The following is a 42,971-nucleotide window of genomic DNA, read 5'->3' on the forward strand; positions in this document are numbered from 1 at the left end:
GCGCCGGCAACCCCGTCAACCCACACCCACTCGTCGACCGACCCACCACCGACCGCGACGGACCGGGCCCCGAAGGACCCGGTCCGCCCGGCGTCGCACGGCGACACCGCGCTCCCTCGTCGGCGGCCCCCGGCCGCGCCCGGCCCGTTCGCCCGGTGCGCCCGGCGCGGGCTCAGGAGGAAGCGTTCAGGACGCGGTCCGGGCGGATCGGCAGGTCCCGGTGGCGTACGCCGGTCGCGTGCCACACCGCGTTGGCGATCGCGGCGGCGACGCCCACGACGCCGATCTCGCCGATGCCCTTCATCCCCACCGGATCGTCCGGCACGGGGTCGTCCACCCAGTGCGCCTCGACGAGCGGCACGTCCGCGTGCGCGGCGAAGTGGTATCCGGCGAGGTCGGCGCCGACATGCCCGCCCGACGCCCGGTCCCGGATCGCCTCCTCGTGGAGGGCCATGGACAGCCCCCAGGTCATCCCGCCGATGAACTGGCTGCGGGCGGTGAGCGGGTTGACGATGGTGCCCGCGGCGAAGACGCCCAGCAGCCGCCGCACCCGTACCTCACCGGTGGCGGTGTCGACCGCCACCTCGGCGAACTGCGCCCCGAAGGAGTGCCGCTCCCGCTGCGTCAGGGAGCCGATCGCCTCCGCGGTGTCCGACCGGGCGGTGATTCCCTCGGGCGGCACGGCTCCGCCGAGGGACAGCCGCTCCGCCAGTTCCCTCGCCGCGAGCGTCACCGCCCAGGCCCAGGAACGCGTCCCCATCGAACCCCCGGCGATCATCGCCGGGCCGAGGTCGCTGTCCCCGACGCGCACCCGGACACGGTCCGGCGCGACCTCCAGCACGTCGGCGGCCACCAGGACCATCGCGGTCCGCGCACCGGTGCCGATGTCCGCCGCGTTGACCCGTACGGTGAAGGTCCCGTCCGGCTCCGCGGTCACGGCCGCCGTGGACGGGCCGACGCCCGAGGGGTAGGTTGCGGCCGCCGTTCCGGTCCCGAGCAGCAGGCGCCCCTCGCGCCGCACGCCGGGGCGCGGGTCGCGGCCCGCCCAGCCGAACCTGCGCGCCCCCTCCTCGAAGCAGGCCGACAGATTGCGGCTGCTGAACGGCAGCCCGGACACCGGGCCCGTCTCCGGCTCGTTGCGCAGGCGCAGCGCGATCGGGTCGACGCCGCACTTCTCCGCCAGCTCGTCGAGGGCGGATTCGAGGGCGAAGGAGCCCGGCGCCTCGCCCGGCGCGCGCATCCAGGACGGGGTCGGCACGTCGAGCCGCACCAGCCGGTGCGCGGTGTGATGCGCGTCCGCGTCGTACATCACTCGCCCCAGCACAGCGCTGGTCTCGACGAACTCGTGCACCGTCGACGTCGGGTTCAGCGCCCGGTGGTCGAGCGCGCGCAGCCGGCCGTCGGCGTCTGCGCCGAGCCTGACCCGCTGCGCGGTGGGGCTGCGACAGCCGACGAGGGAGAACATCTGGCGCCGCGTCAGGACGACCCGGACCGGCCGGTCCAGAAGGGTGGCGGCCATCACGGCGGCCACCTGGTGGGGGCCCACGCCCTTCGACCCGAAGGCGCCGCCGACATGCTCGGAGCGCACCCTCACCGAGGCCGGATCAAGGGAGAAGAGCGTCGCGAGCTCGCCCGCCACCCAGGTGCTGCCCTGGTTGGAGTCGACGACCTCCAGCCGGCCGTCGTCCCAGCGGGCCGTCGCCGCGTGCGGCTCCATCGGATGGTGGTGCTCCTCGGGCGTGGTGTACTCCTCGTCCACCACCACGGCGGCGGCGCGGAGACGGGCCTCCACGTCCCCCTTCCGCGTCTCGGGCTCGGCCATCGCACCGTTCCCCGGCGTGTACGCGTCGGGGCGTCCGGCGCCGAACACGACGTCGTGCGGCTCCTCGTCGTACCGGACGACCAGGGCCTCGGCCGCCTCCCTGGCCTGCTCGGACGTCTCGGCCACGACCAGCGCCACCGGCCAGCCCGCGAACGGCACGCGGTCGTGCTGGAAGAGCCCCAGGACCGGGTTCGGCCGCCCCAGCATGCCCACGTAATCGGTGTCGACGCGCGGGGCGTTCCCGTGGTGCAGCACGGCGAGCACCCCCGGCATCCCCAGGACCGGCGAGTCCTCCACCGGGCGGACCCGGCCCCGGGCCACGGTCGACAGGACCATCCAGCCGTGCGCCAGGCCGGCGAACGAGATCTCCCCGGCGTAGCGGGCCGCACCGGTGACCTTGGCGCGGCCCTCCACCCGGGTGTGCGCGGAGCCGACGGCGCCCGTCGGCTCGGTGACCCCGGTCGTCGCGGTCATCGGGCGGCCTCCTCGGTGAGTTCGGTCAGAACGGCGACGACCAGCTCGCGGATCAGCGCCACCTTGTACGCGTTCCCCGGCAGCGGCTCGGCGGCGGCCAGTTCGGCGTCCGCCGCGTCGCCGAACGCCTCCGCCCGCGCCGGCCCGCCGGTCAGCGCCCGCTCCGCCGTCCGGGCCCGCCACGGCCGGGACGCGACCGCCCCGAACGCGAGGCGCACCTCGCGCACCAGCCCGTCCCGGACGTCGAGGGCCGCCGCGACGGAGCCGATCGCGAACGCGTACGAGGCGCGCTCGCGCACCTTCCGGTAGCGCGAGACTGCCGCGTACCGGGCGGGCGGCAGCGTGACGGCGGTGACCAACGCGCCGGGCGGCAGGGCGGTCTCGACCTGCGGGGCGTCGCCCACCGGCGGATGGAGCGCGCTGATCGGCAACTCGCCCGGCCCGTCGGCCGTCTCGTACGAGACGACGGCGTCGAAGGCGGTCAGCGCGACCGCCATGTCCGAGGGATGGGTGGCGACACAGTGTTCGGAGGCGCCGAGGATCGCGTGGTTGCGGTGCTCGCCCGTGACCGCGGGGCAACCGCTGCCGGGGGAGCGCTTGTTGCACGGCATGCCGATGTCGGCGAAGTAGCCGCAGCGGGTGCGCTGGAGCAGGTTCCCGCCCACCGTGGCCATGTTGCGCAACTGGCCCGACGCACCGGACAGAACCGCCTGCGCCAGCGCCGGATAGCGACTCCGCACCTCGGGATGGGCCGCGAGGTCGCTGTTGGTGACGGTCGCGCCGATGCGCAACCCGCCGTCGCTCGTCGCCTCGACCCGGTCGAGGGGGAGCCGGCGCACGTCGACGAGCAGCGAGGGCCGTTCCACTCCGGCCTTCATCAGGTCGACGAGATTGGTGCCGCCGCCGAGGAAGCGGGCCTCGGGGCCGGTGCCGCGGAGGGCGACGGCGCCGGGGACGTCGAAGGCGCGCTCGTAGCCGAACTCCCTCACGCCGCGCCCCCTTCGGCGCCGGCGTTCGCGCCGGCGGTCTCCGCCGCCCGGGCGACGGCCCGCACGATCGACACATAGGCGCCGCAGCGGCACAGGTTCCCGCTCATCCGCTCGCGGATCTCCTCGTCGGTGAGCGCGGGCGTCCCGGCCCCGGGCCGGAGGTCGCCGGTCACGGCGCTGGGCCAGCCCGCCGCGTGCTCCTCGAGCACCGCCAGGGCCGAACAGATCTGCCCGGGCGTGCAGTAGCCGCACTGATAGCCGTCCAGGTCGATGAACGCCTGCTGCACCGGATGCAACCGGTCGCCGTCGGCGACGCCCTCGATGGTGGTGACGGCGTGCCCCTCGGCCGCGACCGCCAGCTGGAGGCACGAGACGACGCGGCGCCCGTCCATCAGCACCGTGCAGGCGCCGCACTGTCCCTGGTCGCAGCCCTTCTTGGTGCCGGTCAGATCGAGCCGCTCACGCAGCGCGTCGAGCAGCGTGGTGCGGTGGTCGACGGATAACGAGTACTTCTCGCCGTTGATGTCCAGTGTGATGACACCGGAGGTCGATGGGGCCATGATCAGCCTTCTTTCGCCTTGCGGATGCGCGTCGCGCGCGACGATACCGCCGGGGAACCGGCCGCGTCGGGTGGAGCGCGGACACGGGCGAAGGGGCCGGACGCTCCCGAGAGCGGGCGGCCGCCGCCGGGGGAGCGGGCGACGAGGGGCGGGAGAAGCCGGTGGCACCGGTCGGCTGGTCGGTCCGGCGGCCTCACCGGCCGGATCCGAGGCCCGGCCGGCTCGAGCGGACCATGGTCCGGGAACGCCGACGGGGGCACGGCGACGCCGCACCCCCGTCGGTCGGCCCGGCCGCCGTCGGCCCCGCGGGCGGTCACCGTCCGCGGGGCCGGGAGGACCGGGCCAGGAGCAGGTGCTACCCGGCGGCCAGGGCGCGGGCCTCGGCGGCGATGAGCGCGGCACGGGCCGCCGGCAGACCGTTGCCGGACTGGTGCTGGGCCCAGGCGGCGAGCTGGGTGTACTGGCCGTGCCCCAGCATGGTGGTGAGGGTGGCGATCCGGTGGGTGTCGGCGCCCGAGGTCAGGATCAGATGGGCCAGACCGGTCGGGGTGGCGCGGACGGTGAACGTCGACGCGGCGGTGGCGGCGCCGCCGGGCCCGGTGGCCTTGGCACGGAGGGTGTGCTCGCCCGCGGTCAGCGCGGTGAGGTCGAGCGGCTTGCCCGGGGCGACGTCGGCGCCGTCCAGGGTGAGGACGACCGTGTCGGCGCCGGTGGCCTGGACCGCCGCGACCGGCGTCTGCGAACGGTCCAGCGTCGCGCCGGCGGCGGGGGAGGTGACGGCCACCGCCGGCGCGGTGGGCGGGGTGGGACGTTCCTGCTGCCGGGCCGCGTTCCAGCCGGTGAGCTCCGCCGGGCGGTTGGTGATGACGCCGTCCACGCCGCCGTCCTCCAGGGCCTGCCAGCGGGCCGCGCTGTCCACCGTCCAGACCATCACCGCGACGCCCGCGCGGTGCAGGTCGGCCACGACGCCGGGCCGCTTGGCCAGCGCGCCGTCCGACGGGTTGTAGGAAGCCAGGTGCAGCTCCTTGGAGAGGGCCACCGGGTCGGCGTCCAGAGAACTCCGCAGCAGACCGAGCGGCAGCTCGGGGGCGAGCTCGTAGGCGTACTTCAGCGCGTCGACCTCGAAGCTCTGCACGAACACCCGGTCGGTCATGCCGTGGTCCCGGACGGTCTTGACGATCGTGGCGACCTCGTCGCGGGTGTGGGCGCCCTTGATCTCCAGCAGCAGGTTGCCGCCACGGGTCCGCAGATCGTCCAGCTGCGCGGCCAGGGTGGGAATCCGGGCGCCGGTGTAGGCGGGACCGAACCAGGAACCGGCGTCCAGCGCGTCCAGCTGGGCCGAGGTCAGATCGCGGACGGCTCCCTTGCCGTCGGTGGTGCGGTCGACCGTGCCGTCGTGCAGGACGTACGGGACGCCGTCCTTGCTCGGCTGGACGTCGTTCTCGATGAACTCGGCCCCGCCGCGCCGGGCGATCTCGTCGGAGACCAGGGTGTTCTCCGGGGCGGCCGAGGAGGCGCCGCGGTGCGCGATCACGGTCAGGGGAGAGCCGGCGGGGCGGATCCAGCTCTCGGCGGGGAGCTCGGTGACCTTGAGGTCGTCGAACGAGACGGTGGAGCCGTTGACCACGAGGGCCTCGACGCCGTCGGCGGAGCGGGCGACCCGGGTGGTGCGCATGGCCTCCCGGCCGTCGAAGAACCAACGGGCCTTGGTGCCGTGCACCTCCACGGCGATGCGTACGTCGCGGCCGGTTCCGGCCGCCGAGGGGGCGGCGGCGGTGTCGGTGACGTTCCACGCGCCGGCCGGGGTCCGCTGCGCGAACTCCAGGCCGTTGGAGGCGGTGGTGCCGCTGCGCATGGTGGCGATCGACCAGGGCACGGAGCCGTCGGCGGGGACGTCCAGGCCCATCGCCGTCCAGCGGGCGGAGTCCTTCACGGACTCGAACCGGGCGGTCACCTCGATCCGGAAGTCGTCGAGGTGTTTCCCGAAGGTGATCCGGCTCTGCTGGTTGGCGTCGGCCGAAGTGCCGTACAGTCGGCCGTTCTTGACCTCCCAGGCGCCTTCGGCGGGCCGGAATCCGGCGGGCAGGGAGTCGCCGGAGAAGTCCTCGGAGACGACGACCCGGCCCTCGGGCGGGGTGGTTCCGGCCGACTTGGTTCCGGCGCCGGCGGGGCCGGCGGTCAGCCAGGGGACGAGTACAGCGGTGGTCAGCAGCGCGGAGGCGACACAAAGTGATCGACGAGACATGGCCGGAAAGCTACGGTCCCGAGATCAATGGACGCTGACCGGCAGGGGAACACCGGCTGGACGGTACGCGGACGCCGAGTCGGTATCCGGACTCGGTGACCAGCCGGTGCGCCGACGGCCGTTGACGGGCCGTCGGCCGGACCGGGCCCCGGACGCCGCAGCGTGGACCATTCCTCAAGTGCCCGTCGGCGCCCGGTCGTCGCGTTCGCGGCGCGCCTCGGCCCGTACCGACCGTCCCCGAAGAGGCACGGGGCCAGGCGCCGGGGGCCGACTCCGGCGGTGCCCCGATGCGGGACACGGCGCCGGCCACTCCCGTACGCGGCCCGGGGCCTTTGGCCGCGTACGGGAGTGGCGGAAGGCCGTGGGCCGGGACGCGTCCGCCGTCTCCGCGATCCGGTCGACGGCGGTGTACCCGTGGGCCCGGGCGGGAAAGAGTCCGGCCGCCGTGCGCGCCACGTCCTCCCGCGCACGCCGCGTCGTGCGTGCCCGTGGATTCTGTCGCGGCACGGCGGCCGTCCTCCTGCGGTCCGGTGTGATCAGTGCATCGGAGCGTTCGGCGACCCCGCCGAGGCGTTCTCCTCCGCGAGCCGCTCCATCCCGCTCTGCGTCTTCAGCGGCTTCTCCTTGATGAACAGCACCGCGACCAGGGCGAGCAGCGCGAAGGGCGCTCCGACCAGGAACACGTTCGCGGTGGCGACCCCGTACGCGTGCTCGACCACCGCACGGGCCGGTTCCGGAAGCTTGGAGAGGTCCGGAACGCTGTGTCCGCCGCCACCGCCGGAGGCCGCCCCGCCGAAGCCCTTCGTCAGCTCGCTCGTCACCCGGTGGGCGAGCACGGCGCCCAGCGCGCTGGTGCCGATCGCGCCGCCGAGGCTGCGGAAGAACGACAGCACGGACGTCGCCGCGCCGAGCTGTGACGCGGGCACGTCGTTCTGGGCCGCCAGCACCAGGTTCTGCATCAGCATCCCGACACCAATGCCGAGTACCGCCATGTAGGCGCTGAGCAGCCCGAACGAGGAGTCCGAGCCGATCGTGGACAGCAGGCCCATGCCCGCGGTCATGATGATCCCGCCCGCGATCAGGAAGCCCTTCCACTTGCCCCGGGCGGAGATGATCTGCCCGGCGACGGTCGTGGAGACCATCAGGCCGAGGATCATCGGCAGGCTCATCAGACCGGCGACGGTCGGCGTCTTGCCGAGCGAGATCTGGAAGTACTGGGACAGGAAGACCGTGCCGCCGAACATGGCCACGCCGACCAGCATGCTCGCCAGCGTGGTGAGAGCGACCGTGCGGTTGCGGAAGATCTGCAGCGGGATGATGGGTTCCTGGACCAAGGACTCGACGACCACCGCGGCGGCCAGCAGGACCACACCGGCGATGACCAGCACGGCGGTCTGCCACGACACCCAGTCGAACTGGTTGCCCGCGAGGGTCACCCACAGCAGCAGCGCGCTGACCCCGCTCATGATGAGCACGGCGCCGAGATAGTCGATCTTCACGTCCTTGCGGACGGTCGGCAGCTTCAGGGTGAGCTGGAGCAGCACGATGGCGAGGAGTGCGAACGGCACGCCGATGAAGAAGCACCAGCGCCACCCCAGCCACGAGGTGTCCACGAGCACACCGCCGATGAGCGGACCCGCGACCGTGCCGACGGCGAAGACGGCGCCGAAGACGCCGGAGTAGCGGCCGAGTTCACGCGGCGGAATGATCGCCGCCATCACGACCTGGGCGAGCGCCGTGAGACCGCCCGCGCCGATCCCCTGCACCACCCGGCTCACGATGAGCAGGCCCACGGTGTGGGAGAAACCGGCGACGAGCGAGCCGACGACGAACATCGCCAGGGAGAGCTGGATCAGCAGCTTCTTGTCGTAGAGGTCGGAGAGCTTGCCCCAGATCGGGACGGTCGCCGTCATCGCCAGGAGCTCGGCGGTGACCACCCAGGTGTACGAGGACTGGCTGCCGTTCAGGTCGGCGATGATCCTGGGGAGCGCGTTGGACACCACCGTGGACGCCAGAATGGCCACGAACATGCCGGCCATCAGGCCCGACATGGCCTGAAGTATGTGACGGCGCGTCATGGCCGGCGCGCCCGCCTCCGGTGCGCCGGCGGCACCGGGATCGTGTGTGACAGCAGCGGTCATCGGCTGATGTTCCTCATTCTCTGGTGAAAAGGGCCCCCGGCGGAGGCCCCGGATGTGTGTCAGTCGCTCAGACCGGCGGCCAGCGAGGCGAACGCCTCGTCGTAGATGCTCTCGAACGTACGGGCACGCCCGGAGGCCACCCAGAGTTCGACGGCGGCGCGCACGGCGGCGATCGCCACGTGCGCGAGCAGCCGGGGGCGCAGATCGGACTCCGGGTCCTGCCCGAGACGTTCGGCCACGGCCGCGATCAGCGCGCGTTCGTCCGCGCCCTGGGCCGCCAGGAATCCGGGCAGCAGCGAGGGACTCTTCCTGAGCACGGCCGTCTGGAGCTCCCAGCGTTCGTGGTCCCGCTCGATGTGGACGAGTTCCCGCCCCATGCCCTCCCGCAGCGCGCCGAGTGCCGTGAGCTCCTCCGGTGCGTCGAGCACGGCCCGCCGAACGCGCTCGGCGTTCTCCTGGCCGGGCCAGGTGATCGCGTCCTCCAGGCACGGGAAGTAGTTGAAGAAGGTGCGGACGGAGACTCCGACCGCGTCCGTGACCGCTTCCACGGTCACGTTCTCGATGCCGCGGTCCGCGGCCATGCGCAGCGCCGCACCCGCGAGGGCGTCACGCGTCGCACGCTTCTTGCGTTCGCGCAGCCCGGGGGGTGTCTCATCGGCACTCATGAAAGTGCATGGTAGGAAAATTTGCACAGCATGCAAAATTATTAAACGTCTCGACGTGTGAGGCCGGCGGCCGGGGCCTGTGCCTGCCGCGCCGGGCGGGGCGGCAGGGTCGGCCGGGGAGGGCCCGGAGGCGGCCGACCCGGCGGCAGGTCCTCTCGGCGCGGCGATGAACGAGGCCGCCGTCGCCTCGCCGACCGGCAGCGGTGCGGTGCCTCCGGCCACCGGGTCGCGCGGGAGGACATGTCGCATCCCGGCCGCCGGTATCCGGGCAAGGGCGATGGCCCACGTGGGAAGGACCTGGCATGTCTCCGACGTGCGGGGCGTACGACATATCCGCCCGGCGTGCGGAGGCGCGCCGGGCATTCGCCGGTATCGCGTGGAGGGGGGAAGCGTACACCGAGCCGCTCCGCACGGCCGCGCGGGCCCGGGGCGGGCGGATCCCGCCGGTGCTCTTCGGGCCCGGAGGCGCCCACCCGGCGATGCGCCCGCCCTCGACGCCCCGGGGCGTCGAGGGCGATCCGGACGCGCTGAGATGCCTGCGGTAGGCGTACTGGCCGCCGCCCGTGCGCGATCACCAGGGGGCGTCGCTCCGGGGGGGGTGCCCCTATGGGGTTCGTCAAGAGAATCGGGCTGCGTTCCGGTGAGGTTCGGGGCAGCATGGCGTGATGCCTGACTTGCTGTGGGATGACGTAGTGAGCTTCTTCGACCCGGATTTGATGGGGTCGCTGCCGGACGTAGTTGTTCCTGATGCCTCGGTTGAGGACTGGCAGGCGGTTTTGGACCTCGTCAGCGTGAGCGGCTGGACGTTTCAGTACTCCGAAGGCGAGACGGTGCTGCCAGTGCCCCGGGCGGAGGCAGTTCTGTCTCGCCCGGCTGACGCTGAGTGCCCGGAGCTGAGGGTCTGGCCGGCTGCCGGTGTGCTGGCGATTTTCCGGTTCTGGGCGGTGGAGGAGATCGACTTCGATGTTGATCTGCGGGAGCTCCAGGGCCAGGAGCGACTGGATGTGTTCTGCGGCTTCTTGCGGGTGGTCGGACGGCGGCTGGGCAAGCCGGTGCTGATGGATGCCGAGGGCGGCGACCACAGTCATCCGGTGCTCGGGTTCGATGTCGAGACCGATCAGGTGGTGCTGTTGGCGGAGCCTCTGGTCACGTGACCGCCGCTGCTGGCCGTCGTTCGTAGAAGGTGCCGTCGCGGAGCATCGCGAAGAGAACGTCGGCCCGGCGTCTGGCGAGGCAGAGGATGGCTTGGGTGTGGTGTTTGCCCTGGGCGATTTTCTTGTCGTAGTAGGTCCTGGATGCAGGGTCGGCCAGGGCGGCAAACGCGGACAGGAAGAATGCCCTTTTGAGTTGCTTGTTGCCCCGGCGGGACGGTTGCTCGCCACGGATCGAGGACCCCGAACTGCGGGTCGCCGGGGCGAGGCCGGCGTAGGCGGCGAGGTGGGCGGCGGAGGGGAAGCTACTGCCGTCGCCGACGTCGATGAGGATGCGGGCTCCGGTCCTGACACCGATGCCGGGCATCGAGGTCAGGACCTGGGAAAGAGGGTGGGTCTCCAGGAGTTCCTCGATCCTGGCGGCCAGGATTTTGCGCTGGTCGAGCACGGCGGTCAGCGAGGTGGCGAGGCTGGGGACGATCAGTGCGGCGGCGTCGGCGCCGGGGACGATGACGGTCTGCTCGTCGAGTGCGGTGAAGATATCGTCGACCAGGCGCTCGGCCATCCTCGGGGCCTTCGGGCGTACGAGGTTGGCCAGTCGTCGGCGTCCGGCCTTGCGGATCTGGGCCGGGGATCCGAACCGTTCCAGCAGCGTGAGGACGGCCGGGTGCTGGATGCGCGGACCGATCACTCGCTCCAGGTGAGGATGGATCTGGGTGAGCAGGCCGCGGAGTCGGTTTCCGACACGGGTCACCTCGCCCGCGAGGTCGTCGTCGAACCCCACGATCATCTCCAGCTCGGCGACTGTCTCGTCGTCGAGTTCGATCGCCCGCAGGGTGTGGGGCATCGCGCGGGCGGCGTCCGCGATGATGAACGCGTCGCGGGCGTCGGTCTTGGCCTCGCCCGGGTAGAGGTCGGCGATCCGGCGCATCGTGAGACCGGGCAGATAGGCGACCCGGCAGCCCATGTCTCTCGCCACGGCGAGCGGCAGGGCGCCGATCGACGCGGGCTGGTCGACCACGACGAGCACGGTCCCGTGCTTGGCCTGGAGCTTGGCGAACACCTCGCGCAGTTTCGGTTCGCTGTTGGGCAGGCGCTTGTCGAACGCCTTCTTGCCGGCCGGGGTGACGGCGGTGGCGTGGTGTTCGCCCTTGCCGACGTCCAGACCGAGGTAGACGTCAATGTCACCGGTGTCGATCACGTGCGTCCTTCAGTCGTGCCCACCCGGCCGTCCTTCGGCACCGATCGCCACATCCACATTACGAAGAGCCTCCCTGCCTCCCGGAGGAGTCGGTGGTCATGCCCCTAATCAGCGGTCTGTCAGTGCCTCCGGGACCGGTGACACCACCCCCCGGGCCATACGTTCAACAGGGGGGAGCAGTCATGCCGATCCCGGAGGCCGGGAGCCCCATTGCGGGACCACGAAAAAGGTAATGGGGGGGGAACGGGGCCTCGGACCGGGTGCGTCGCCTCCGGCCCGCGCCGCCGCGCGTGCCGGCACGGCCACCGGACTGAGCTCCTGGGCCTCCGACTCCGTCCAGGACGTCGTCGCGGCCAATCCGAACACCGTCTTCCAGCTGTACCGGGTCGGCAGGAAGGAGCAGATCGAGGCGCGGATCGAGGCCGCGCGCAGTGCCGGGGGCCAAGGCGCTGATCGTCACGCTCGACTGGTCGCACACCCCACGCCGCGTCTCGGGAGTGCCCCCGTCGCCGCCGAGCGCCCTCGACATCAGAACCATGGTGCGGCTCGCGCCGGAGGCCCTGTCCCGGCCGGCTTGGTTCGGCGGTTGTCTGCGCCGCGGCCGCATACCCGAGCTGAAGGTGCCCAACCTGTTCGACCGGGCCGGGCGGGTGCCGTACTTCGGCGAGGCGTGGTCCGAGTTCGGGGCGACTCCGCCTCCGACCTGGGATGACGTGAAATGTCTGCGTGACCTGTGGGGCGGCCCCTTCATGGTCAAGGGCGTCAACACCATCCGGGACGCCACGCTCTGCGTCGACCTCGGAGCCGACGCCATCTCGCTGTCGGACCACGGCGGGAACAACATCGACGGCAGCCCCTCCGCTGCGCTATCTGCCGTCGATCCTCGACGCCGTGGGAGGCCAGGTGGACGTGGTGGTCGACGGCGGCATACGCCGGGGCTCGGAGGTGGTCAAGGCGCTGGCCCTCGGCGCGAAGGCGGTCCTGGCCGGCCGCGCCCTGGTCTACGACCTGGCGTGCGCCGGAGAGGCGGGCGCCCACCAGGTGCTGGACATCCTCCGGAACGGCATCCGCGAGACCCTGTACGGAATCGGCCGGTCCAGTGTCCACGACCTGGAACGCGGGGACCTGATGGTCCTCGACCGCGACTTCTTCGTCCCGCCCGTGCTCCGCCCGCGCACGAGACGCGCGCATGCCCACCCGCAGGACCCGCCGACCAGCGTCTCCCGGTCCCGCCGAATGCCTGACCTTCCGTCACTCCTCCCGCGAAGGAGCCCCCGTGCCGACAGCCCCCGACACGTCGAACCAGTCGTCCACCTGGGACCGCGCCCATGGTGTGGTATCGCGAGGCGTCTCCTCCGGCCACCGCGTCGGATGGAACCAGGTGTTCGTCCGTGCCTCGGGGGGCCCAAAAGGACGTTGGAGATCATGGAGACCGGCGACGTCTTCGGCACGCGCCATGCCCGGGGCGAACGCATGCGCGACGGCATCGGGAAGGCCATCGCCGCGACGACCGAGGAGGACGTGGACCGCGCCCTGGAATGCGTGTGTGCGGCGCTCGGGACGGCCATGGGCTGACATGACGTCAGACAGGGACTCCCCGGCGGCCCGGGGCGCCGGCCGGTCCCCCCGGGCCCGGCCGGACACCCCGACTCGGCGGACCTGGTGCCCGCACCGCGTGTGCGGGCATCACGGTCGCCGCGCGACCCGCCCGGACGCCACGACCCCGCTCACCGCCGGTCCCGGGGCGGCTTTGACGGCATGGCGGGTTTGCCTCGCGCGATCAGACGCCGGCGATCGACTGGATCCAGGAGCGGTACGCGGTGACGTTCGTGTACGCCGTCGTGGTCTGGCGGTCGCTGGTGGAGGCGACGCCGACCTGGACGCCGTTGAGCGTCATCGGACCGCCGGAGTCGCCGCCGGCGGTGATGCCGTCGCCGCGCCGGGCGCAGATCGCCGAGCCGCCGTAGGCATCGGTGCAGCCGCTGGTCACGGTCACGTTGGCCACCTTCAGGTAGCGCGACTGGCAGTTGATCTCGGAGCCGCACTGCGAGGTGGCGCCCCAGCCCCACACCTGCACGTTCTGCCCGACCCGGACCGTGCCCGGCTGTCCGAGCTGCGCGTACGTCCCCTGCACCGAACGGTCCAGGCGGACCAGTGCCAGGTCGGCGCTGTGGGTGTAGGTCTGGACGCCGTTGGCCACGGTGCCGCCGCTGTACTGGTCGAGGCTGCCGACCCGGAACGACAGCCCGCCGCCCGCGACGCAGTGCTTGGCCGTAAGGATCCACGTCGGCGCGATGATCGTGGCCGAACAGGTCTCCTGGCCGTTGGAGTAGAGACGGGCCGCCCACGGGGCGTTCTGTGCGTAGCCGCCGCCGATGATGGGCTGTACGGCCTTGGTCACCGGCGCCGCCTGCGCGGGAGCCGCCTGGGCCGCCGAGGCGGTGGGGGAGAGCAGGGCGAGGACGGAGACCGCCAGGGCCGAGACGGCGGGGACCAGCCTGGATATGCGCATGCTTCCTCGTTTCGCGGGACACACGAGGGTGTGTCTGTGGGGGTTGACGGGCCCCAGGTTCCCGGAGAATTGCGACGGCGGGTACCTCACGCCTGGCCATGCCACGGTGCTATGCCCCGCGCCCCGGCACGAGGGCACGGGTGTCCGGGCCCCGTGGGGCCGGGGCGGCCGGCACGGGCCGGAAGTCAGCGGGGTCCGGCCAGTTCGGCCACCGGCGGAAACGGCCGATCGCCTCCGCCGAGGTCGACGGCCGCCGGATCGCGGCGCTCACGCCGGGGTGCGGCCCCTCGGCCGCCGGACGGCCCGGACGGCGTCCGCGCACTGGGCGGAGACCGCCGTGCCGTGCCCGTACACCGGGTTCAGCGCGGCCACCGAGTCCCCGGTCGCCACGAACCCGGCCGGGGCGGCCTCCGCGTCGGCGCGGGCGTCGGCCGGGACGTGGGCCGACGGCTCGTCCTCCAGCGCCGGAACGGTCCCCTCACACCTCGCCTCGTAGCGGGCCCCCGGGACCGGGAAGGTTGAACAGCCGCTGTGCGCGACGGTCGTTCTCCTCGCGCGCGGCGGCCCCCCAGGGCCAGGGCCACCCGGTGTCGGCGGTGGGGGAGGGGCACAGGAGGTGATGCGGCACCCGGCAGCGGGCGCCGGGGACCGGCTCGGCGTCCCAGGTGTTGATCGCGGTGCCGTCCACGCCGACGACCCAGCGCCGTCGGGGCGGGAGGAGATGTCCGGGCACGACGACGCCGGGTTCGAGGAGTACCCAGTGACCCTCGTAGAGGGTGGGGTGCCGCTCCTGGCGGAGGCCGCAGTGCGGGCAGTCGGGCGCTGCCGGGGGCGGTGGGGCGGTGGCGCCTTCGCGAAGGGCTTGCAGGTCGTCGTCGGGGCGGTCCGGGCCTGTCGGGAAGGATGCGGTGTCCCCCATACGGTTCAGGGTCCGGACGGGCCGTCAGGTCCGGTAGGGCGCGATTCGGCCGACCTGCGCACATCGCGCCACCGTCCGTGCCCGCAGAGCCGGTGGCGATGCGCGGGCCGGGGCCCGCAGCCGTTCCGTCTCCGGGCCGGGCGGGAAGGCCCGGCGGGCAGCCGGCCGTCATTCGCCGTCCTCGCCGACCGTTCCGACCCTGACCACCCCGTCGAGGTCGGCGAGCTCGGTCACCAGGCGGCTCAGGTCGGTGCGCCCGGCCAGCCGCAGCCGCACCGTGGACGTGCCCTCGGAGGCCGGGGGCGGTTCGGGAGCGTTCTCCACGGTCACGGCGACCACCCGAAGCCCGCGCGAGGTCGTCTCCTCCAGGATGCGGGGGAGCAGCCCGCTCCCGGACCGGTAGGTGAGCAGCACGTCTCCGCTGTTCTCCGGCCATGTCATCGACAACCGGTCCGTGATGAGCGGATAGCCCCGGACCACGAGGAAGTGGATCACGGTCGCGCCCAGCGCGAGCAGCAGCAGGCCGCCGCCGCAGGCCATGCCGATGGCACAGGTGAGCCAGACGGTGGCGGCCGTGGTCAGCCCGCGCACCGAGTTCCGCCGGACGAAGATCAGGCCCCCGCCGATGAAGCCGATACCGGAGACGATCTGCGCGGCGACCCGCGACGGGTCGAACGCGACGCCCGCCACGCCGAGCATCGCGTCGAAGCCGTGCTGCGACACCTCCATGAACAGGGCGCTGCCCACACCGACCAGCGTGTGGGTGCGCAGCCCCGCGCTCTTCTGCTGCACCGTCCGTTCGAGGCCGATGGCGGTGGAGAGCACGAGCGCGACGGCCAGCTCGGTGAACTGCCGGGTCCCCTGACCTCTTCCGAACTCCCACAACCCTGCGGCGAGACCGACTGTCGCGTGGTGCACACAAACCTCCCGGGAAACCACCGTAGGCCATGGGGCGTCGCTCGGCGGCGAACCGGCGGGCTCACCCGCCCGCCGACTCGGTCGGGCCGGAACCGGCCCCTCCTTGCCCGCCCGAGAGGGCGGGGCCGGGTCCCGCTGCCGGTTTGAACGGGCGGCACGAAAGGACCGGGGGCCGGGCTCCGCAGCCGAGCCGAAGGACCCGGGGCCGGGGTACGGAGCGCCGATCCACCCGCTACCTCCGCCCCCGCCCCTGCGGGAACTGCCCCAGGTGCACCGCCCGATGGATGACCAGCGCCAGCTGACGGGCGTCCTCCGTGAACGTGTCGAGGCGGATCCGGCCCCCGCTGTGAAGCCTGATGTCGCAGGTGAAGCCCATGCCCCGGGCCTCGGCCAGGGGGCGGCCGTCGTCGCCGCGGGCGCCCACCCGCGCGATGTCCTCCCAGGGGATCAGACGGGCGGTGCCCGCGACCCGATGGGTCAGCCCCCGCTCATGCACGTCGAAGCACTGCTCCCTGGTGCGGAATGCCTGCACCAGCCGCCAGATCCCCAGGCCCGACCCCAGCAGGCCGACCGCGAGCAGCAGCCCCGCCAGGTTCGGCGCGCCCCTGGTGGTGCCGATCGACGCGACGGCCACGGGCACCCCGAAGGCCATGCCGGCGGCGCCCAGGGTCAGCAGGAGGCCGGCCTGCCGGAGGCGTCTGCCGCCGTCCGTACGATGCTCGCGGACGAATCCGCCCAACTGTCTGGCTGCCTCAGTGCGCCGCACCATGTCCCCCAGCATCGTGGAAATTCCCGGGGCGTGTCCGCCGACCGGGCGGTTCATCCTCACGCCGGGGCCGGAGGAGCGCAACCGTCCCGCACCTGCTCCCAGCCGCGGCCGAGGACGGACGACCGCGACTGAGGACGGACACCGCGACTGAGGACGGACAACCGCGACCGAGGACGGACGATCGCAGCCTCCGCCACTTCCGTCACGGCGTCAGGAGGCGGGGCGCAGCACGGCCGTGACGAGCCGGCCGAGGTGCTCACGATACTGACGCAACGTCATTCCCGCTTCGAGGACGAGCTGTTCGTACCCCTCGGGGGAGAGCACGAAGGACAGCACCGCGGCGGCCTCCTCGTCCGAGGACGCGTCCACCAGGCCGCGACGACGCAGGCGGGCGACGGCTTCGCCGATGTCGGCGCGGCGGTGGTCGAGCAACCGGTCGAGGGTGGCCCGGACGTCGGCCTCCGTGTCCGCCGCGCTGACGAAGGCGCGCCAGAGCCCCGCCGAGCGGGCGTTGGCGGCGGCGATCAGCTCGATCCCCGCCGCGAGGTACGTCTCGCCCGCCAGATGCTCGATGGCCGTGAACTGCTCGCGCTCCAGCAGCGGGGCCGAGCCTTCGGAACCGGCGAAGGTCTGCTCGAAGGCGGCCAGCAGGAGGGCGCGCTTGGGCCCGTACCCCTTGACCGTCTCGACCGAGACCCCCGCGTCGGCGGCGATCTCGGCCAGCGTCGTCCGCCCGTATCCCCGCCGGGCGAACCGGTCCGCGGCCGCCGCGAGGACCCGCCGCCGCGTCGCCTCGGCCTGTTCGGCGCGCAGCGCCGATCGATAGCTGCGGCGTTCCGCCCCGCTCATTTGACCTACCTTCAGGTGTAGTCAATACTTCATGAAGTAAGCCAATGCTAGCGGAGGGGGAAGCCGCGCATGTCCGGAGTACTGATCTGCTCGTCGCCCGCGGAAGGCCATGTCACTCCCTTGCTGGCGGTCGCCCGGGGCCTGGTCGGCGCCGGGCACCGCGTGGTGCTGCTGACCGGACGGCGTTTCGCCGACCGGGTCCGGGCCACCGGGGCCGCTTTCGCACCACTGCCGGAGGCGGTGGACTTCGACGACACCTGGGCCGATTCCCACCCGGAACGGACCGGGAAACGCGGCCTCGCCGCGATGCGCTTCGACCTGGACCACATGTTCTTCCGCGCCGCCGAGTCCCAGTACGAGACCGTCACCGCGCTGATCGACGCGCACGGCGTCGACGTCGTGCTGGCCGAGCCGCTGTTCCTCGGGGCGGCCCCGCTGGCCCTGCTGCCCCGCGAGCGCCGCCCGCGGCTGATGCTGGCGGGCATCGTCCCGCTGCCGCTGACGGGACCCGACGTCGCTCCGTTCGGACTCGGACTGCCGCCTCGCGGAGGACCGCTCGGCCGGCTGCGCAACCGGGCCCTGACCGGGCTGGTGCGCAGGGTGGTCTTCCCGGCCCAGCAGCGGGACCTGTCGGACCTGTGCCGACGGATCACCGGCCGGCCGCTGCCGGGCCTGTTCCTCGACTGGCCCGCTCTGGCGGACGACCTCGTGCAGCTGACCGTCCCGGACTTCGAGTACCCGAGGCCCGGCTCGGCGGCGCCGGTGCACTTCATCGGGCCGCTGAGCCGGAGTTCCGCCGGGGACCATCCGCTGCCCGACTGGTGGGCCGAGCTCGACCGTGAACGCCCGGTCGTCCTGGTCACCCAGGGCACGGCGGCCAACACCGACTTCGACGAGCTGATCAACCCGGCGGTGGCGGCGCTGGCGGGTGAGGACGTGACCGTCGTCGTCGCCACCGGCGGCCGGGGGACGGCGGCCTGGGCCGCCGGGCTGCCCGGCAACGTGCGGACGGCCGCGTTCCTGCCGTACGACGAACTGATGCCGCGCACCGCCCTGATGATCACCAACGGCGGGTACGGGGGTGTGCACTTCGCGCTGCGTCACGGCGTCCCGCTGGTGGTCGCCGGGGCCACGGAGGACAAGGCCGAGGTGGCCGCCCGGGTCTCCTGGTCCGGTGTGGGCGTCGGGATGCGCACCAACCGCCCGTCGGCGAAGGCGCTGGGCGCGGCGGCCCGGCGGGTGCTGGCCGAGCCGGTCTACCGGCGTCGGGCCGGCGTGCTGGCCGGGCAGATCGCGGCGGCGGGCGGGGTCGACGCCCTGGCGGCGCTGATCGCCCCCGGCCGCGCGGTCCGCCCCGACGCGTGAGGATCCTGCCCGAGGACCGCGCCGGACGACGGCGCCGCGTCCGGCCCGTATCAGCTCCGGGCCGGAGCGGGGCCGTCGCGAAGCGGTGAACGCCGGCCGTGCGCCCGCGCGTGGAGCCTGACCCAGGCGGACGAGAGCGTCGACGCCCGGGCGGCTGAGCACCCGCTGCCACCCGCGAACGCTGTGTCAGGCGGCGGCGAGGGCCAGGACGAGTGAGGCGGCGGCGAGGGCGAGACAGATCCCGGGGAAGGCGATGTTGTGGTAGACGGCCGCTCGGACGTGGACGGCCAGGGCCCCCACGAAGAACAGGGCGAGGCCCGCCGCGGCGGCCACGCCGACGAACGGCACGCCCAGCAGCCCCAGCAGCAGCCCGGCCGCACCCGCCGCCTTCAGCAGGGCGAGCGGTGTGATCCAGGCGGGAGGGACGCCGACCTCGGCGGAGTTCGCGCGGACGAACTCCGCCCGCGCGAGGTCCGCGACCGCGATGGCGGCATTGGCCAGGACGGTGACGAGAGTGACGACGACGAAGGCTGTCTCCATGGCTCCACCCTCCCCGTGCACGGACCCGCGCGTCCAATACCTGCATGTATAACCTGATGGCATGGAAGTGGACGTCCGGCTGTTGAGGTACTTCCTGGCCGTCGCGGAGGAAGGCACGCTCACCCGCGCCGCGGAGCGGCTGTATGTGTCGCAGCCCGCTCTGACCAAGCAGGTCCGAAGACTGGAGAACGAGCTCGGGGTACGGCTGTTCACCCGGTCCCGCACCGGCATGGCCCTCACCGAGGCGGGCCGCGCCCTGGCGGCAGGAGTGCCGGAGGTCCTGGCGAGCTGGGAACGGGCGCTGCGCGACACCCGTCGCGCGGCCGGCCGGGCCGCGCGAGTGCTGCGCGTCGGCTCCCTGGCCGGCGGCGCCAACGAGGCCACTCCTCGGATCGTCGCGGAGTTCGCGCGCCGACGGCCCGGCTGGCGGGTCGAGATGCGGCAGGCGCCATGGTCCGATCCGACCGGAGGACTGGCCGCGGGGAGCGTGGACGCCGGTCTGCTGCGGCTGCCCTTCCCCGGCCGTGCGGAGTGGCGGGTCCTGGAGCTGTTCAGCGAGCCGCGCTGGGTGGCCCTGCCCGCCGGCCATCCCCTGGCCGCCCGTGCGGTCATTCCGTTCCGCGACCTGTGGGACGAGCCGTTCGTCGCCGCACCGGCCGAGACGGGCGCGTGGCGGGACCACTGGCTGGCCGCGGACGAACGGGAGGGCCGCCCCGTGCGGATCGGAGCCGTCGTCGACCAGCCCGACGACTGGCTCGGCGCCATCGCCAACGGCTACGGTGTCGCCCTCGCCCCCGCGTCGGCCGCCCGGTTCTACGCCCGCCCGACCGTCGTCTACCGGCCGGTGGACGGGGTGAGCCCCAGCTCGGTCGGCGTGGTCTGGGCTCCGGCCGACGACGCCGACCCGGTCGTGCGGGACTTCGTGAGCAGCTGCGTCGACATGGCGGCGGCCATGGGACCGGGCGGCGGCGCGCCCGGTGCGCCAGGTACGTCCGGGACTGCCGACGCTTCCCCCGCGACCGGCCGGGAGGACGGATGAATTCCGGTCCCCGTCCCGCCTTCCGGCATCCGGCCGACCGGGCGGCGGCCCTCCCGCGCCCCGGGCCGGACCCGGGCCCGCCGACCGTGCCGATACCGCTCAGTCCGCCTTCGGCACGGCGTCGACCCTGTCGTGCAGGGCGAGGAAGAGATTGGTGATGACGGCCGGCGAGGTCATCGGGGCGCCGAGCAGATCCTCGGCCTTGCGCAGCCGGTACCGCACGGTGTTGGGATGCACGTAGAGCCGCTCGGCCGCGGCACGCACGTCGAGCCCGCAGCCGAGGAAGGCGACGACGGTGTCGACGAGGTCCTCATGGGCGAGCAGCGGGCCGAGCTGCTGATGCGCCTTGGCGGCGACCGCGGCGTCGTCACGGCTCGCCAGCAGCCAGCCGGCCAGGTCGATGTCCTCGAACCGCAGCACCGACCCCGGCCGCCCGACCCGCCCGGCGGCGCCCGCTCCCGGGCGGGTGTGCCGACGGCGCAGAGCCACCCGCAGGGCACGCTCGGCGTCCCTGGTCCGGGCGCGGGCGAGATGGAGATCCTCGAACGGCTCGCTCAGCCCGACATGATGGGTGCGGGCCGCTTCCCGGAGCCAGTCGTCGAGGACGACGCGGTCACCGGCCAGCCCGCTGAACCCGCCCGCCTCGTCGGCCTCCAGGACGAGCGGCAGACCGCAGGTCTGGGCCGTCTCCAGAAGCACGTCCCTGGGGTCGGGATGCGCGGGCACCGGCGCGTCGTCGCGCGGACGCGCCGCATCGGTCATCGGGGCGGCCACGAACGCCCGCATCATCCGGTTCCGCTCGAAGCGGAAAGGACGCAACCGGTTCCAGACGCGGCCGACCGTGTCGGGCGTCATGCCCGAGCGGATCGTGCGCAGGATCTCGGCCGCCTCGGTCACGGACTGGGCCATCGTCAGGGCGCGCAGGCCCCTCATCGCCCCCAGGAGCTTCTGGGTCGCGTCCAGGATCGGCTGCCCGAGTTCGGCGACGACCTGCTCGCGGCGCGAGGCGATGGCGATCCAGTACCCGACGCCGCGCAGCGCCACCGGGCGCGCCGCGACATGCCAGCGCCCGACGGTGAAGCCGCGCCGCCCGCCGTGGCTGCTGCCGGCGCGCACCGCGCTCCAGATGAGCACCGTGGGGCCCTGGCCGGTGGACTCGACCACGCGTCCGGACTCCTCGTAGAGGATGGCCGAACCGTGGGTGAGCGCACCGATCCGGTGCACCAGCGCCCTGATCGGCTGGTCCGCGGCCAGCGCCTCCAGCAGGTCCTCCTGGATGCGCAGGCGCTGACGCAGCAGATGCGCGTCCGAGGACAGCTCCGACTCGTGGACGTACTGCTCGATCTGCAGGAACGGCACCGACGGGTCGACCGCGAGCAGGTTCAGCCCCGCGGCCCCGGCGGCCCGGCGCAGGGCGGGCGGGACGTCCTGGAAATGGACGCCGACGCCGAAGAGCAGCGCCGCGGCCCGGCTCCGCGCCAGCTCCTCGACCAGGGCGCTCTGGTGCCGCTCGGCGTCCGGCAGGCCGACGAACCGCAGGCCCGTGGTGAGCATGAGCCAGTCCCGGCGCAACCACTTCCCGGGGCCCTCGATCTCCATCGAGTGCGCGCCGTGGACACGGCGGTCGAGATCCGCCTCGTTGACGGTCCGCAGACCGAGATGACGCTCCCCGAGCAGCGTTCGCACAGTGATGTTCCGGGCCCGTGGCACGCACGCAGCGAACCAGCTTTTGTGCTGCGGCACAACCCTTGACCCATCGGTTTGGCGGAGCGCACATCGACCCGGGGCCGACGCTTCCCCATTCTGTTCACCACTCCGCAATCGCGGCGCTCACCACATCAGGAGCACTTGTGCCAAAGCCAGAACTTCGTGTGGCTGTCGATGTCGGCGGCACCTTCACCGATGTATGCATCTTCGACGAGCGGGCGCGCACGACCCGCGTGACCAAGGTGCCGTCCACCCCGGAGGACCCGATGCGCGCGGTCGTGGCCGGCGTCGAGAGGGCCGGGATCGACCTCGCCGACGTCGGCCTCTTCTCGCACGGCACGACCGTCGCCACCAACGCCCTCATCACCCGCCGCTTCCCGGCGGCCGCGATGGTGACGACGCGGGGCTTCAGGGACGTACTGGAGATCCGGGACGGCACCAAGGACGACCTCTGGGACGCCTACTCCGACGTCGCACGCCCCTACATCCGGCGCCGTGACCGCTTCGAGGTGTCGGAGCGGATCGACGCCGAGGGCCGCGTCGTCACCCCGCTCGACGAGGAGGAGTCCCGCGGCCTGGCCCGGCTGCTGGCCCGCCGAGGCGTGACCACGGTCGCGGTGTGCTTCGTCAACTCGTACGCCAACAGCGCCCACGAACTGCGGATGGCGCAGATCCTCGCCGAGGAGCTCCCCGAGGCGAGCGTGTCCACCTCCGCGGCGATCCTGCCGGAGATCTTCGAGTACAAGCGGTTCAACACCACCGTCGCGAACGCCGTGCTGGCCCCGCTGGTCACCGGCTACGTCGACCGCCTGGCCGACCGCCTGAGCCGGGGCGGCTACCGGGGCGACCTGCTCCTGCTGCACTCGGGCGGCGGATCGATGACCCCGCGGATGGTGGGCAGGTTCCCCGTACGCCTGGCGGCCTCGGGCATCGCGGCCGGCGCCATCGCCGCCCGGCACGTCGCCGCGCAGTGCGGACACCCGAACGCGATCGGGCTGGACATGGGCGGCACCAGCACCGACATCTGCCTGGTGCACGAGGGGGAGCTGCGCACCACCAAGGAGTGGTCCGTCGAGTACGGCTACCCCATCACCTTCCCCAGCATCGAGGTGCTCACCATCGGCGCCGGCGGCGGCTCCCTGGCCTGGATCGACGAGGCGGACTCGCTGCGCAACGGCCCGCAGTCGGCCGGCGCGACACCGGGCCCCGCCTGCTACGCCGCGGGCGGCGAGGAGGCCACCAACACCGACGCCAACCTCGTCCTGGGCCGGCTCGGCACCAGCCTCGCGGGAGGCGCCAAGTCGCTGCGGCCCGAACTGGCGGAGAAGGCCCTCCGGAAGATCGCCGAGCCGCTGGGGCTCCCGCTCGCCGAGGCAGCGGGGGCGATCGTCGAGGTCGCCAACGCCAACATGGCCGACGCGGTCCGGCTCGTCTCGATCCGGCGCGGCTACGACCCCCGCGACTTCGCGCTCGTCGCGTTCGGCGGCGCGGGCGCCCTGCACGGCGCCGAGGTCGCCCGCGAGCTCGGCATCCCGACCGTGATCGTCCCGCCGAACCCGGGCGTCACCTCCGCACTCGGCTGTCTGCTCGTCGACATCCGGCACGACCTGTCCGCAATGTTCTCCTGCCTGGCGCACCAGGCCGACACCGAGGAATTCGAGCGGGTCTTCCAGGAATTGGAACGGGAGGCCTCGCAGCGCCTCGCCCACGAGGGCGTCGCGCCCGAGCACGCGGTGCTGGAACGCAACGCCTCGATGCGCTACCAGGGCCAGTGGCGCTCGCTCGTCGTGCCCTGCGGGACGGGACCCGGCGCGCTCGCGGAGGCGGTGGAGCGCTTCCACGAGGAGCACGAGCGCGAGTTCGCGTTCCGTCGGGACGACACCCCGGTCGAGATCTACCAGCTCGGCCTGCGGGCCACCGGCGTCACGCCGAAACCGGCGTTCGCCCCGCACGACCCCGTCGAAGGCACGGCCCCCGAACCGGCGACCGTCCGGCAGGTCTGGTTCCCCGGCACCGGCTGGACCGACACCGGAGTCCACCGCCGCGACGACCTCCCGGCCGGCACCCGCGTCCAGGGCCCCGCGATCGTCGAGCAACTGGACTCCACCACCGTCGTCCCGCCCCGCGCCGAGGCCGAGATCGACGCCTGGCTCAACATCCGCATCCACCTCCGGGAGGCCTGACGTGAACACCACCGAGCACCCTCCGCACGCGCGGACGCTCGACCCGGTCACCTTCGAGGTGCTGAAGAACGCCTTCACGACCTCCGTCGACCTGATGAGCGAGCAGATCCTGCGGACCTGCTACTCCTTCGTCATCTACTGCCGCGACTTCTCCTCCGCGCTGTGCGACGCGCGGGGCAACACCGTCATGCAGGGCAGCCAGGACATCGCCGTGCACGTCGGCACCCTGCACTTCCAGTGCAAGGCCGTCATCGAGTACTTCGGCGACGACATCCGCCCCGGCGACGTCTTCGCCATCAACGACCCCTACCGGGGCGGCACCCACTTCAACGACATCAGCTTCATCCGGCCCGTCTTCGCCGGCGACGAGATCATCGGGTTCGCCCAGAACAAGGGCCACTGGGCCGACGTCGGCGGCACGGTCCCCGGCTCCTTCGACGTCACCGCGAAGGAGCACTTCGGGGAGGGCCTGCGCATCCCGCCGCTCAAGATCTGGGACCGCGGCGTCTTCCGCCACGACGTCGCCCAGCTGATCGTGCAGAACACCCGCTCCCCGTTCGTCGGCCTCGGCGACCTGCACGCCCAGTCCGAGGCGACCGCCGTGTGCGAACGCGAACTGCTCCGCCTCGTCGACCGCTACGGGCGGGACACCGTCGTCGCGGCCATGGCCGAGGTCCAGGACTACGTCGAGGACCTGGTGCGCGGCAAGGTGGCCGAACTGCCCGACGGGACCTGGGAGGCCGTCGACCACCTCGACGCCGACCCCGGCGGCGCGGAGGGCCTCGTCCCGATCCGGGTGAGGATGACGATCGAGGGCAGCACGGTCAACTACGACCTGTCCGGCAGCGCCCCCGCGGTCGCCACCTTCCTCAACAGCGGCTACGGCGCCACGTACTCGGCGCTCTACGCCGGCACCAAGACCTTCTTCCCCGACGTCCCGCTGAACTCCGGCTTCTACCGCGTGGTCCTCGGCGACCTCGGCCCCGAGGGCACGGTCGTGAACGCCGGCTGGCCGATCGCGGTCACCGGATTCTGCTCGGGGGCCTACGAAAAGCTGATGAACGCGATCATCGAGATCTGGTCGCGGATCCTGCCCGAACGCGCCATGGCCTGTTCCTTCAACCTCGAATACCTCCTGGTCGGCGGACGCGACGGCAGACACGAGGAACGGCCGTACTTCATGTGGTACGACTGGATGGCCGGCGGCTGGGGCGGCCGCCGCACCAAGGACGGCTCCAACGCCACGTCCCCGGTGTTCGGCCCGGGCCTGGCCGTGCAGCCGCTGGAGGGCCAGGAACGCCTGTGCCCCGTCCTGACCACCACGCACAGCATCACCACCGACTCCGGCGGCCCCGGGACGTACCGCGGCGGCTGCGGCGTGGACAAGGGCGGCCTGCTCACCGACGCCGAGAAGACCGTCATGTCGTACTGCTGCGACCGCGCCCGCTCCCTCACCTGGGGCATCCAGGGCGGCCTGCCCTCCGTCCCGCACGGCGTCTGGCTCAACAAGGGCACCGAGGAGGAACGCTTCCTCGGCAGCGTCTTCTCCAACGTCGTCGTCGAAGCCGGCGACACCTTCACCCGCCCCTCGGCCGGCGGCGGGGGATACGGCGACCCGCTCCGGCGCGACCCCGCCCTCGTCGTCGAGGACGTCGTCGACGGCTATGTCTCGCTCGAACGCGCGGCCAAGGACTACGGCGTGGTGATCCGCCCGGTGCGCCCCGAACTCGACGAGTACGAACTCGACCAGGAGGCCACCGACGCCCTGCGCGCCGAGATCGCCGCCGCCCGCGCCGACTGGCTCGCCCAGGACCCCGAGGAACTCGCCGAACGCTACCGCGCCGGCGAGGTGGACATGCTCGACATGATCCGCCGCTACGGAGTCGTCGTCGACTGGGGCACCGGCGAGCTGCTCCGCGAGACGACCGACCAGTTCCGCCGCACCCTGCGGGACCGCGCGCTCGCCCACTGGGAGTGACCGCGCCACCACGCTCCGGGCGCCCCCGCCTGGAACGCCCGTCGGCGCCCTCCCCGGAGCGCCGACGGGCCGCGGCCCGGTCAGGCGGGCCGGTGACGGCCGGTCCCCGCGATGTGCTACCTCTACCTCGCGGAGACCGGCCGCGCGCCCCGCGGCCCCGCACCACCGGCCGAACGGAGAAGAACAGCGTGGGCGTACCCCTCACCTGGCTGCTGCGACGCCAGGACCTGCGCCTGAAGGTGCTCGCCGGACACGACAACCTGAACCGCGAGGTCGACTGGGCGCACAGCATCGAACTCGCGGACCCGGTGCCCTGGCTCGGGGGCGGGGAACTCGTGCTCACCACCGGCCTGCGGCTCCCCGGCCCGGACGAGGCCCGCAAGCACTACACGCGGCAGCTGGCCGACGCCGGGGTGGCCGCGGTCGGCTTCGGCGTGGGCCTGTCGCACGCGCGGGTGCCCGACGCCCTCGTGGCGGCCGCGGAGGAGACCGGACTGCCCCTGCTCGAAGTCCCGCTGCCCACGCCGTTCGCGGCGGTCACCAAGGCGGTCATGGAACGGCTCGCCGAGCTGCAGTACGAGGGCGTCGTCCAGGCGTCCCGGGTCCAGCCCCGGATGACCAGGGCCGCACTCCACGGCGGCGCCCAGGCCGTCGTGCGCGAGCTGGCCGTCTCCACCGCGGCGTCTGTCCTCTTCCTGGACCACGACGGCGCCGCACGGGCCTCGCACCCGCCCGGCGCCCGCGCTCCCGACCCCCGCGGCCGCACCGGCCTGGGCTCCTCGGACCGGGCCGCGGCGGCGGTGAGCACCGGCCCCGACGGGGTGGTGGCCGTACAGCAGGTGCGCGTGGGCCCCCGGGTGCACGGGCGCCTGGTCCTGACCGCCGACCGCCCCCTCACCACGGTCGACCACCTGCTGCTGGGGCACGCCGCGTCGCTGATCGCCCTGGAAGCGGAGAAGCCCCTGCGACTGCGCGACGAGCAGAGCCGCGTGAACGGCATGTTCCTGCGGATGCTGCTGGACGGCGCGATCCCCGCGGCGGCCTGCGCCGACCACCTCGCCGGGTCGGGCTTCCCGCTCCGGGACGGCGTCCGCGTCCTAGCGCTGCGCGGCGGCAACCCGCGACGCGATCTGACGCGGGCGGGGGAGGAGCTGGCCCGGCGCGGCCTGCCCCTGTTCGGCACCGTGCACCGGGGATGCGCGGTGGTGCTGCTGCCCGGCACCCACGCGGACACGGCACGCGCCATCGCGGACGGCGGACCCGCCCGGCCGCGCTCGCGCGGCTGCGCCGGGCTGAGCGGCGTACACGATCCGGGCGACGGCCCGGCGGCGCTCCGCGAGGCCATGAACGCAGCCTCGGCGGCGCGGGCGCGCGGCTGCCCGGACCTCGTCGCCTTCGAGTCGCTGGCCGGGCGGACGCTCGCCGCCGCCCCGGAGACCAGGGCGGCGCTCCAGGCAATCGCCGAGGCCCGGCTCGGCCCGCTCGCCGCGTACGACGCCCGGCGCGGCGCCGAACTGGTCGCCTCGCTGCGGGCGTTCCTCGAACACAACGGGCAGTGGGAGGCGGCCGCCGCGGTCCTGGGCGTGCACCGGCACACCCTGCGCGGCCGGCTGGAACGGATCCGGGAGCTCCTCGGCATCGATCTCGACTCGGCCCACGTCCGGGCCGAACTCCTGCTGGCGCTGTCGGCATGGCAGGAGCCCGGCCGCCGCGACTGACGACGCCGCCCGGCCGGGGCGACCGGGCGGCACCGGCCCGCCGGCGACCTTGGGGAACCGGTGCGAAAGCCGGTCACACGGCGGACGCGGCCTCCGCCGCGACGGCCTCGCCCAGCAGCGAGAGCCCCTCCACCAGCAGGTCGTCGGGGATCGACAGCGGCGGCAGGAACCGCAGCACGTTGCCGTAACTGCCCGCCGTCAGCACCATCAGCCCGTCCGCGTGGCAGCGCCTGGCGATCCGCGCCGCGAGGTCGGGCGCCGGCAGCCGGTCGCCGAACGGCTCCACCAGCTCGATCGCGGCCATCGCGCCCCGGCCGCGCACGTCCCCGATCACCGGGTGCGCGTCCCGCAGCGCGTCGAGACGGCCGAGCATGGTGTCACCGATCGCGAGAGCCCGCTCCAGCAGACCGTGCGCCTCGATCTCGGCGAACACCCCGAGCGCGGCCTCGCAGGCCACCGGATTGCCGCTGAAGGTGCCGCCCAGCCCGCCGGCCGGCACCGCGTCCATCAGCTCCGCCCGGCCGGTCACCGCGCCCAGCGGCAGCCCGCCCGCCAGGCCCTTCGCGGTGGTGACCAGATCGGGCCGGATCCCCTCGTGCTCACAGGCGAACATGTGCCCGGTGCGGGCGATGCCGGTCTGGACCTCGTCGGCGATCAGCAGGATCCCGCGCGCCCGGCAGATCTCGGCGACCCGGGGGAGGAACCCGGGCGCGGGCACGATGAACCCGCCCTCGCCCTGGACCGGCTCGACGAGGACGGCTGCCGCGTTGTCCGCCCCCACCTGCCGGTCCAGCAGATCCTCCAGGGCGTCGGCGGCCTCCTCCGCGCAGTCGGCCGAACCCGAGGGCCAGCGGTACGGGTACGCCATCGGGGCGCGGTGGACCTCGGGCGCGAAGGGGCCGAAGCCCTGCTTGTACGGCTTGTTCTTGGCGGTGAGGCTCATGGTGAGCAGCGTGCGCCCGTGGAAGGCGTGGTCGAACACGACGATCCCGGGCCGCCCGGTGGCCGCCCGCGCGATCTTGACGGCGTTCTCCACGGCCTCGGCCCCGGAGTTCACCAGAAGAGTGCGCTTCTCCCCGGGAACGGGCGCGTACTCGTTGAGCTTCGCGCACACGTCGAGATACGACTCGTACGGGTTGACCAGGAAGCAGGTGTGGGTGAAGCGGCGCAGCTGCGCGGCGGCGCGCTCCGCCACGGCCGGGGCGGAGTTGCCCACCGTCGTGACGGCGATGCCGCTGCCGAAGTCGATGAAGGAGTTGCCGTCGGCGTCGACGATCACTCCGCCGCCGGCCGCCTCCACGAACACCGGCAGCGTCGCGCCGACACCGGCCGGGACCAGCGTGCGCTGACGGGCCAGCAGCTCGCGCGAGCGCGGGCCGGGAATCTCGCCGACGATCCGTCGAACCTGCGTGAGACCGGGACCGCCGACCGGTCGGGAAGCACGGGGCATGGAAGGTCCTCCGAGGAACTGCGGGGATGGGGGCACCGAGCCAAACACCGCCACGACGGCCGCGGCCATGGACGGAACGGCGTGCCCGAGCCCCCGGACACAGGACATCCCGTCCAGTGCGGTGGCGCCCGCGCGGTCCCCAGAATCGTCCTCACCGCCCGGGGCGCTCCGACGGGCGGCGTGGCACGGGCCTGTGGACCCCGGAACCTCTGGGCCCACGGGCGCGTACGGGAGCCACGGACGCGCACGGAGTCATGGAGAGGAAGGCCGATGCGGGACAGTGCAGGCAGCAGCACGGCGGCGGGCGGAGTCCCGCGGCCGGCCCGGACCCTGCGGCACCTGGTCGCGGGACGGTGGCGGCCCGGCGACGGCGACGAACTCGTCGACACCAGCCCGGCACGCCCCCACGAGACGGTGGCCCTCGGGCGGCTCGCCCTCGACCACGACCTCGACGAGGCCGTCGCCGCCGCCCGCGACGCCTTCCCCCGATGGGCGGCCACCCCCCACCACGTACGCGACCGGATCCTCGATCGGGCCGCCGCCGTCATCGACGCGCACGCCGAGCAGTGGGGCGAGGAACTGTCCTGGGAGGAGGGCAAGACCCGGGCCGAGGGGATCGGCGAGGCGCGGCGCGCCGCCGAGATCTTCCGCTACTACGCGGGCGAGGCGTCCCGTCCCGCGGGCGAGGTGTTCGCCTCGCCCCGGCCCGGCGAACAGATCCAGGTGATCCACCGCCCGGTCGGCGTCATCGCGGCCGTCACCCCCTTCAACTTCCCCCTCGCGATCCCCGCCTGGAAGATCGCCCCCGCGCTCGGCTACGGCAACACCGTCGTGTGGAAGCCCGCGAGCACCGTCCCGCTGCTCGCGGTACGGCTGGCCGAGGCCCTGGTCGAGGCCGGGCTGCCGGACGGCGTGCTGTCGCTGCTCATCGGCGACGGACGGCTGGGAGGCCGACTCGTCGAGCACCCCGGGGTGGACGCGGTGACGTTCACCGGGTCGACGTCGGTCGGACGGGACCTGATCGCCGCCTGCGGCCGGCTGGCCCGCCCCGTGCAGACGGAGATGGGCGGCAAGAACGCGGCGGTCGTCCTCGCCGACGCCGACCTCGACCTCGCCGCGACCGAGGTGCTCGCCGGGGCCTTCCGCGCCACCGGCCAGAAGTGCACCGCCACCTCCCGGCTCGTCGTCGCGGAACCCGTCGCCGACGCCTTCCTCGCCCGGCTCACCGAACGGGCCGCCGCCCTGCGGGTCGGCGACCCTCTCCACCAGGACACCGACATGGGCCCGGTGATCTCCCTGCGGGCCAGGGACGAGATCCAGCGAGCCGTCGACGACGCGGCCGCCCGCCCCGGCACCGATGTCCTCACCGGCGGCCGTCCCTACGACGACGACCGCGCCACCGGCGCGTTCCTCCCGCCCACCGTCGTCGAACTGGCCGGGGACGACCCGCTGTGGCGCGAGGAACTGTTCGGCCCCGTCCTCGCCGTCCGCCGCGCACGCGACACCGCCGACGCGCTGGCCCTGGCCGACGACAGCGAATTCGGCCTGTCGGCCGCCGTCTTCACCGACGACCTGCGCGCCGTGACCGCCGCCGTCCACCGGCTCGACGTCGGCATTCTGCACATCAACTCCGAGACGGCGGGCGCCGATCCGCACGTGCCGTTCGGCGGCGCGAAGCACAGCGCGCACGGCCCCAAGGAGCAGGGCCGCGCCGCACGCGAGTTCTTCACCCGCACCACGACCGTCTATCTGCGAGGCTCCGGAGGGCCGACACCGTGACCACCCCCTCCGTACTGCCGCTGAGCGGCGTCCTCGTCGCCGACTTCGGCCGCGTCCTCGCCGCCCCGTACGCCACCATGCTCCTCGCCGACCTCGGCGCCGACGTCATCAAGGTCGAACACCCCGCCACCGGGGACGACACCCGGGCATGGGGCCCGCCCCACGCCCACGGCCAGGCCACCTACTACCTGTCCGTCAACCGCAACAAACGCTCGGTGGCGCTCGACCTGCGCGACGCGACCGACCGGCGCCGCGCCGCCGAACTCGCGCGCCGCGCCGACGTGCTGTTCGAGAACTTCCGGCCCGGGACGATGGAGAAGCACGGACTCGGCTACGACCAGGTCACAGCGGCCAACCCGGGCCTCGTCTACTGCTCGATCACCGGCTTCGGCACCGGTCCGGGAGCCGCCCTTCCCGGCTACGACCTGCTGATCCAGGCCGTCGGCGGACTGATGAGCGTCACCGGCCCCGCACCCGGGCAGCCGGTCAAGACCGGCGTCGCACTCGTCGACGTCCTCACCGGGCTGCACGCCGCGACCGGCGTCCTCGCCGCCCTGCGCCACCGCGACGCGACCGGCCGGGGGCAGCACGTCCAGGTCAACCTGCTCTCCACCCTGCTGTCGAGCCTGGTCAACCAGTCCGCCGGATACACCCTCGCGGGGCAGGTGCCCGGCATCCTGGGCAACCGGCACCCCTCCATCGCGCCCTACGAGGTCTACCCGACCAAGGACCGGCCGCTCGTCGTCGCCGTCGGCAACGACCGCCAGTTCGCCGCCCTGTGCCACGGTCTCGACGCCCCGCACCTCGCCGACGACCCCCGCTTCACCACCAACCCCGACCGCGTCGCCCACATCGACGAACTGACCGGGGAACTCGGGAGACTGCTCGCCACCCGCACCGCGGCCGAATGGTTCGAACACCTCACGCCCCTGGGCGTGCCCTGCGGCCCCGTCAACGACCTCGCCCAGGCCTTCGACCTCGCCGAGCGCCTCGGCCTCGCACCCCGGGCCGCGCTCACCGGCGACGAGGGGCCCTCAATGGACCTCGTCGCCAACCCGATCTCCCTGTCCCGCACCCCACCACGCCACGACCGCCGACCGCCCCGGCTCGGGGAGCACAACGGCGAGATCACCGCCTGGCTGGACACCCCCGACCCCACCCACCCAAGGAGCACACGATGAGCGGCGCCACGCCGATGAAGGACCCCCTCGACCTGCTCGACTTCGCCTCGGCACTCACCGACGAGGAACGCGAGATCCAGGCCACCGTCGCCAGGTTCCTCGCCGACCGGGTCCGCCCGCACATCGCCGAATGGTTCGAGAACGCGCACTTCGCCCGTGAACTCGCCCCCGAACTCGGCAAGCTCGGGCTGCTCGGCATGCACCTCGAGGGATACGGCTGCGCGGGCACCAGCGCCGTCGGCTACGGCCTGGCCTGCCTTGAGCTCGAAGCCGCCGACTCCGGCTTCCGCAGCTTCGTCTCCGTCCAGGGCTCGCTGTCCATGTACTCCATCTGGAAATGGGGCTCGGAGGACCAGAAGCAGGAGTGGCTGCCCCGCCTGGCCGCCGGCGAGGCGATCGGCTGCTTCGGACTGACCGAACCCGACTTCGGCAGCAACCCCGCCGGCATGCGGACGAAAGCCGTCCGGGACGGCGACGACTGGATCCTCAACGGCTCCAAGATGTGGATCACCAACGGCGGCATCGCGGACGTGGCCACCGTCTGGGCCCGGACCGAGGACGGCGTCCGGGGCTTCCTCGTCCCCCGGGGCACCCCCGGCTTCACCACCCAGGACATCAAGCAGAAGATGTCCCTGCGCGCCTCCGTCACCTCCGAGCTGCACTTCGACGACGTCCGGCTGCCCGACTCCGCCCGACTCCCGCTGGCCGAGGGCCTGCGCGGACCGCTCTCCTGCCTCAACGAGGCCCGCTTCGGCATCCTCTTCGGCGCGGTCGGCGCCGCCCGCGACTGCCTCCAGGCGGCCCTCGGCTACGCCGACGCGCGCGTCCAGTTCGACCGGCCCATCAGCGGCTTCCAGCTCACCCAGAAGAAGCTCGCCGACATGAGTGTCTCCCTGAACAACGCCGCCCTGCTCGCCCTGCACCTCGGCCGTCTGAAGGACCGGGGCCGCATCCGCCCCGAACAGATCAGCGTCGGCAAGCTCAACAACGTCCGCGAGGCCATCGCCATCGCCCGCGAATGCCGGACCGTCCTCGGCGCCAACGGCATCTCCCTGGAGTACTCGCCGCTGCGCCACGCCAACAACCTGGAATCGGTGCTCACCTACGAGGGCACCAGCGAGATCCACACGCTGGTCATCGGCCAGGCGCTCACCGGCCAGGCCGCCTACCGCTGACCGGCGCCCGAGGGCCGTCCCGTCGTCCCCGCCGGGACAGCCCTCGGCCACCGGCGTCCGCCGCGAGCGCGAACATACCCCGCCCGCATATGACACGGACGGTCGCCACCGGATCGGCCCCGCCCGTGGACGCGGATGCGATCAGCCGCCGGGGCCACGCCGACGACCCATGCCGTCCCACGTCCTCGGCGCACTCCCGGACCGCTCGCCTCCCGCCACGTCGCCGCCGGTCGTCGACGCGTCCCCGAGGCCTGGCGCGGCAACGAGTGTTTTCGACTCCCGATGGCGGAGCAGCACGCGCCAGAATTGTCCACAATGCACTTACCTTGAGGTAACTCCGTAGAGGCGAGGACAGCGGGATGGGCGCATCCACTGATGACGCTTGGGGTCGGTCGTTCTCGTTCGACGACATCGCGACGGCCGTACTCGACGACCGCGGCATCGTGCTGCACTGGTCCCGGGCGGCCGCCGACCTGCTGGAGCAGACGGCCGAGGACGTCTGCGGTTCCCCGGTGCGGAGCCTCCTCGCCGGCCCCTCCCGCGAGCACTGCCACGACAGCTCCGAACGGTCCGGGATCCCGCCGGCCGGCCGGGCGCTGCTCCGCCGCCCCTCCGGCGACCCGGTCGAGGTCGCCTTTCGCGTGGTGCGGCTGGCGGACTCGTCGCAGAGCCTCGTCCTGGCCCTGCCCGCCCGGCGCCTGGACATGTGGGGCCAGGACACCGCACTCGCGCGGGCACTGTTCGCCCAGCACCGGATCGGGATCGCCGTCCACGGCCCGGACCTGAGCACACTGCGCACCAATGCCCCCGTCCCCGGGACGCCCCGCGGGGCCGCCGCCCTCCCGGGGGAGGGGACCTTCCCGCAGGAGACGGCGGAGGTCGCATCGGCGCTGCACCGGGTCCTGGACACGGGAGCGCCGCTGATCGGGTGGGAGCAGCCGGTGGAGGTGGCACAGGATCCCGGCACGGAGTGGTCCCTGTCCGCCTTCCGGCTGGAGGACGCCCAGGGACAGCCGACCGGCGTCGCCACGATGCTCATGCCCTCCGCCGCCCGGGACCGGGACCGCCACCGCCTGGACCTGCTCCACGAGGCGTCCGAGCGGATCGGCACCTCCCTGGACGTCCTCCGCACCTCCCAGGATCTGGCCGAAGTCCTCGTCCCTGCCCTCGGCGACATGGCCTGGGTGGAACTCGCGGAGGCCATGTTCCAGGGCGACGAACCCCCCAAGCTGGTCGGCGCCGGACTGTGGTACCTGCGCCGCGCCGCGGTGGTCTCGGCCACCGGAACCGTCCCCGATGGCCTCCTGCGGCCCGGGAAGGCGGTCCCCCCGCTGCCCGACCCGCCCGTCCTGCGCAGGCTGCGGTGCGGCGAGACCGTTCTGGCCTCCGGACAGGAGGCGGGCGAACAACTGGGCCGCGACCTGGCCCCGCTGTTCGTCCCCGAACGCGGACACTCCGTCCTCTACGCACCTCTGTTCGCGCGAGGCCTGCTGCTCGGCGCCGTCGTGGTCTGGCGGACCGAGCGCCCCGACCCCTTCGTCGAGGAGGACCGAAGACTCCTGACGGAGATCGCCTCCCGCGCCGCGCTGAGCGTGGACAACGCCCGCCGGTACACCCGGGAGCACCGCGCGTCGGTGGCACTGCAACGGCGACTGCTGCCCCGTACCACCAGCGACATCCCCGCGGTCGAGGCGGCGGGCAGCTACGCGCCGGCGGGCGGCGGAGCCGACATCGGCGGCGACTGGTTCGACGTGATCCCACTGCCGTCGCTCCGCGTGGCGCTCGTCGTGGGGGACGTCGTCGGTCACGGCCTGCACGCCGCCGCGACCATGGGGCGGTTGCGCACGGCGGTGCAGACCCTCGCGGACCTCGAACTGGACCCCGACGAACTGCTCACCCACGTCGACGACCTGGTCCAGCAGCTCGCCGAGGAGGCCGGCCCCGCCCAGCCGAACGTTGTCGGCGCGACCTGCCTGTACGCGCTGTACGATCCGGTCAGCCGCCAGTGCGCCATGGCCAGCGCCGGCCACCCGCCGCCCGTTCTGCTCCACCCCGACGGAAGCGCCGAGATCGTCGAGATCGACCCCGGTCCGCCCCTCGGGGTCGGCGGCATGCCGTTCGAGGTCACGAACCTCCGGCTGGAGCCCGGCAGCGTCCTCGCCCTGTACACCGACGGCCTCGTCACCGTCGACGGGCAGGACATCGAGGACGGCATGTCACGGTTGGCGGCCAGCCTCGCGACGCTGTGCGACGGTGACGGCCCGCCGTCCCTGGACGAGGCCGGCCGGTCCCTGCTCTCCCGTGCCACCGCACTGCCCACCCGCGACGACATGGCCCTGCTGCTCGCTCGCACCAGGGCGCTGCCTGACGACTCGACCGCCGCCTGGAAGTTCCCCGCCGACCCGGCCATCGTCACCGAGGCCCGGGAGGCCACCACGGGGCAACTGGCCGCCTGGGGCCTCGACCACCTCGCCTTCACCACCGAACTCATCGTCAGCGAACTGGTCACCAACGCCATCCGCCACGCCGGCGGCCCGATCGTCCTGCGGCTCATCCGCGACAACGTGCTGATCTGCGAGGTCTCCGACCCCAGCAACACCCAGCCGCGGCTGTGCCGGGCCCGCTGGACCGACGAGGGAGGCCGCGGCCTGTACCTGGTGGCCCAGCTCACCACCCGCTGGGGCAGCCGCTACGGCCAGCGGGGCAAGACCATCTGGACCGAACAGTCCCTCGCCTCGCCCCTGGAGTAGCCGACCGCGCCCCGTACCCGGCCCTCGCTCCCCGGCCGGGACGCGGCACGCCACACCCCCATGCCCGGGCCACCGGCCCGGTGCCCGTTCACTCCTCGGACTCCGGGATCCGAGTGGTGTGACGCTCGACGACTGTCTCCGCGGGAATGCCCCGCCAGCTCGTCCCCGGCGCGAGGCGCTCGCCCTTCATCAGCAACGACAGCGCGTCCAGCCGGACGCCCGCGCCGACGACGGAGTCGTAGAGCACGACCGCTCGCGTGCCGACGCTCGCGCCGTCCTCGACCGTGACCGCCGACATCTTCATGACACGGTCTTCGAACAGATGCGTCTGCAGCGACGCGCGCAGGCCGATCGCGGCGTCGTCCCCGATCCTCACGAGGTCGAACTCGGTGAGGAAGGTGGTGGCGATCCAGACGCCCCTGCCGACACGCGCCCCGAAGAGCCGAAGAACGACCGGCAGGTAGGGCGTTCCGATCAGGAAGCCCGCACCGACCGGCACCGCGGCCGCCTCGAAGAGACCGGTGACGAACTCGGTACGGCGCACGAACAGGCTCCACAGAGGCTCGACCCGGGGCCGGTAGACGCCGATCACCAGGCGCTTGACCACCGCACAGTACGTGATGGCCGCCATACTCGCCGCCATCACGAGGACCGGCGTCGCCAGCACGGGCGCCAGCAGGCCCGGCCGGCCCGTCAGCCAGGACAGCGCCAGCAGGTACAGATAGGCGCTCGTGCCCAGCACGGACGCGGGCATCGTGATGCGGAAGAACTCGATGCCCAGACGCTGGAGCACCGCTCCACGGGTGGGCCGGAACGTCAGCTTCTCGGGGAACGAACCGCTGCTCTGACGCACCGGCAGACGCATCGCGGGCGAACCGAGCCACGTCGTGCCGTCGGTCACGTCGTCCTGCGGCGGCACCGTTCCCACCCCGACCAGTGACCCCGGCCCGGTCCGCGTCCCCGCGAGCAGCAGCGCGGAATTGCCGATGAACGCGCGCTGCCCGACCTCGGTGGGCCCGAACGCCACCTGACCTGCCGCGAACGTGGCCCCTCCCACGCTGGCCAGGTCCGCGACGAAGCTGCCCTCATGGAGGGTGAGCAGGTCCGGGTCGATGTGCGAGACGGTGGAGACCTCCGCGCTCCGGCCGATGCGGGCGCCGAGGAGCTTCAGCCAGGGAACGGTGTACAGAGTGGCGTACAGCGAGTTGGTGAAGGTGAGACTGATCTCCAGGAGCTTGTCCGACACCCATTTGCGCACGCCCAGCCAGGAGCGCACCGGATGGATGCCGATCGGCACCCTCGGCAGCACCAGGCGTTTTCCGACCGCGACCAGGCAGCACACGGTGACCACGAACACGGGACCGGACACCACGGTGGCCACGATGCCGGCCCCGAGGCCCCAGCTCAGCGTCGCCCACCAGAACAGCACGATCCCCGGAAGGGCCGTCGCCAGCGCGGTGACCTCCAGGAACACCAGGCCGAAGAGCGACGCGACGCGCTGAGACGCCCGCCATCCGTCCGCGCTGCCCCGGGACTTCAGCATGGTCTCGACCAGGGGAGCCAGCGCCGTCACCTGGCGCGCCGGCGACCCGGCCCACCGCGTGCCGGCGCCGACCCGCTCGTCCGGGCCGATGGTGGACTGCTCGCCGAGCGCGGCGCCGGCCCCCATGCGCGCACCCGGTTCCAGGACCGCGTTCGCCCCGACGAAGGCGTGCGAGCCGATCTCGATCGGGGCGACCGTGACCCACCCGTCCGACACGCGCCACGGGGTGAGGGAGACGCCGTAGCCGATCGACGCGTCGCCGCCGATGCTCACCAGACCCGGGAACGTGATCAGGCCGGTGGCGACGGTGGTGCGCGGTCCGACGCGCGCGCCCAGCAGACGCAGGTAGCCGGCCATCAGGGGAGAGCCGCTGAGCACCGGAAGCGGGGAGAAACCGATCAGCAGGTTCACCGCCCAGAGCCGTATGTAGACCAGCCCCCACAAGCGGTAGCGGCCCGGCCGGATCCCCGCCGACAGCGGCCGCACGAGCACGACCGGCACGAGCCAGCGCACCACCACGTAACTGAGATACGCGCCCACCGTCGTCTGCGTCGAGGCCTGGACCGAGATCTGTCCGCCGTGACGGCTGTACACATAGGCGAACGGAAGGCCCAGCACGAGCAGCAACACATAGATGAAGCCCAGTTGAGCGGCTCCCGCGGCGGCGATCCGGCGCGTACGGTGACGGATCGGATCAGGCCGGGGCGAAGCAGTCGGGAGCGCCGCACCCGCCCCGGTGCCCAGCTGGGCGCTCAGGCCGCGCACGGTGGGATACGTGTAGAGGTCCCGCAGGGTGACGCTGGCGCCGATGCCGCGGTCACGCAGGGCCGACACGACCTCCGCCGCCAGGAGCGAGTGGCCCCCCAGGGCGGTGAAGAAGTCCGCCTGGACCGACAGGGTCTCGGGCGCGATCCCGAGCACCTCCGCCCAGACGTCCCGCACCCGCTCCTCCAGCTCGCCCTCCGCGGCCACGAGCGGGCCGCCGCCCACCAGTCTCCGGCCGCTCGGCGCGGGCAGCCGTCTGCGGTCCACCTTGCCGCTGGACATGGAGGGAAGCGCCGGGAGGATGTCCAGAAGGGACGGCACCATGTACACGGGCAGCCTGTGCCGCAAACGCTCGTGCAGCTTGGCGACGAAGGCGTCCTCGTCGTCCTGGCCACCCGGGGCGCGCACCACATAGGCGCACAGCGCACCGCCTCCCGCTGACCCGGAGCCGTGCGACGTGTCCGCCAGCGTGGTGACCGCCTCCACCACATCGGGGTCCTCCAGCAGGGCGCTGTCGATCTCACCCAGGTCCACCCGGTAGCCCCGGATCTTCACCTGGTCGTCGGCCCGGCCCAGGAACTCGATCTCGCCGCTCGGGGCCCTGCGTCCCAGGTCGCCGGTGCGGTAGAGCCTGCCGCCGTCGGGCGCCAGCGGGTGCTCGACGAACCGGTCGGCCGTCAGCGCGGGCTGCCCGACATAGCCACGGGCGACGCCGGGGCCTCCGATGCAGATCTCACCCACTTGACCGTCGGACACCCTGCCCAGCCGCTCGTCGAGGAGCTCCACCACGTAGGTCGGCAGCGGCTTTCCGATCGTCACCGTCCGCCCCGGCCTCAACTCCGCCCAGGTCGCGGTGACCGTGGTCTCGGTGGGGCCGTAGGTGTTGAGCATCCGACGCCCGGGCCTGCTCCACCGCTCGACGAGCTGGGCGGGACAGGCCTCACCGCCCACCACGAGCGTACGGATCCGCGGCAGTTCCGGAGGGATCGTCTCCAACAGCGTCGGCACGCAGTACAGCACCGTGATCCGCCGGTCACCGAGAAAACCGCCGAGTTCCGCCCCCAGATGCCCGGGACCGGGCGGCCCCGCGACGAGAGTCGCCCCCACCGTCCACGTCGGCCAGATCTCCTCGATGGAGAAGTCGAAGGAGAACGTCATCCCCTGATACACCCGGTCATCCGGCTGCACGCCGTAGACCCGCGGCACGACGTCGAGAAAGTTGCAGATGCTCGACTGGGCGACCTCCACCCCCTTGGGCCTGCCACTCGACCCGGAGGTGTACATGATGTACGCGACCGGGTCGTGGTCCTCGGCCTCGGTCCCGGTGCACTCCGGCAGAGGCCGGGCCGCGGACTGGGCGGCCAGCTCGTCTACGCACGCGTCCAGCCGGACCACGGGGCAGTCGAGTCCGGCGGCGACCGGTGCGTGAGCGGACGTGGTCAGCACCAGGTCCACCTCCGCGTCCTTCGCGATGTAGGCGAGCCGGTCCGGAGGCGACGCCGGATCGACCGGAACGAACACCGCACCGGCCTTGCCCACCCCGAGCAACGCCGCATACGCCTCCACCGACCGAGGCAGCACCAGCGCGACCCGGGACTCGGGACCGATCCCCAGCCCACGCAGAAAATGGGCGAGCCGATTGGCACGTGCCTCGACATCGGCATAGGTCAACACATGGTGGTCGCACTCAAGGGCCGTGGCCGACGGGACGCGGTCACACGAGGATTCGAAGAAGGAGTGCAGACGTCGACGCCCCTTCTGCGACGGCATCGAGCCCGGAACAGCCGGCATCTCCGTGTCCTTCCCATGCGCGCGAGGCATGACAGACGGGCTGAGGGCCCGGCGCGCCCCTGACCACCCGCGCGCCGCCCTCGCAGCCGAAGGGCTTGCGGACCGGTCGCACAGAAGAATCCGAGCGCCATGGGCGGCATTCGGGTGCCGCGGACGGCCGGTGCCGGAACCGCCCGGACGACGGCTCCGCCGGGTGCCGGACCGATGCTCCACGGGGCGAGCACGCCGACGACGATAGTCCCAGTCGTCGGCCATGCCGTGTCATCGACCGCGTCGGCCACCGTGTCGTTGACCTGAAGGAGGGACCGTGCCCGACCGTTTACGACGCCCAAGCGCGCGGCAACCACCTCAGCGCGTGTGCCACCGAGAGCGTCCAGCGTGACCTCCGGATTCAACGCGTGGTTCCTCGGCCGTCGGACGAGACGAAACACATACGGAACGGCTTCCGGGCCGACCCCGCCGTTGGCGGGGCTCACCGCATGGCAGGTGCTCGTCGGCACCGCCCGGGTACGGCCGGGGCAACGGGTACTGGGCCACGCGGCGGCCGGCGTGGGACGCGTCGCCGTACAGATCGCCAAGGCATGAGGTGCGTACGTCATCGGCACGGCCTCCGCCGCCGAGCACGACTTCGTGCGGAGCCTGGGCGCGAGGTCGTCGATTAGCTGCCGCACTGCCGGTTCCGTGGCGACAGTGAGCGTTTTCCAACCTCAGGCTGACGGGGACAGGAGCCAATGGCGGGGGCTGGCAAGAACGGCGCGAGCGTTCGCGAGGTAGCACAGTTGCGACTCAAGCTCGCCGCGGTCTAAGGGCTGTCCCGTAATCCGTGGTGGATCAGTGTGCGGCGTCAGATGTGGTGCGTCGCAAGGCGGAGGGGCGCCCGCATACTGGACGTATGCGGGCGTTCCGACAACGCCGCGAGGTGCCGCAGCTGTCGTCGCGCGCCCGTCAGGGATTACGGGACAGCCCTTAGGGCAGGAGCTGACCTAAATCGCCCCTATCGTCGCTGCTGCCACCAACATCAGCGAAAGGACCGCGATGCCCGAGCAGACCACCCCCGCGCCGGAGGGCTACACCACCGTTGCGCCCTGGGTCGTCACCGACGACACGGGGGCCTTCCTCGACTTCGTAGCCCAGGCGTTCGGGGGCGAGGAGCTCGGGCGGGTTTCGACCGAGGATGGCTTGATCGGTCACGGTGAAATTCGAGTCGGCGACACCGTCGTGTTGGCCTTCGACCGACACGCGGACTGGCCCACCATGCCGAGCCTGCTGCGCGTGTTTGTCGCCGACGCGGACGAGGCGTTCTCACAGGCTGTCGCAGCCGGCGGCCACATTGTCACATCCCTGGCCGACGACGCCTTCGGACAGCGCGGAGGGCGCATCAAGGACCCCTTCGGCAACATCTGGTGGGTGGTCAGCTGCGTTGAGGACGTCTCTGAGGGCGAGATGTGGAAGCGACTGCAAAGCCCCGTATACACCGAGGTCATGCGCGTGGCTCAGGAGACACTCGACGCCGAGCTCAGCGGTCGACCCCACGGGCGCAGCAGTGCACCTGTCAGGACAACCAGCTGACCCATGATGTCGGGGTTCGCATGCGCGAGATCGTTAGCCAAGGAGCGCTTTCATTCTGCTTCGCCAGCTTGCCAGTTGACCTGACACACGGGTGAAGCCCCTGGTAGATGGTTTTCGACCAAGAAATCCGTCTCTACTAGAGGCTTCACGTGCTTGTTTATCCGTCCGGGCTGGACGTGTCCAGTTCTGCCCTCCGCTTCCTCTCCGCCCGTCTGCGGGAACACCGCCGTAGTCTCGGCACCCGGTGGCGGCGCCTGAGCCCGGGGCGGCAGGCTCTGCTTGCCCTCGCCCATCTCCGCAAAGGTCATCCGTATGTGCAGCTTGCGGCCGGGTTCGGAGTGGGCGCCACCACCGTCTACCGCTACGTCACCGAGGCGGTTGAGGTCCTGGCCGCCCTTGCCCCGACGCTCGCCGAGGCGGTCCGGGCAGCGTCGATGAAGGCATTCGTCCTGCTGGACGGGACGCTGCTGCCGATTGACAGAATCGCCACCGACCGGCCTTTCTATTCGGGCAAGCACAAGAAACACGGGATGAACGTGCAGGTGATCGCGGATCCTTCCGGCCGCCTGGTGTGGGCCTCGCCAGCCCTGCCCGGGGCCGTCCACGATGTCCGTGCGGCACGGGAGCACGGCATCATCGACGCGCTTGCCGAGGCCGGCGTCAACTGCTGGGCCGACAAGGGCTACCAGGGCGCCGGAGGCACGGTCCGTGTTCCCTGCCGCAGCCGGTGGGAGACGCTTTCAATCGATCCCACGCCAAGATCCGGGCACTCGTCGAGCAAGCCGTCGCCACCCTCAAGTCCTGGCGACTTCTACGCAAGCTCCGTTGCTCGACAACCCGCATCACGGTCCTCGTCCAGGCTGTCCTCTGCCTGCATCAGGCAAGCTCAGCTTGAGGATGGAAAACGCTCAGTGTTCGAGGCCTGCACGGTTACATTGAAATCGTGGAGGGACATTATGGCCTCTCACTTATATTGCGTGCGAGGAGATTGACGACGTATTGGGCATTGGAAGCGAGGGAAATAATTTAGCTGCGCGTTACTTTCCTTTCAGATTTTCCTCAGAGATCCGCAGAACGGGTTCCTGGACGGGTTGAATACGGAGAAATTCGGTTACTGGACAATGAAGTTGACAGTATCCGAGACCCCTACTTCATCAGGCCATTAGTTTTTCTGGGTGCTGGGACGGCCTTGACTAGGTGAGTGGCTATTAGGATGTGCAAGG

At 72.5% G+C, this 42,971-nt stretch carries 27 protein-coding genes and 4 pseudogenes; 15 read left to right on the forward strand and 16 right to left on the reverse strand.

The genetic code is table 11. From position 1 onward, the window contains the following. Positions 1–172: 172 nt before the first annotated feature. The 6 genes from WA762_RS31960 to WA762_RS31985 form a co-directional block, all read right to left on the reverse strand. A complete protein-coding gene (locus WA762_RS31960; protein ID WP_335940687.1) occupies positions 173–2,296 on the reverse strand; it encodes a xanthine dehydrogenase family protein molybdopterin-binding subunit in 2,124 nt (707 codons plus the stop codon). Next, positions 2,293–3,285, reverse strand: a complete 993-nt coding sequence (locus WA762_RS31965; protein ID WP_335940689.1) for an FAD binding domain-containing protein — start codon at positions 3,283–3,285, stop codon at positions 2,293–2,295. The genes WA762_RS31960 and WA762_RS31965 overlap by 4 nt, the downstream gene beginning before the upstream one ends. Continuing rightward, entirely contained in the window at positions 3,282–3,845 is a 564-nt protein-coding gene (locus WA762_RS31970; RefSeq protein ID WP_335940690.1) for a (2Fe-2S)-binding protein, read from the reverse strand. Before WA762_RS31970 ends, WA762_RS31965 begins: the two co-directional genes overlap by 4 nt. A gap of 355 nt (positions 3,846–4,200) precedes the next feature. Continuing rightward, positions 4,201–6,090: a glycerophosphodiester phosphodiesterase gene (locus tag WA762_RS31975; protein ID WP_335940691.1), complete on the reverse strand. Its 1,890-nt coding sequence runs from the start codon at positions 6,088–6,090 to the stop codon at positions 4,201–4,203. 536 nt (positions 6,091–6,626) lie between these two features. Further along, positions 6,627–8,168 carry an MDR family MFS transporter gene (locus tag WA762_RS31980; protein WP_472911612.1) on the reverse strand — a complete coding sequence of 514 codons (1,542 nt, stop codon included), beginning with the start codon at positions 8,166–8,168 and terminating at the stop codon, positions 6,627–6,629. A 122-nt stretch (positions 8,169–8,290) separates the two neighbouring features. Continuing rightward, complete coding sequence (locus tag WA762_RS31985; RefSeq protein ID WP_335940696.1) at positions 8,291–8,896, reverse strand: acyl-CoA-like ligand-binding transcription factor; 606 nt, start codon at positions 8,894–8,896, stop codon at positions 8,291–8,293. 665 nt (positions 8,897–9,561) lie between these two features. On the opposite strand from WA762_RS31985, the gene WA762_RS31990 reads away from it, so the two are divergent. Continuing rightward, a complete protein-coding gene (locus tag WA762_RS31990) occupies positions 9,562–10,050 on the forward strand; it encodes a hypothetical protein (RefSeq protein WP_335940698.1) in 489 nt (162 codons plus the stop codon). On the opposite strand, the gene WA762_RS31995 is transcribed toward WA762_RS31990, so the two are convergent. Beyond that, a complete protein-coding gene (locus WA762_RS31995; RefSeq protein WP_443080730.1) occupies positions 10,043–11,248 on the reverse strand; it encodes an IS110 family RNA-guided transposase in 1,206 nt (401 codons plus the stop codon). The two genes, WA762_RS31990 and WA762_RS31995, sit on opposite strands and share 8 nt — an antisense overlap. Before the next feature lie 232 nt (positions 11,249–11,480). On the opposite strand from WA762_RS31995, the pseudogene WA762_RS35840 reads away from it, so the two are divergent. Continuing rightward, positions 11,481–11,672: pseudogene (locus WA762_RS35840) on the forward strand (alpha-hydroxy-acid oxidizing protein); the annotation flags it as partial. 73 nt (positions 11,673–11,745) lie between these two features. Next, positions 11,746–12,823, forward strand: a pseudogene (locus WA762_RS32000) (alpha-hydroxy-acid oxidizing protein). A 205-nt stretch (positions 12,824–13,028) separates the two neighbouring features. Here the strand turns inward: WA762_RS32000 and WA762_RS32005 are convergent. The 5 genes from WA762_RS32005 to WA762_RS32025 form a co-directional block, all read right to left on the reverse strand. Then, entirely contained in the window at positions 13,029–13,760 is a 732-nt protein-coding gene (locus WA762_RS32005; protein ID WP_335940699.1) for a S1 family peptidase, read from the reverse strand. A 478-nt stretch (positions 13,761–14,238) separates the two neighbouring features. Continuing rightward, entirely contained in the window at positions 14,239–14,679 is a 441-nt protein-coding gene (locus tag WA762_RS32010; RefSeq protein ID WP_335940701.1) for a DUF6083 domain-containing protein, read from the reverse strand. 168 nt (positions 14,680–14,847) lie between these two features. Further along, positions 14,848–15,597 (reverse strand): MgtC/SapB family protein, encoded by a 750-nt coding sequence (locus tag WA762_RS32015; protein WP_335940703.1) that lies wholly within the window; start codon positions 15,595–15,597, stop codon positions 14,848–14,850. A 232-nt stretch (positions 15,598–15,829) separates the two neighbouring features. Further along, positions 15,830–16,366, reverse strand: a complete 537-nt coding sequence (locus WA762_RS32020) for a hypothetical protein (RefSeq protein WP_335940705.1) — start codon at positions 16,364–16,366, stop codon at positions 15,830–15,832. Positions 16,367–16,576: 210 nt separating this feature from the next. Continuing rightward, on the reverse strand, positions 16,577–17,215 hold the full coding sequence (locus WA762_RS32025) for a TetR/AcrR family transcriptional regulator (RefSeq protein WP_335940707.1): 639 nt from the start codon (positions 17,213–17,215) through the stop codon (positions 16,577–16,579). Positions 17,216–17,284: 69 nt separating this feature from the next. Here WA762_RS32025 and WA762_RS32030 point away from each other — a divergent pair, with 69 nt between their 5' ends. Next, positions 17,285–18,580, forward strand: a complete 1,296-nt coding sequence (locus tag WA762_RS32030; RefSeq protein WP_335940710.1) for a glycosyltransferase — start codon at positions 17,285–17,287, stop codon at positions 18,578–18,580. Positions 18,581–18,766: 186 nt separating this feature from the next. On the opposite strand, the gene WA762_RS32035 is transcribed toward WA762_RS32030, so the two are convergent. Then, complete coding sequence (locus WA762_RS32035; RefSeq protein WP_335940712.1) at positions 18,767–19,120, reverse strand: DoxX family protein; 354 nt, start codon at positions 19,118–19,120, stop codon at positions 18,767–18,769. A 61-nt stretch (positions 19,121–19,181) separates the two neighbouring features. Here WA762_RS32035 and WA762_RS32040 point away from each other — a divergent pair, with 61 nt between their 5' ends. After that, positions 19,182–20,159 (forward strand): LysR family transcriptional regulator, encoded by a 978-nt coding sequence (locus WA762_RS32040; protein ID WP_335940714.1) that lies wholly within the window; start codon positions 19,182–19,184, stop codon positions 20,157–20,159. A gap of 99 nt (positions 20,160–20,258) precedes the next feature. Here WA762_RS32040 and WA762_RS32045 read toward each other — a convergent pair whose 3' ends face one another. Beyond that, positions 20,259–21,845, reverse strand: coding sequence for a helix-turn-helix domain-containing protein (locus WA762_RS32045; RefSeq protein WP_335940715.1), 1,587 nt, complete (start codon positions 21,843–21,845; stop codon positions 20,259–20,261). Between the two features lie 185 nt (positions 21,846–22,030). Between WA762_RS32045 and WA762_RS32050 the strand changes: the two genes are divergently transcribed. The 3 genes from WA762_RS32050 to WA762_RS32060 all read left to right on the forward strand — a co-directional run bounded on the left by WA762_RS32050 (position 22,031) and on the right by WA762_RS32060 (position 27,745). Next, entirely contained in the window at positions 22,031–24,049 is a 2,019-nt protein-coding gene (locus tag WA762_RS32050; RefSeq protein ID WP_335940717.1) for a hydantoinase/oxoprolinase family protein, read from the forward strand. A 1-nt stretch (position 24,050) separates the two neighbouring features. Continuing rightward, positions 24,051–26,027: a hydantoinase B/oxoprolinase family protein gene (locus WA762_RS32055; protein ID WP_335940719.1), complete on the forward strand. Its 1,977-nt coding sequence runs from the start codon at positions 24,051–24,053 to the stop codon at positions 26,025–26,027. A gap of 188 nt (positions 26,028–26,215) precedes the next feature. Beyond that, on the forward strand, positions 26,216–27,745 hold the full coding sequence (locus WA762_RS32060) for a PucR family transcriptional regulator (RefSeq protein ID WP_335940721.1): 1,530 nt from the start codon (positions 26,216–26,218) through the stop codon (positions 27,743–27,745). A gap of 73 nt (positions 27,746–27,818) precedes the next feature. Here the strand turns inward: WA762_RS32060 and gabT are convergent, their stop codons facing one another. Beyond that, positions 27,819–29,195, reverse strand: a complete 1,377-nt coding sequence (gene gabT, locus WA762_RS32065; protein WP_335940723.1) for a 4-aminobutyrate--2-oxoglutarate transaminase — start codon at positions 29,193–29,195, stop codon at positions 27,819–27,821. A 270-nt stretch (positions 29,196–29,465) separates the two neighbouring features. Here gabT and WA762_RS32070 point away from each other — a divergent pair, with 270 nt between their 5' ends. From WA762_RS32070 to WA762_RS32085, 4 genes are all read left to right on the forward strand, one after another. Further along, positions 29,466–30,974 carry an aldehyde dehydrogenase family protein gene (locus tag WA762_RS32070; RefSeq protein ID WP_335940725.1) on the forward strand — a complete coding sequence of 503 codons (1,509 nt, stop codon included), beginning with the start codon at positions 29,466–29,468 and terminating at the stop codon, positions 30,972–30,974. Between the two features lie 77 nt (positions 30,975–31,051). Further along, complete coding sequence (locus WA762_RS32075) at positions 31,052–32,155, forward strand: CaiB/BaiF CoA transferase family protein (protein WP_443080731.1); 1,104 nt, start codon at positions 31,052–31,054, stop codon at positions 32,153–32,155. Next, positions 32,152–33,330: an acyl-CoA dehydrogenase family protein gene (locus tag WA762_RS32080; protein WP_335940729.1), complete on the forward strand. Its 1,179-nt coding sequence runs from the start codon at positions 32,152–32,154 to the stop codon at positions 33,328–33,330. Before WA762_RS32075 ends, WA762_RS32080 begins: the two co-directional genes overlap by 4 nt. Before the next feature lie 359 nt (positions 33,331–33,689). Further along, positions 33,690–36,080, forward strand: a complete 2,391-nt coding sequence (locus WA762_RS32085; RefSeq protein WP_335940730.1) for a SpoIIE family protein phosphatase — start codon at positions 33,690–33,692, stop codon at positions 36,078–36,080. Between the two features lie 88 nt (positions 36,081–36,168). Here WA762_RS32085 and WA762_RS32090 read toward each other — a convergent pair whose 3' ends face one another. Next, positions 36,169–40,209 carry a Pls/PosA family non-ribosomal peptide synthetase gene (locus tag WA762_RS32090; protein ID WP_335940731.1) on the reverse strand — a complete coding sequence of 1,347 codons (4,041 nt, stop codon included), beginning with the start codon at positions 40,207–40,209 and terminating at the stop codon, positions 36,169–36,171. Positions 40,210–40,638: 429 nt separating this feature from the next. Here WA762_RS32090 and WA762_RS32095 point away from each other — a divergent pair. The 3 genes and pseudogenes from WA762_RS32095 to WA762_RS32105 form a co-directional block, all read left to right on the forward strand. Beyond that, positions 40,639–40,851, forward strand: a pseudogene (locus WA762_RS32095) (NADP-dependent oxidoreductase); the annotation flags it as partial. Positions 40,852–41,214: 363 nt separating this feature from the next. Further along, positions 41,215–41,748 carry a VOC family protein gene (locus WA762_RS32100; protein WP_335940732.1) on the forward strand — a complete coding sequence of 178 codons (534 nt, stop codon included), beginning with the start codon at positions 41,215–41,217 and terminating at the stop codon, positions 41,746–41,748. Positions 41,749–41,897: 149 nt separating this feature from the next. Continuing rightward, positions 41,898–42,643, forward strand: a pseudogene (locus WA762_RS32105) (IS5 family transposase). Positions 42,644–42,971: the final 328 nt, after the last annotated feature.

It is taken from the genome of Streptomyces tyrfis, assembly GCF_037034285.1.
In the GTDB taxonomy this organism is placed as follows: Bacteria; Actinomycetota; Actinomycetes; order Streptomycetales; family Streptomycetaceae; genus Streptomyces.

Excerpts from the sequence above, each read along its gene's own strand:
- WA762_RS31960 (WP_335940687.1), bottom strand. The coding sequence starts at position 2,296 with ATGACCGCGACGACCGGGGTCACCGAGCCGACGGGCGCCGTCGGCTCC.
- WA762_RS31970 (WP_335940690.1), bottom strand. The coding sequence starts at position 3,845 with ATGGCCCCATCGACCTCCGGTGTCATCACACTGGACATCAACGGCGAG.
- WA762_RS31975 (WP_335940691.1), bottom strand. The coding sequence starts at position 6,090 with ATGTCTCGTCGATCACTTTGTGTCGCCTCCGCGCTGCTGACCACCGCT.
- WA762_RS31980 (WP_472911612.1), bottom strand. The coding sequence starts at position 8,168 with ATGACGCGCCGTCACATACTTCAGGCCATGTCGGGCCTGATGGCCGGC.
- WA762_RS31985 (WP_335940696.1), bottom strand. The coding sequence starts at position 8,896 with ATGAGTGCCGATGAGACACCCCCCGGGCTGCGCGAACGCAAGAAGCGT.
- WA762_RS31990 (WP_335940698.1), top strand. The coding sequence starts at position 9,562 with ATGCCTGACTTGCTGTGGGATGACGTAGTGAGCTTCTTCGACCCGGAT.
- WA762_RS32005 (WP_335940699.1), bottom strand. The coding sequence starts at position 13,760 with ATGCGCATATCCAGGCTGGTCCCCGCCGTCTCGGCCCTGGCGGTCTCC.
- WA762_RS32010 (WP_335940701.1), bottom strand. The coding sequence starts at position 14,679 with ATGGGGGACACCGCATCCTTCCCGACAGGCCCGGACCGCCCCGACGAC.
- WA762_RS32020 (WP_335940705.1), bottom strand. The coding sequence starts at position 16,366 with ATGGTGCGGCGCACTGAGGCAGCCAGACAGTTGGGCGGATTCGTCCGC.
- WA762_RS32025 (WP_335940707.1), bottom strand. The coding sequence starts at position 17,215 with ATGAGCGGGGCGGAACGCCGCAGCTATCGATCGGCGCTGCGCGCCGAA.
- WA762_RS32030 (WP_335940710.1), top strand. The coding sequence starts at position 17,285 with ATGTCCGGAGTACTGATCTGCTCGTCGCCCGCGGAAGGCCATGTCACT.
- WA762_RS32035 (WP_335940712.1), bottom strand. The coding sequence starts at position 19,120 with ATGGAGACAGCCTTCGTCGTCGTCACTCTCGTCACCGTCCTGGCCAAT.
- WA762_RS32040 (WP_335940714.1), top strand. The coding sequence starts at position 19,182 with ATGGAAGTGGACGTCCGGCTGTTGAGGTACTTCCTGGCCGTCGCGGAG.
- gabT (WP_335940723.1), bottom strand. The coding sequence starts at position 29,195 with ATGCCCCGTGCTTCCCGACCGGTCGGCGGTCCCGGTCTCACGCAGGTT.
- WA762_RS32070 (WP_335940725.1), top strand. The coding sequence starts at position 29,466 with ATGCGGGACAGTGCAGGCAGCAGCACGGCGGCGGGCGGAGTCCCGCGG.
- WA762_RS32075 (WP_443080731.1), top strand. The coding sequence starts at position 31,052 with ATGCTCCTCGCCGACCTCGGCGCCGACGTCATCAAGGTCGAACACCCC.
- WA762_RS32080 (WP_335940729.1), top strand. The coding sequence starts at position 32,152 with ATGAGCGGCGCCACGCCGATGAAGGACCCCCTCGACCTGCTCGACTTC.
- WA762_RS32085 (WP_335940730.1), top strand. The coding sequence starts at position 33,690 with ATGGGCGCATCCACTGATGACGCTTGGGGTCGGTCGTTCTCGTTCGAC.
- WA762_RS32090 (WP_335940731.1), bottom strand. The coding sequence starts at position 40,209 with ATGCCTCGCGCGCATGGGAAGGACACGGAGATGCCGGCTGTTCCGGGC.
- WA762_RS32100 (WP_335940732.1), top strand. The coding sequence starts at position 41,215 with ATGCCCGAGCAGACCACCCCCGCGCCGGAGGGCTACACCACCGTTGCG.